This window comes from Leifsonia sp. 563 (genome assembly GCF_040545055.1).
GTDB lineage: Bacteria > Actinomycetota > Actinomycetes > Actinomycetales > Microbacteriaceae > Leifsonia.
The window spans coordinates 115,344-173,014 of the sequence record NZ_JBEPLE010000005.1; the positions used below are offsets into that span (position 1 = coordinate 115,344).

At 70.1% G+C, this 57,671-nt stretch carries 47 protein-coding genes (2 of these 47 cut by a window edge); 15 read left to right on the forward strand and 32 right to left on the reverse strand.

Features of this window, described 5'->3' with window-relative positions; all coding sequences use genetic code 11:
- The 5 genes from ispG to ABIC47_RS14680 form a co-directional block, all read right to left on the reverse strand.
- Positions 1 to 805, reverse strand: the 5' portion of a protein-coding gene (gene ispG, locus ABIC47_RS14660; RefSeq protein ID WP_018190875.1) for a flavodoxin-dependent (E)-4-hydroxy-3-methylbut-2-enyl-diphosphate synthase. 329 nt of this gene lie to the left of the window's left edge; the window shows 805 of its 1,134 coding nt (coding positions 1-805); the start codon lies at positions 803 to 805; the stop codon falls past the left edge of the window.
- 61 nt (positions 806 to 866) lie between these two features.
- Positions 867 to 2,189 carry a M50 family metallopeptidase gene (locus tag ABIC47_RS14665; protein ID WP_354481706.1) on the reverse strand — a complete coding sequence of 441 codons (1,323 nt, stop codon included), beginning with the start codon at positions 2,187 to 2,189 and terminating at the stop codon, positions 867 to 869.
- 75 nt (positions 2,190 to 2,264) lie between these two features.
- A complete protein-coding gene (locus ABIC47_RS14670) occupies positions 2,265 to 2,951 on the reverse strand; it encodes a hypothetical protein (RefSeq protein ID WP_089875641.1) in 687 nt (228 codons plus the stop codon).
- Between the two features lie 43 nt (positions 2,952 to 2,994).
- Positions 2,995 to 4,086, reverse strand: a complete 1,092-nt coding sequence (locus ABIC47_RS14675; protein WP_354481421.1) for a 1-deoxy-D-xylulose-5-phosphate reductoisomerase — start codon at positions 4,084 to 4,086, stop codon at positions 2,995 to 2,997.
- A 349-nt stretch (positions 4,087 to 4,435) separates the two neighbouring features.
- Entirely contained in the window at positions 4,436 to 5,782 is a 1,347-nt protein-coding gene (locus ABIC47_RS14680; protein ID WP_018190872.1) for an aminotransferase class III-fold pyridoxal phosphate-dependent enzyme, read from the reverse strand.
- 75 nt (positions 5,783 to 5,857) lie between these two features.
- Here ABIC47_RS14680 and ABIC47_RS14685 point away from each other — a divergent pair, with 75 nt between their 5' ends.
- The 3 genes from ABIC47_RS14685 (at position 5,858) to ABIC47_RS14695 (ending at position 8,535) form a co-directional block, all read left to right on the forward strand.
- Positions 5,858 to 6,838 carry an FKBP-type peptidyl-prolyl cis-trans isomerase gene (locus ABIC47_RS14685; protein WP_354481424.1) on the forward strand — a complete coding sequence of 327 codons (981 nt, stop codon included), beginning with the start codon at positions 5,858 to 5,860 and terminating at the stop codon, positions 6,836 to 6,838.
- Positions 6,839 to 6,848: 10 nt separating this feature from the next.
- Positions 6,849 to 7,706 carry a LasA N-terminal domain-containing protein gene (locus ABIC47_RS14690; protein WP_354481427.1) on the forward strand — a complete coding sequence of 286 codons (858 nt, stop codon included), beginning with the start codon at positions 6,849 to 6,851 and terminating at the stop codon, positions 7,704 to 7,706.
- Between the two features lie 70 nt (positions 7,707 to 7,776).
- Positions 7,777 to 8,535: a lysophospholipid acyltransferase family protein gene (locus ABIC47_RS14695; RefSeq protein WP_018190869.1), complete on the forward strand. Its 759-nt coding sequence runs from the start codon at positions 7,777 to 7,779 to the stop codon at positions 8,533 to 8,535.
- Between the two features lie 6 nt (positions 8,536 to 8,541).
- On the opposite strand, the gene ABIC47_RS14700 is transcribed toward ABIC47_RS14695, so the two are convergent.
- Positions 8,542 to 9,021 carry a CGNR zinc finger domain-containing protein gene (locus tag ABIC47_RS14700; protein WP_354481429.1) on the reverse strand — a complete coding sequence of 160 codons (480 nt, stop codon included), beginning with the start codon at positions 9,019 to 9,021 and terminating at the stop codon, positions 8,542 to 8,544.
- 67 nt (positions 9,022 to 9,088) lie between these two features.
- On the opposite strand from ABIC47_RS14700, the gene ABIC47_RS14705 reads away from it, so the two are divergent.
- Entirely contained in the window at positions 9,089 to 9,325 is a 237-nt protein-coding gene (locus ABIC47_RS14705) for a hypothetical protein (RefSeq protein ID WP_354481432.1), read from the forward strand.
- A 127-nt stretch (positions 9,326 to 9,452) separates the two neighbouring features.
- Here ABIC47_RS14705 and ABIC47_RS14710 read toward each other — a convergent pair whose 3' ends face one another.
- Positions 9,453 to 9,926 carry an OsmC family protein gene (locus tag ABIC47_RS14710; protein ID WP_018190866.1) on the reverse strand — a complete coding sequence of 158 codons (474 nt, stop codon included), beginning with the start codon at positions 9,924 to 9,926 and terminating at the stop codon, positions 9,453 to 9,455.
- A 37-nt stretch (positions 9,927 to 9,963) separates the two neighbouring features.
- On the opposite strand from ABIC47_RS14710, the gene gabT reads away from it, so the two are divergent.
- Both gabT and ABIC47_RS14720 read left to right on the forward strand, forming a co-directional pair.
- Positions 9,964 to 11,325: a 4-aminobutyrate--2-oxoglutarate transaminase gene (gene gabT, locus ABIC47_RS14715; protein WP_354481435.1), complete on the forward strand. Its 1,362-nt coding sequence runs from the start codon at positions 9,964 to 9,966 to the stop codon at positions 11,323 to 11,325.
- On the forward strand, positions 11,322 to 12,341 hold the full coding sequence (locus ABIC47_RS14720; protein ID WP_354481438.1) for an asparaginase: 1,020 nt from the start codon (positions 11,322 to 11,324) through the stop codon (positions 12,339 to 12,341). Before gabT ends, ABIC47_RS14720 begins: the two co-directional genes overlap by 4 nt.
- An 82-nt stretch (positions 12,342 to 12,423) precedes the next feature.
- Here ABIC47_RS14720 and ABIC47_RS14725 read toward each other — a convergent pair whose 3' ends face one another.
- Genes ABIC47_RS14725 through ABIC47_RS14740 form a run of 4 tightly spaced genes read right to left on the reverse strand, consistent with a single transcriptional unit; the run spans position 12,424 to position 16,606 of the window.
- Positions 12,424 to 13,275: an ABC transporter permease gene (locus tag ABIC47_RS14725; RefSeq protein ID WP_018190863.1), complete on the reverse strand. Its 852-nt coding sequence runs from the start codon at positions 13,273 to 13,275 to the stop codon at positions 12,424 to 12,426.
- A complete protein-coding gene (locus tag ABIC47_RS14730) occupies positions 13,272 to 14,192 on the reverse strand; it encodes an ABC transporter permease (RefSeq protein WP_354481441.1) in 921 nt (306 codons plus the stop codon). The genes ABIC47_RS14725 and ABIC47_RS14730 overlap by 4 nt, the downstream gene beginning before the upstream one ends.
- Positions 14,193 to 15,392: an ABC transporter ATP-binding protein gene (locus ABIC47_RS14735; protein WP_018190861.1), complete on the reverse strand. Its 1,200-nt coding sequence runs from the start codon at positions 15,390 to 15,392 to the stop codon at positions 14,193 to 14,195.
- A complete protein-coding gene (locus ABIC47_RS14740) occupies positions 15,392 to 16,606 on the reverse strand; it encodes an ABC transporter substrate-binding protein (protein ID WP_089875624.1) in 1,215 nt (404 codons plus the stop codon). Before ABIC47_RS14740 ends, ABIC47_RS14735 begins: the two co-directional genes overlap by 1 nt.
- Before the next feature lie 397 nt (positions 16,607 to 17,003).
- Here ABIC47_RS14740 and ald point away from each other — a divergent pair, with 397 nt between their 5' ends.
- Positions 17,004 to 18,119 (forward strand): alanine dehydrogenase, encoded by a 1,116-nt coding sequence (gene ald / locus ABIC47_RS14745; RefSeq protein ID WP_354481446.1) that lies wholly within the window; start codon positions 17,004 to 17,006, stop codon positions 18,117 to 18,119.
- A gap of 98 nt (positions 18,120 to 18,217) precedes the next feature.
- Here the strand turns inward: ald and ABIC47_RS14750 are convergent, their stop codons facing one another.
- The 10 genes from ABIC47_RS14750 to ABIC47_RS14795 form a co-directional block, all read right to left on the reverse strand.
- Positions 18,218 to 18,826 (reverse strand): zinc-ribbon domain-containing protein, encoded by a 609-nt coding sequence (locus ABIC47_RS14750; protein WP_026307157.1) that lies wholly within the window; start codon positions 18,824 to 18,826, stop codon positions 18,218 to 18,220.
- Positions 18,823 to 21,132: a transglutaminase-like domain-containing protein gene (locus ABIC47_RS14755; RefSeq protein ID WP_354481448.1), complete on the reverse strand. Its 2,310-nt coding sequence runs from the start codon at positions 21,130 to 21,132 to the stop codon at positions 18,823 to 18,825. Before ABIC47_RS14755 ends, ABIC47_RS14750 begins: the two co-directional genes overlap by 4 nt.
- Positions 21,132 to 22,472, reverse strand: a complete 1,341-nt coding sequence (locus tag ABIC47_RS14760) for a DUF58 domain-containing protein (RefSeq protein WP_018190857.1) — start codon at positions 22,470 to 22,472, stop codon at positions 21,132 to 21,134. The genes ABIC47_RS14755 and ABIC47_RS14760 overlap by 1 nt, the downstream gene beginning before the upstream one ends.
- A complete protein-coding gene (locus tag ABIC47_RS14765) occupies positions 22,469 to 23,440 on the reverse strand; it encodes an AAA family ATPase (protein WP_018190856.1) in 972 nt (323 codons plus the stop codon). The genes ABIC47_RS14760 and ABIC47_RS14765 overlap by 4 nt, the downstream gene beginning before the upstream one ends.
- A gap of 100 nt (positions 23,441 to 23,540) precedes the next feature.
- Positions 23,541 to 29,465, reverse strand: a complete 5,925-nt coding sequence (locus ABIC47_RS14770; RefSeq protein ID WP_354481451.1) for an Ig-like domain-containing protein — start codon at positions 29,463 to 29,465, stop codon at positions 23,541 to 23,543.
- Positions 29,462 to 30,913, reverse strand: a complete 1,452-nt coding sequence (locus tag ABIC47_RS14775) for a serine/threonine-protein kinase (protein WP_018190854.1) — start codon at positions 30,911 to 30,913, stop codon at positions 29,462 to 29,464. The genes ABIC47_RS14770 and ABIC47_RS14775 overlap by 4 nt, the downstream gene beginning before the upstream one ends.
- A 110-nt stretch (positions 30,914 to 31,023) precedes the next feature.
- On the reverse strand, positions 31,024 to 31,860 hold the full coding sequence (locus ABIC47_RS14780) for a PP2C family protein-serine/threonine phosphatase (RefSeq protein ID WP_018190853.1): 837 nt from the start codon (positions 31,858 to 31,860) through the stop codon (positions 31,024 to 31,026).
- Positions 31,857 to 33,056: an FHA domain-containing protein gene (locus tag ABIC47_RS14785; RefSeq protein WP_354481456.1), complete on the reverse strand. Its 1,200-nt coding sequence runs from the start codon at positions 33,054 to 33,056 to the stop codon at positions 31,857 to 31,859. The genes ABIC47_RS14780 and ABIC47_RS14785 overlap by 4 nt, the downstream gene beginning before the upstream one ends.
- A 91-nt stretch (positions 33,057 to 33,147) precedes the next feature.
- Positions 33,148 to 33,864: a cache domain-containing protein gene (locus ABIC47_RS14790; protein ID WP_354481459.1), complete on the reverse strand. Its 717-nt coding sequence runs from the start codon at positions 33,862 to 33,864 to the stop codon at positions 33,148 to 33,150.
- Positions 33,857 to 34,642 carry a FadR/GntR family transcriptional regulator gene (locus ABIC47_RS14795; RefSeq protein ID WP_354481462.1) on the reverse strand — a complete coding sequence of 262 codons (786 nt, stop codon included), beginning with the start codon at positions 34,640 to 34,642 and terminating at the stop codon, positions 33,857 to 33,859. The genes ABIC47_RS14790 and ABIC47_RS14795 overlap by 8 nt, the downstream gene beginning before the upstream one ends.
- 66 nt (positions 34,643 to 34,708) lie before the next feature.
- On the opposite strand from ABIC47_RS14795, the gene ABIC47_RS14800 reads away from it, so the two are divergent.
- From ABIC47_RS14800 to ABIC47_RS14810, 3 genes are read left to right on the forward strand one after another with little or no spacing between them, the layout of a single operon-like run.
- Positions 34,709 to 35,884 carry a CaiB/BaiF CoA transferase family protein gene (locus tag ABIC47_RS14800; protein WP_354481709.1) on the forward strand — a complete coding sequence of 392 codons (1,176 nt, stop codon included), beginning with the start codon at positions 34,709 to 34,711 and terminating at the stop codon, positions 35,882 to 35,884.
- A gap of 48 nt (positions 35,885 to 35,932) precedes the next feature.
- Entirely contained in the window at positions 35,933 to 37,096 is a 1,164-nt protein-coding gene (locus ABIC47_RS14805; protein WP_354481464.1) for an acyl-CoA dehydrogenase family protein, read from the forward strand.
- Positions 37,093 to 38,505, forward strand: coding sequence for an aldehyde dehydrogenase (NADP(+)) (locus tag ABIC47_RS14810; protein ID WP_354481467.1), 1,413 nt, complete (start codon positions 37,093 to 37,095; stop codon positions 38,503 to 38,505). Before ABIC47_RS14805 ends, ABIC47_RS14810 begins: the two co-directional genes overlap by 4 nt.
- Positions 38,506 to 38,599: 94 nt before the next feature.
- Here the strand turns inward: ABIC47_RS14810 and ABIC47_RS14815 are convergent, their stop codons facing one another.
- Together ABIC47_RS14815 and ABIC47_RS14820 are read right to left on the reverse strand one after the other, a co-directional pair.
- Positions 38,600 to 39,358, reverse strand: coding sequence for a trypsin-like serine protease (locus ABIC47_RS14815; protein ID WP_354481469.1), 759 nt, complete (start codon positions 39,356 to 39,358; stop codon positions 38,600 to 38,602).
- A 45-nt stretch (positions 39,359 to 39,403) separates the two neighbouring features.
- Positions 39,404 to 40,870: a gamma-aminobutyraldehyde dehydrogenase gene (locus ABIC47_RS14820; RefSeq protein WP_354481471.1), complete on the reverse strand. Its 1,467-nt coding sequence runs from the start codon at positions 40,868 to 40,870 to the stop codon at positions 39,404 to 39,406.
- Positions 40,871 to 40,959: 89 nt separating this feature from the next.
- On the opposite strand from ABIC47_RS14820, the gene ABIC47_RS14825 reads away from it, so the two are divergent.
- The 3 genes from ABIC47_RS14825 (at position 40,960) to ABIC47_RS14835 (ending at position 44,318) form a co-directional block, all read left to right on the forward strand.
- On the forward strand, positions 40,960 to 41,442 hold the full coding sequence (locus ABIC47_RS14825) for an Lrp/AsnC family transcriptional regulator (protein WP_018190844.1): 483 nt from the start codon (positions 40,960 to 40,962) through the stop codon (positions 41,440 to 41,442).
- A 2-nt stretch (positions 41,443 to 41,444) separates the two neighbouring features.
- On the forward strand, positions 41,445 to 42,860 hold the full coding sequence (locus tag ABIC47_RS14830; protein WP_018190843.1) for an aspartate aminotransferase family protein: 1,416 nt from the start codon (positions 41,445 to 41,447) through the stop codon (positions 42,858 to 42,860).
- A gap of 69 nt (positions 42,861 to 42,929) precedes the next feature.
- Positions 42,930 to 44,318, forward strand: coding sequence for an NAD(P)/FAD-dependent oxidoreductase (locus ABIC47_RS14835; RefSeq protein WP_354481475.1), 1,389 nt, complete (start codon positions 42,930 to 42,932; stop codon positions 44,316 to 44,318).
- 136 nt (positions 44,319 to 44,454) lie between these two features.
- Here the strand turns inward: ABIC47_RS14835 and ABIC47_RS14840 are convergent, their stop codons facing one another.
- The 7 genes from ABIC47_RS14840 to ABIC47_RS14870 all read right to left on the reverse strand — a co-directional run bounded on the left by ABIC47_RS14840 (position 44,455) and on the right by ABIC47_RS14870 (position 52,602).
- Positions 44,455 to 45,003: a YceI family protein gene (locus ABIC47_RS14840; protein ID WP_018190841.1), complete on the reverse strand. Its 549-nt coding sequence runs from the start codon at positions 45,001 to 45,003 to the stop codon at positions 44,455 to 44,457.
- Between the two features lie 108 nt (positions 45,004 to 45,111).
- Positions 45,112 to 46,299, reverse strand: coding sequence for a glycoside hydrolase family 3 N-terminal domain-containing protein (locus ABIC47_RS14845; RefSeq protein ID WP_354481478.1), 1,188 nt, complete (start codon positions 46,297 to 46,299; stop codon positions 45,112 to 45,114).
- A gap of 23 nt (positions 46,300 to 46,322) precedes the next feature.
- Positions 46,323 to 47,318 carry a carbohydrate ABC transporter permease gene (locus ABIC47_RS14850; protein WP_354481481.1) on the reverse strand — a complete coding sequence of 332 codons (996 nt, stop codon included), beginning with the start codon at positions 47,316 to 47,318 and terminating at the stop codon, positions 46,323 to 46,325.
- Complete coding sequence (locus ABIC47_RS14855; protein ID WP_354481483.1) at positions 47,315 to 48,244, reverse strand: carbohydrate ABC transporter permease; 930 nt, start codon at positions 48,242 to 48,244, stop codon at positions 47,315 to 47,317. Before ABIC47_RS14855 ends, ABIC47_RS14850 begins: the two co-directional genes overlap by 4 nt.
- A 30-nt stretch (positions 48,245 to 48,274) precedes the next feature.
- Positions 48,275 to 49,651 carry an ABC transporter substrate-binding protein gene (locus ABIC47_RS14860; protein WP_354481486.1) on the reverse strand — a complete coding sequence of 459 codons (1,377 nt, stop codon included), beginning with the start codon at positions 49,649 to 49,651 and terminating at the stop codon, positions 48,275 to 48,277.
- A gap of 45 nt (positions 49,652 to 49,696) precedes the next feature.
- Positions 49,697 to 51,466, reverse strand: a complete 1,770-nt coding sequence (locus ABIC47_RS14865; protein ID WP_354481489.1) for a glycoside hydrolase family 13 protein — start codon at positions 51,464 to 51,466, stop codon at positions 49,697 to 49,699.
- A gap of 122 nt (positions 51,467 to 51,588) precedes the next feature.
- A complete protein-coding gene (locus tag ABIC47_RS14870) occupies positions 51,589 to 52,602 on the reverse strand; it encodes a LacI family DNA-binding transcriptional regulator (protein ID WP_029042779.1) in 1,014 nt (337 codons plus the stop codon).
- A 73-nt stretch (positions 52,603 to 52,675) separates the two neighbouring features.
- Between ABIC47_RS14870 and ABIC47_RS14875 the strand changes: the two genes are divergently transcribed.
- Positions 52,676 to 53,509, forward strand: coding sequence for a UbiA family prenyltransferase (locus ABIC47_RS14875; RefSeq protein WP_354481491.1), 834 nt, complete (start codon positions 52,676 to 52,678; stop codon positions 53,507 to 53,509).
- Here the strand turns inward: ABIC47_RS14875 and ABIC47_RS14880 are convergent.
- A complete protein-coding gene (locus ABIC47_RS14880) occupies positions 53,491 to 54,888 on the reverse strand; it encodes an MFS transporter (RefSeq protein ID WP_354481493.1) in 1,398 nt (465 codons plus the stop codon). The two genes, ABIC47_RS14875 and ABIC47_RS14880, sit on opposite strands and share 19 nt — an antisense overlap.
- A 273-nt stretch (positions 54,889 to 55,161) precedes the next feature.
- The gene (locus ABIC47_RS14885) at positions 55,162 to 56,478 is read right to left on the reverse strand and encodes an LCP family protein (protein ID WP_354481496.1); all 1,317 of its coding nucleotides are present in this window, start codon (positions 56,476 to 56,478) and stop codon (positions 55,162 to 55,164) included.
- Between the two features lie 260 nt (positions 56,479 to 56,738).
- On the opposite strand from ABIC47_RS14885, the gene ABIC47_RS14890 reads away from it, so the two are divergent.
- Positions 56,739 to 57,671, forward strand: the 5' portion of a protein-coding gene (locus ABIC47_RS14890) for an epoxide hydrolase family protein (RefSeq protein WP_354481499.1). 285 nt of this gene lie beyond the right edge of the window; the window shows 933 of its 1,218 coding nt (coding positions 1-933); the start codon lies at positions 56,739 to 56,741; its stop codon lies beyond the right edge, outside the window.

Sequence of the window (57,671 nt, forward strand, 5' to 3'; positions counted from 1 at the left end):
CGAGCTTCCGCTCACGGAGGTTGAGCGACTGCAGGATCTGCAGGCCCACCTTGACCTCTTCGGCGGGAGGCGCGGACAGCGAGACGCGGATCGTGTCGCCGATGCCCTCGCCGAGCAGGATGCCGAACGCGGTCGCCGACTTGATCGTGCCCTGGAACGCCGGGCCGGCCTCGGTCACGCCGAGGTGGAGGGGCCAGTCGCCCCGCTCGGCGAGCATCCGGTACGCCTTCACCATGACGATGGGGTCGTTGTGCTTGACCGAGATCTTGAAGTCGTGGAAGTCGTGCTCCTCGAACAGGCTCGCCTCCCAGACGGCCGATTCGACCAGGGCTTCGGGGGTCGCCTTGCCGTACTTCTCGAGCAGACGGCGGTCGAGGGAACCGGCGTTGACACCGATGCGGAGCGACACGTCCGCAGCCTTCGCGCGGCGGGCGATCTCGCCCACCTGGTCGTCGAACTTGCGGATGTTGCCCGGGTTGACGCGGACGGCCGCACACCCGGCATCGATGGCCGCGTAGACGTAGTTCGGCTGGAAGTGGATGTCGGCGATGACCGGGATCTGGCTCTTCTTGGCGATGATCGGCAGCGCCTCGGCGTCGTCGCGGCTGGGCACCGCGACGCGGACGATGTCGCAGCCGGATGCCGTCAGCTCGGCGATCTGCTGCAGAGTGGCGTTGATGTTCGTGGTCGGCGTCGTGGTCATCGACTGGACGCTGATCGGGGCGTCACCGCCGACCAGGACTTTGCCGACGCGGATCTGACGGGACTTGCGACGGGGTGCGAGGGTTTCGGGGACCTTGGGCATCCCCAGATTGATTGCTGCCACGGGCTCAATCCTACGCGGCACGGTGGGAGGCGGCTGGATGTCAGCCGAAGAGATTGACCGGCTTCACGATGTCCGCGTACATCAGCAGGACGCTCATCCCGCCCAGCACGATGACGACCGCGAAGGTGAGCGGCATGAGCTTCGCCATGTCCACCGGTCCAGGATCGCGGCGGCGGAAGATCTTCGCGAACGTGCGCCGCAGACCCTCCCAGAGCGCCCCGGCGATGTGGCCGCCGTCGAGCGGCAGAAGCGGTACCAGGTTGAAGACGAACAGGGCGATGTTCAGCGACGCCAGCATCCCGATCATCGTGTAGACCTTGTCGACGACGGGGACGCCGTCCAGGGCCGTCAGTTCGCCGGCCGCCCGGCCGATGCCCACCACACTGATGGGGCCGTTCGGATCGCGCTCGGCGGAGCCGAAGGCGGCGTTCCAGACGTCGACCATGCGCTGCGGCAGGTGGAGGAAGACGTTGAAGACGGCACCGGTCTGCGCTCCGACCGCCGGGAGCACGGCCGTGATCGGCTGCGGCACGAGCTTCGCCACCGGCCCGATGCCGACGAACCCGACTGTCAGGGTCTCGATGCCGCCGGCGGCGTCCTTCACGACGGCGCCGTTCGCATCCGTCTTGGCCACCTTGTTGACGACAGGCGTCAGCTGGACGGTGCGCTCCTCCCCGTCGCGGCTGAGCACGACGGTGAGAGTGCGGCCCGCCGACTCGCGGATGATCGCGGTGGACTGGTCCCAGCTGGCGATCTTCTGGCCGTCGATGCTGACGATCGTGTCGCCGGGCTTGAGCCCGGCCGCGGCCGCCGGGCCCTGCGGTGCGTCATCCGGGCACGTCTTGGCGGTGCTTCCGGCAGGCAGCACGCATTGGCTCACGGTCGCGAGCGTCGTCGAGCTCTGCGGCGCGCCGAACCCCATCAGCAGCACGCCGAACAGCACGACGCCGATCACGAGGTTCATGAACGGACCGCCGAACATGATGACGATGCGCTTCCAGACCGGCAGGCGGTAGAAGGTGCGCTCCTCCTCGCCGACGGCGACGGTCTCCGAGCTCGCGACGCGCGCATCCTGCACCATCTGCTGCATGAACCCGGTGGTCGCATTGCGGCCACGGCCGCCCTCCTTGCCCGGAGGGAACATCCCGATCATCGAGATGTAGCCGCCCAGCGGGATGGCCTTCACGCCGTACTCCGTCTCGCCTCGGCGGAACGAGAACAGCGTCTTGCCGAAGCCGATCATGTACTGCGTCACCTTGACGCCGAACAGCTTGGCGGGAACCAGGTGGCCGATCTCGTGCAGAGCGATCGACAGAGCGACGCCGATCAGGATGATGACGACGCCCAGCACGAACAGGAGCACGGAATCCACGGGTTCAGGCTAGCGGCGTGCGCCTTGGAAGTGGCCGCGAGCCGCCTCGGTGACCGCTATGACGGTTCAGGCGCCGCCGTGCTGCGAGGGCGCGATCAGGGTCGTGATCGGACCGGGATAGGGGTCTGCGACGGCGAGCACACCGTACGCCCCCGACGATGCGGAAGGGACGAGCTGCGACCCGGGCGCCGCGACGACCAGCAGCTCGGCCAGGGTGCCAGTGCTCGTCGTCAGCGTCCCCATCCGATCGGGGTCGTTCCAGCCCGGGATGTCCTCGACCGGGGAGCCGACGGCGATCCCGCCTTCCGTGCCGATGCGCACCTCGCCGATTGCCGCGGTACCGGCGCGGACAGACCACACAGGCCGGATCATCGGGTCGTTCTCCACGCCCGCCTCATAGTGCGGTTCCAGGACGGCCACACCCTCGCCGAACTGGTGCTCCGTCGTGGGAGGGGTGTGGTTGGTCGCCGCGTGTTCCTTCAAGCCGCTCTGCGGTCCCAGCGCGTCAGCGAATGCGGCAAGGGCCACGTCGGCGGGGGCGTCGAAGGCGATCGTCTCGCGCGCTGTCGCTCCCGCCTGGAACCGCACACCGTCCGCCAGGATCACGATGGCGGAGATCGGCTCCACCGTCGGCGCCGTCGAACCTGCGGTGGAGGCGGTGGGGCTGCCCGTCGCGGTCGAGCCGGAACCCGGCGCTCCGGCGCACGCCGCCGTGCTCAGCAGGACGCCGATACTGACGATGAGCGTGGCCACCCTGCGCATGGATTCCCCCCGGAGACGACGTGCGGTCGAACGATTATCTCCGGTCGATGAGCTGGTCGGCCTTGCGGCGCGCCCACCGTTCCGCCTCGACGAGCGACTCGCGCGTCAGCTCTCCGGACGGCACATGCGCATCCACCACCCGCTCCACCGTGTCGAGGATGTCGAGGTAGCCGATCGCGCCGGCGTGGAACGCGGCGACCGCCTGCTCGTTCGCGGCATTGAACACGGCGGGATACGTCCCGCCCTGCAGGCCGACGCGCTTCGCCAGCGACACGGCCGGGAAGGCTTCGTCGTCGAGCGGCTCGAACGTCCAGGTGTGCGACATGGTCCAGTCGAGCGGCGCTCCGACGTCGGCCACCCGGTCGGGCCAGCCGAGGCCGAGCGAGATCGGGAGGCGCATGTCGGGCGGCGACGCCTGCGCGATCGTCGAGCCGTCGACGAACTCCACCATCGAATGGATGACGGACTGCGGGTGCACCGTCACGTCGATCCGGTCGTAGGGCACGTCGAACAGCAGGTGCGCCTCGATCACTTCGAGGCCTTTGTTGACCAGTGTCGACGAGTTCGTCGTGACGACGAGACCCATGTCCCAGGTGGGATGCGCGAGCGCTTGCTGCGGAGTGACATCCCTCAGCGAGTCCCGCGACCGACCCCGGAACGGGCCGCCGGACGCCGTGAGCACGAGCCGCCGTACCTCCTCGCGGGTGCCGGACCGCAGCGCCTGCGCGATGGCGGAGTGCTCGGAGTCGACCGGCACGATCTGGCCGGGCGCGGCCGCGCGCTTGACCAGTCCCCCGCCGACGATCAACGACTCCTTGTTGGCGAGCGCCAGCATCGCGCCGACCTCCAGCGCCGCAAGAGTCGGCCCGAGCCCGACGGATCCGGTGATGCCGTTGAGCACCACATCCGCCTCCACCGAGCGCACCAGCAGCTCGGAGTCGTCTGCGCCCAGAGCGGTGTCCACGACGCCGAACCGCTCCGCCTGCGCCGCCAACTCGTCGGCGTTGCGCCCGGCGCTCAGACCGACGACACGGAACCGGTCCGGATTGGCCGCGACGACGTCGAGCGCCTGCGTTCCGATCGAACCGGTGGACCCGAGGATGATGACTCTGCGCACGAGGGACATCGTACGCACGCGGTGCGGCGGCGGCGTGTGGGCATTCCGCCGTCGGCCTGTGCCGTGACAAACGGAGGATACGTGGACAGGTCGTGCCCCGGCCTCCTCCGTTCGCCGCCCGAGACCGGCGTGTCGACCGGATCCGCCTCCCTTTCCGCCCGCCGCCCGAGAGCGGCGCTCCCGGATCATACCGCGCGCGGAGCCCGGCGGAGGCGTGCGAAAGGGAGGAAGGCACGCGCGACACGCCGAGAGAACGCGAGAAACGGAGGAGCGGCGACCGGATTGCCCGGGAAACGCCTCCCTCGGCGATCCTGGCCGGCCGCCCCGTCTCCCCACACGTCCGGCCGGGGACGCGGACTCAGCCGAGGCGGCCGAGCGCCTCCTCGAGCACGGTCGCGGCGTCGTCGATGAGCTCCTCGCTGATGACGACCGACGGAAGCAGACGGAGCACGCTGTCCCAACTGCCGGCGTCGAGCGGGATCACGCCGTTGCGGGTCGCGTGGCCGAGCACCGAGGTGAGGGCCTCCGGGTTGGGCTTCTTCGTTCCGGGCACGACGAGCTCGATGCCGAACATCGCACCCTTGCCGCGCACCTCGCCGACGACGGGGAAGCGCTCGGCCCAGTCGCCGATCCGCGCCCACAGCGCCTTCTCGACGCGGCGGGCCTCGCCGAGGAGGTCCTCGTCCTCGAACGCCTGGAACACCGCGAGGGCCGCGGCGGTCGACACCGGGTTGCCGCCGAAGGTGCCGCCGATGCCGCCGGGCTGGACCGCATCCATGATCTCGGCGCGGCCCGTGACGGCTGCCAGCGGGAAGCCGCCCGCGATGCCCTTGGCGCTCGTGACCAGGTCGGGAACGACGCCGTGGTGCTCGATCGAGTACCACGTGCCGGTGCGGCCGATGCCGGCCTGGATCTCGTCCGCGACGAAGACGATCCCGTTCTCGGCGCAGAACTCGGCCAGGCGCGCGAAGTAGCCCGGCGCCGGGATGATGATGCCGCCGTCGCCCTGGATGGGCTCCACGAACAGGGCGGCCAGCTCGGTCGCACCGATGTGGGTGCGGATGTAGTCGATCGTGCGCTCCGCAGCCTCCTCGCCCGTCATCCCCTCGGGGTCGCGGAACGGGTAGCTGATCGGGAGGCTGTAGATCTCGCCGGGGAACGGCCCCATTCCCGCACGCTCCGGCCAGGGGCGATACGTCATCGCCATGGTGAGGTTGGTGCGGCCGTGGAAGGCGTGGTCGAGGGTCGCGATGGCGCGACGGCCGGTGTACTTGCGGGCGATCTTCACGGCGTTCTCGACCGCCTCCGCGCCCGAGTTGACGAGGATGCTGTGCTTCTCGAAGTCTCCGGGGGTGATCTCGGCCAGCTTCTCGGCGACGGCGACGTAGTTCTCGTACGGCGTCACGGTGAAGAGCGTGTGAGTCAGCTTCGCGGCCTGCTCGGCGGCGGCAGCGGCGACAGCGGGATGCGCGTGGCCGATCGTGGTCACGCCGATACCGCAGCCCAGGTCGATAAGCCGGTTGCCGTCGACGTCCACGAGGATCGCACCGGACCCGGACTCCATGTAGATGTTGGCGAGGGTGCCCGCGCCGCGGCTCACCGCGGCGACCCGGCGCTGCTGCAGTTCGACCGAGCGGGGGCCGGGCAGCTCGGTGACGAGATGGCGGGACTGGGGCACGGAGAATTCGCGGGTCATGTCCTCCATCGTAGGTGGCGCATCCAGCGGACCCATGACCTGCTGTCAGGTACGGCGGAGGCGGATAGGGCAGGATGGACGACCGTGCGTACCTCTCTCAAGGCCCTGACCGCCACCGCCACGGCCGCTCTGCTCGTCTCCGGGCTCGCCGCCTGCAGCTCCGGCTCGCCGGCGCCGTCGTCGACCCCCGCGGCGAACGCCTGCCAGAACCTGAAGTCCGGCGACACGTCGAAGTCGGTGAAGGTGACCGGTGACTACCGTGCGACGCCGAAGGTCAGCATCCCGTCGCCGCTCAAGGCGACCGACATGGAGCGCACCGTCGTGATCACCGGCAAGGGAGCCGAGGCGAAGGGCGGGTCGAGCGTGGACATCGCGCTGGCCGCCTACAACGGCACCACGGGCAAAGAGCTCACGGCCGCGCAGGGCTTCGACGGCACGGCGCCGGCGACCATCCAGGTCAACGACACGGCGTACGTCCCCGGCCTCGTCCGCGCGGTCGAGTGCCTGCACGTCGGATCGCGCGTCGTGCTGACCTCGCCCGCGAAGGCGGCCTTCGGCAACACGGACCTCTCCAAGCTCAGCCTCACCGACAAGGACAGCGTGGTGTTCGTCGCCGACGTCGTCGACATCCCGCCGACGCGCGCCGACGGCAAGCCCGTCGCCCCGACGGCCGGCTTCCCGACCGTGAAGCTCAACGCCAAGACGGGCGAGCCGAACATCACCATCCCGAAGGCCGACCCGCCCACCGAGACGAAGATCGCGGTGCTCAAGCAGGGCGGCGGCGAGACGGTGCAGCCCGGTGACACCGTCACCGTGCAGTACAAGGGCGTGCTCTGGAAGAACGGCAAGATGTTCGACTCCAGCTGGAGCCGTGGCGCACCCGCCACGTTCCAGACGACCGGCGTCGTCGTGGGTTTCAAGAAGGCGCTCGAAGGCCAGAAGGTCGGTTCGCAGGTCATCGCGATCGTCCCGCCGGCCGACGGCTACGGTGCGCAGGGATCCGGCGAGATCACCGCGACCGACACCATGGTGTTCGTCGTCGACATCCTGAAGACCTCCCGCTAGGACGACATCCATGCGGCTCCCCCGCCTGCGCGTGATCGCCGCGGCGTCCGCCGCCGCGGCGGCGCTCGCGCTCGTGCCGGCGGCCGCGGTCGCCGAGCCGCCGACGCCGTTCTATCCGGGCTACATCATCAGCGACGACAGCTTCTACAACCCGGACGCCATGACGGCCGGACAGATCCAGTCGTTCCTCGACGACCGCACCTGCCGCCCGAAGGACGACTCGCCGTGCCTCGCGGACTTCCGGATGGATGCGCCCGCGCAGAAGGCCTCGAAGGACCGGTGCACCGCGATGCCCGCACGCTCGAACGAGCGGGCCAGCAGCATCATCGCCCGGGTCGCGAAGGCCTGCACGATCAGCCCCCGCGTGCTGCTCGTGCTTCTGCAGAAGGAGCAGTCGCTGCTCACAGCGCCGAGCGCATCCGGTTACCAGAAGGCGACCGGGTACGCCTGCCCCGACACCGCCGCGTGCGACGCCCGCTACTTCGGGTTCTTCAACCAGGTCTACCGGGCGGCGTGGCAGTTCCGGGAGTACACGGTGCACCCCGGCGACTGGCGGTACAAGGTCGGCGGCAACCGCATCCAGTACCACCCGGATGCGACGTGCGGCGCCGGCAGCGTCAACATCCTGAACCAGGCCACCGCGAACCTGTACAACTACACGCCGTACCAGCCGAACGCGCAGACGCTGAAGACGTCGTTCGGCGGCGACGGCGGGGCATGCGCGGCCTACGGAAACCTCAACTTCTCGCGGATCTACACGGCATGGTTCGGCAGCCCGCTGGCCGTGCGGTACACCGGCATCGTCGAGGCGTGCCTGGTCTACACCGCAGGCTTCGGCTGCCCCGAGAAGAACCCTCTCGAGCCGTGAGCGTGAGAGCTCGACACGCTCGCAGAGCAGCATGCCGTCATCGGCATACGAGCGCGCTTAACCTCGATAGGTGAGCATCGACGAGCCCGACGATGGTGCCGCCGAGGTGAAGAGGCCCGGCGCACTGTACTTCCTCGGCCGCGTCCTGATGGCGCCGCTGCTGAAGCTGGTCTACCGGCCGCGCGTGATCGGCAAGCGCAACGTCCCCAAGCAGGGACCGGTGATCCTCGCCAGCAACCACCTCTCGTTCATCGACTCGGTCGTCATCCCGATGACGGCTCCGCGTCGCGTGCAGTTCTTGGCGAAGTCCAGCTACTTCGAGGGCACCGGGTTGAAGGGACGGGTCTCCCGCGCCTTCTTCACCGCGATCGGCGCCGTCGGCGTGAAGCGCGGCGCCGGTGCGGCCGCTCAGGAGGCGCTCGACCAGTCCCGCAAGATCATCGACACGGGTGCGGCGTTCGCGCTCTACCCCGAGGGCACCCGGTCGCTCGACGGCCGGCTGTACCGCGGCCGCACCGGGATCGGCTGGCTGGCCTTGACCACGGGCGCCGTCGTCGTCCCGGTCGGGCTGATCGGCACCGACCAGATGCAGCCGGTGGGAGCGCGCTTCCCGAAGCCGCACCGCATCACGGTCACCTTCGGCACGCCCATCGACGTGTCGCACTTCGGTCCGGCGGAGTCCGGGCGGGCACGACGTCAGGCGACGGACGCGATCATGGCGGCCATCCACGAGCTGACCGGGCAGGAGCTCGCCAACGCCTACAACGAGGCGCCGCCCGCGAACACGGTCGAGCGGGTCAAGCGGGCGCTGCGGCCCGAGCGGCTGTAGCGACGGTCAGGCGCCGTCGCGTTCCTTCGAGCGATACGTGCGCGCCTTCTGGCGATTGCCGCACACCTCCATGCTGCACCACTGCCGGGAGCCGTTCCTGGACGCGTCGTAGAACGCCCAGCGGCAGTCCTCTCCCCCGCAGAGCTTCACACGGCCGAGCTTGCCCTGGATGCTGAGGACCAGCGCGCTGGCGACGGCCGCGTCCGCCGCGGTGCGGGGGCTCAGTCCGACCGCACCCGGTGCGGCGTCGACGGGGAGCGCGAGAGCCGGAAGCGTGGTGCCGGAATCGGCGCCGTCCACGATCGCGCGGAGCGCATCCCGAGCCTGCTGGGTGGTCGCGCGGTCCCCCGGCTCGAGGCTGTGCTCGGACGCCCAGCGGCGGTGGCCCTCGTCGTCGGCCAGCTGGTCGACGTCGTCCTCCACGTCGAGCGTGTTGAGGAAGTCGACCAGCAGGTCGGCTCCGAGCTCGGGAGCATTCGTACGCATGTAACCATTGTAACTCAATAGCGGGTTACGGTAGTCTGTAACCTGTCAACGCAGATAGGTGGTTATCATGCATCCGCTGTTCTTCTGGTCCATCTCCGTCGCCGACCTCGCCGAGCGCCAGCGCGAGGAGGCCCTGCTGCAGGCGCAGCGCGACTCGGGCGTCGTCCAGCCGCCACCGCTCACGCGCGACGAGCGCTGGCGCGCCGCGATCCAGCGCTGGGCGGCCGCCGAGCCGCAGCAGTCCGCCACCCCGGTGCCGGCAGCCCCAGAGCCGACCGCCGCTCCGCGCCTCGGCTGCGCCTGACCCCTCCCCGTCCCTCCCTCGCTCCGCTCATCCCCCACCGTCGAGTCCGCGAACTTTGCACATTCGGTCGGCGTGTCGTGTGCAAAGTTCGCGGACTCGACGGTGGGGGTAGTGAACAGGAGAGGGGCTACGCGAGGGTGAGGGTTTCGGGGACGTGGTGGACGGGGAAGTTCACGCTCGCGGCGATGAAGCACTTCTCGGAGGCAGGACGGTGCAGAGACGCCGCGAGGTCCGCCTGAGCGGGATCGGCGATCGTCACGCGCGGGTGCAGCGTCACCTCGGTGAAGTGGCCGCCGCCGTTGCCCGTCTGCTCCATCGTCCCGGTCGCGGCGTCGGTGTAGCCCACGACGACGACGCCGGCGCCCGCCGCTTCGGCGAGGTAGCTCAGCATGTGGCACTGGGCGAGGGCGGAAAGCAGCAGTTCCTCCGGGTTCCAGCGGTCGCGGTCGCCGAAGAACACGCGGTCCGCCGAGCCCTCGATGGGGAGCTTGCCCTCGGCGCTCACGACATGGTCGCGCCCGTAGTCCTTGTAGCCGCTGGTACCCGTCCCGCGGTTGCCGGTCCACTGCAGGTCGATCGCGTACGCGTGCTCGAGCTTCATGCTCCGATTCTCGCACCGCCGCTAGACTCAGATGACCATGACTGACACCGTGAGCACCCCCGCGCCCGTCTTCTCCGTTCCACAAGAACGTCGCATCGTCACGGCCGTACCCGGCCCCAAATCGCAGGAGCTGCACCAGCGACGCCTGGCCGTCGTACCGACCGGCGTCTCCTCGGCGCTGCCCGTGTACATCGCGCGCGCCAACGGCGCCATCCTCGTCGACGTGGACGGCAACCAGTTCGTCGACTTCGGCGCCGGAATCGGGGTCACCACCGTCGGCCACACCGAGACCGCGGTCGTGGAGGCCGCGGCAGGCCAGCTGCAGGACGTCATCCACACGCTCTTCACCATCACGCCGTACGAGGAGTACGTGCGCGTCGCCGAGCTCCTCGCCGAGCACACCCCCGGGGACCACGCGAAGAAGACCGTGCTGGTCAACTCGGGCGCCGAGGCCGTCGAGAACGGCGTGAAGATCGCGCGCAAGTTCACCGGCCGCCGGGCCGTCGCTGTGCTGGACCACGCCTACCACGGCCGCACCAACCTCACGATGGCCATGAACTACAAGGCCATGCCGTACGCGACCGGCTTCGGCCCGTTCGCCGGCGACGTCTACCACGTGCCGAACTCGTACCCGTACCGCGACGGTCTCAGCGGCGCCGAGGCGGCCGCGCGGACGATCGCGTACCTCGAGAAGGTCGTCGGCGCCTCCGACCTGGCCTGCCTCGTCGCCGAGCCGATCCAGGGCGAGGGCGGCTTCATCGTCCCGGCCGAGGGCTACCTCTCGGCCCTGCAGGACTGGTGCACGGCCAACGGCGTCGTCTTCATCGCGGATGAGATCCAGAGCGGGATGGCGCGCACCGGCGCCTTCTACGCCAGCGAGCACTTCGGCGTCGTCCCTGACCTTGTCCTCAGCGCGAAGGGCATCGCCGGCGGTCTGCCGCTCGCCGCCGTCACCGGCCGCGCCGAGATCATGGACTCCGCCCAGCCCGGCGGACTCGGCGGAACGTTCGGCGGCAACCCCGTCGCCGCGGCCGCAGCCGTCGCCGTCTTCGAGACGATCGAGCGCAACGACCTCCTCGCCGAGGGCCGCCGCATCGAGAGCGCACTCAAGCCGGCGCTCGAGAAGCTGCAGCAGAAGTACGACATCATCGGCGACGTCCGCGGCGTCGGCGCGATGATCGCCGTGGAGCTCGTCAAGCCGGGCACCGCGCAGACGACCAAGGAGCCCAACCCCGAGGCCGTCAACGCGATCATCCAGGCGGCGGCGCAGCAGGGCATCCTGTTCCTCAACGCCGGGACCTGGGGCAACGTCCTCCGCTTCCTGCCCAGCCTGGCCGTCTCCGACGAGCTCATCGCCGACGCCGTGTCGGTGATCGACGACGCCATCGCCGCGCTGTGAGCGCCGAGCCGCACGCAGGAGCGTCACCGGCGGTCTTCAGCACCGCTGAGTCCGTCGAGCTCGCCGTCGTCGAGCGCAGCGGGTTCGTCGAGTCGCGGCACGCCGGATCGGCGGTCGTGCTCGGGCCTGAGGGCGACATCGTCCGCACCCTCGGCGCTCCCGACAAGCCGGTCTTCCCGCGCTCGAGCATGAAGCCGTTCCAGGCGGTCGCCGTCATGGGCGCGGGTGTTCCGCTGGAGGGTGCGAGCGCCGTGCTCGCCACCGCCAGCCACGCGGGCACCCCGGCGCACCTGTCCGTGGTGCGCAAACTGCTCGCGCAGGCGCAGCTCACCGAGGACGCGCTCCGCTGCCCCGCCGACTGGCCGCTCGACACGGCTGCCCGCGATGAGCTGGTCCGCGCCGGGGAGCACAAGCATCCGCTCTACATGAACTGCTCCGGCAAGCATGCCGCGATGCTGCTCGCCTGCCGGGTGAACGGCTGGCCGACCGAGAGCTACCTCGATCCGCAGCATCCCATCCAGCAGCACATCCGCGACACCGTCGAGCGATTCACCGGCGAGAAGGTCGTCGCGACCGGGGTCGATGGATGCGGCGCGCCCGTGCACGCCATGTCGCTGCTGTCGCTCGCGCGCGGCATCCAGCGCATTGCGACCGCGTCGGAGGGCTCCCCGTTCGCGCTGTTCCGGAACGCGGCGCTGCTGAAGAACGCGGTGCTCGCCGACGGCTGGGCGATCGACGGGCCGGGACGGGCGAACACGGTCGTCATCGACGAGCTCGGCGTCTTCGCGAAGGGCGGGGCGGAGGGCGTGATGGTCATGGCCGCGCCCGACGGCACGACCGTGACGCTGAAGGTGCTCGACGGCAGCCTGCGGGCCGCATCCATCGTCGCCCTGCGTCTGCTCGCCGACGCCGGCGCGCTCTCGCACGACCACGTCGACCGCGTCGCACCGAAGCTCGACCTCGCCGTCCTCGGCCGTGGCGAGCCCGTCGGCGCCATCCGCCCCTCCTACGCCTGACCCCCGCCGCCGAGTACACAAAAACTGCACGCTCCGGAGGGAAGAAGCGTGCAGTTTTTGTGTACTCGACGGTGGGGGTGGGCTACTGGCGGGCTAGGCGCTTGGCTCGGGCGGCGGCGGTCAGCTGCGAGATCAGCACCACGAGGATCGTGAGGATGAAGACGGCACTCGCGATCACGTTCGCCTGGGCCGGGATGCCACGAGAAGCCGCGATGTAGATGTACATCGGGAACGTGGTCACCGCACCGGCATTGAAGTTCGTGATGATGAAGTCGTCGAAGCTGAGCGAGAACGACAGCAGCGCCGCCGACGCGATACCCGGGAGCAGCAGCGGGAACGTGATCCGCCAGAACACGGCGTTCGGCGACCCGTACAGGTCGCGCCCCGCCTCCTCCAGGGCCGGGTCGAGCGACGCGACGCGCGCCTTTACGGTCACCACGACGAAGCTGATGCAGAACATCACGTGCGCGATGATGATCGTCATGAAGCCTTTGTTGACCCCGAGGCTGAGGAACTGCGCCGCGAGTCCGGCACCGAGCACGACCTCCGGGCTCGCCATCGGGAGGAACAGCAGGAGGCTGGTCTGCGACCGGAAGCGGAAGCGGTAGCGCATTAGGGCGATCGCGATCATCGTGCCGAGCACCGTCGCGACCACGGTCGAGATGATGCCGATGATGATGCTCGCCATGAACGCGTCGCAGATCCCGGCCGCGTCGCACACGTTCGTCCAGTTACGGAGGGTGAACCCGCGCCACGCGATGTTGTTCTTGATCGCGTCGTTGAACGAGAACACGAACGTGTAGATGATCGGGATGAGCAGGAAGGCGAGCGCGAGGAACGCGTAGACGCCGAGCCCGATCCCCTTGTACCGCCGCCGGCCCTTGGTGGCACTGGGCGGGGTGCTCGTGTCGGTGGGTGTCGCCATCGTGGTCACAGCAGCTCCTCCGTCCCACTCCGTCGCACGTACACGCCGACGATCACGAGGATGACGGCCATCAGCACGACCGACATCGCCGCCGCCGTCGGATAGTTCTGCAGCACGAGGAAGTTGCTCTCGATGACGTTTCCGATCATCGAGGTGTCGGCGGCGCCGAGGAAGTCCTGCGATGCGTTGATGTAGTCGCCGGCCGCCGGGATGAATGTGAGCAGCGTCCCGGAGACGATGCCCGGCATCGACAACGGCACGGTGACCTTGCGGAACGTCGTCCATGGGCTCGCGTACAGATCCTGTCCGGCCTCGAGCAGCCGGATGTCCAGCCGCTCGAGCGTGGAGTAGAGCGGGAGGCACATGAACGGGATGAAGTTGTACGTCAGACCGAAGATCACCGAGAACGGTGTGCCGGTGATGTGCGCGTCCGGGGGCAGGATCGACACCGCTTTGAGCGAGCTGGCGATCCAGCCGTCATCGCTGAGGATGGCCTTCCAGGCGAGGGTCCGCAGCAGGAAGCTGATGAAGAACGGCGCGATGACGAGGGTCATCAGCAGGTTCTGCAGCACGGGACGTCCGCGCATCTTCACCCCGATGAAGTACGCCAGCGGGTAGCTGATGAGCAGCGCGGCCGCGGTCGCGATCAGGGCGTAGACGAACGAGCGCAGCACCTGCGGCCAGTACTCGGCGAGCGAGTCGGTGTAGTTGGTCCACTGGAACGCCGTCTGGTACTGCCCGATGTCGCCGTCGACCACCGGCGCCTGGAACGACGTGATGATCAGCGAGATCAGCGGGGTGAGGAAGAACAGGACGAGGTAGAGGACACCGGGGAGGAGCAGGACGAGCGCGATGCCGCTCTTGCGGCGGACTGCGGGCTCCTGGTCCTGCGTCGGCGGCGCCCCCGTGAATGCGGCGAGGGCCATCTACGCCTCCTCCAGCTCCGTCAGCATCCGCTCGCGCGCCTGCGCGGCGATCGCCTGCGTGTCGGCGTCGTCGGAGAACCGCCCGTCCGCCGGCGGCTCGTCGGCGAGCACGAACGTGTGCCCGGGGTCCCAGGCGACCCAGACTTCGGCGCCGAGGGCGGCGACGGGTCCGCTGGTGGTGTTCTGCGCGAAGACCACGATCGTCCCGAGCCCGGGCACGTCGACGAGGTACTGCGTGCTCACGCCGCTGAACGACACGTCGGTGACGCGGCCGGGGCCGAGGCGGTTGGCGCCGGACGGGATGGTCTCCGGCGTCTCGTGCAGCGTCAGCTTCTCCGGGCGGACGCCGACCGTGACGTAGCCGCTGGTGCGCTGCGCACGCGACCGGGGAACCTGGATGCGCTCCCCGCCGACGTCGACGCCGATCGTCTCGCCGCCGGACTCCTGCACCGGACCCGCGAACAGGTTCGACTGGCCGAGGAAGTTCGCGACGAACACGGTCGCCGGGAGCTCGTACAGGATCTCGGGCGAGCCCATCTGCTCGATCCGTCCCTTGTTCATCACGGCGACCGTGTCGGCCATGGTCATGGCCTCCTCCTGGTCGTGCGTGACGTGCACGAAGGTCAGGCCGACCTCGGTCTGGATCGACTTGAGCTCCAGCTGCATCTGCCGGCGGAGCTTCAGGTCGAGCGCGCCGAGGGGTTCGTCGAGCAGGAGCAGCGCCGGCCGGTTCACGACCGCTCGGGCCAGGGCGACGCGCTGCTGCTGACCGCCGGAGAGCTGCGCCGGCCGTCGGGCCGCGAGGTGGTCGAGCTCGACCAGCCGCAGCGCTTCATGCGCCTTCGCGACCGGGTCGCCGATGCGGCGGCGGCGGAGGCCGAACGCGACGTTCTCGAGGATCGTCATGTGCGGGAACAGCGCGTAGCTCTGGAACACCGTGTTCACCGGGCGCTGGAACGGCTTGGTGCGTGTCACATCCTGACCGCCGATGAGGATGCGCCCCTCCGTCGGCTCCTCCAGCCCGGCGACCAGGCGCAGCGTCGTCGTCTTGCCGCATCCACTCGGCCCGAGCAGCGCGAAGAACGAGCCCGCCGGGATGGTGAGGTCGAGCTCCTCGATGGCGGTGAAGCCGGGGAACCTCTTCTTGATGCCTTCCAGGCGCAGGTCGGCGCCGGACTCGGCGAAAACTCCCTTGGCCATCAGGCCCCCAGGATCACTTTCTGGAACGCCGCCTGGTACTTCTGCTCCTCGGCCGGGGTGAGCGACCGGAAGATCTTCACCTTCGACAGGGTCTCCTCATCGGGGAAGATCAGCTGGTTGTCCGCGAGCTCCGGGTCGATCTTGGTGGCCGCCTCCTTGGCGCCCTCGACCGGGGTGATGTAGTTCACCCAGGCGGCGACCTCGGCCGCCACCTCCGGCTGGTAGTAGTAGTCGATCAGCTTCTCGGCGTTCGCCTTCTGCGACGAGCCGATCGGGATGACGAAGTTGTCGCTCCACAGGGTGCCGCCCGCCTCCGGGATGGCGAACTGCCAGTTGTCGCCGGCCTCGGCGTTGAGCTGGGTGATGTCGCCCGACCAGCAGATCGCGGCGAGGGTGTCGCCCGACTTGAGGTCGTTGAGGTACGAGTTGCCCTTGATGTTGCGGATCTGCCCGTTGCTCACCTGCTTGGTGATGGTGTCGATCCCCTTCTCGAACTCCGCGTCGCTGAAGTCCTTCGAGATGTCGACGCCCTGCTGCATCAGGATGAGGCCCATCGTGTCGCGCATCTCGCTGAGCACACCGACCTTGCCCTTGAGCTCGGACTTCCAGAGGTCGTCGACCGACTTGAGGCCGCCCGGGAGCTTCTCCTTGTTCCAGCAGATGCCGGCGAATCCGCTCTGCCACGGGAGGGACTTCTTGCGTCCGGGGTCGAAGTCGACGTCCTGGAGGTTCGCCACCAGGTTCTTCTTGTTCGGGATGGCGGACTCGTCGAACGCCTGCACGTAGCCGAGGCGGATCCACCGGGCGATCATCCAGTCCGTGAGACAGACGGTGTCGGCGCCGATGTCCTTGCCGAGGGCGAGCTGGTCCTTCACCTTGGCGTAGTAGGTGTTGTTGTCGTCGACGGCGACGTCGTACTTGACCTTGAGGCCGCTCTGCTTCTCGAACGCCTCGAGCGTCGGATACTTGCCCGCGTCGTCCTGGTCGAGGTACGCCTGCCAGTTGGCCCAGGTGAGGGACTTGTCGGTAGCTGACTCGTCCTTGGCCGGAGTGGGCTTGCCGCTCGCTCCGCCCGTGGAGCAGGCGGCGAGGGCGAGGGCCGCAGCACCGGCTCCCGCACCGGCGAGGAGGCCGCGCCGCGTGAGCTGCGACGCACGCGCCGACTGCACGAGCTGACGGATCATCGGGTCTTGCGGAAGGTTGCTCGGTTTCACTGGAGTGCTCCTTGGGGGATCGAACTCGGACCACGGGCGACGGCGCTTGGGCGGCACACCGATGTGCCGTCGCGGTGGACCCGATCCTGACACACAACCGTCGCGATCCGCATCAGAAAGTGGCCGGATCGTCCATTCGGAAACACAATCTTTACGAAATCCGTGCCGGATCGGTCGAATCGCCCGGGAAACCGCAGACCGGGTGTTCTGCCGCGACGAGTGGATGCCGAGCGGATGCTGCCGAGCGGCCGCGCGATGCCGTCGCTGCGGAAACCGTCTGCGAGAGGGGCGTCCGTCCGCGAAATCAGCACCGCTTCATCCAGAATTCAGTCGAAATCCTCCGTGAACCCCGCTATGGTGAGAGCGAACCACCACGTCGAAGTGTCGAAGGAGCCCCATGAAGGTCGCGATCCCCCGCGAGATCAAGAACAACGAGTTCCGGGTGGCGATCACGCCGGCCGGTGTGCACGACCTGGTCGGCGCCGGTCACGAGGTCTTCGTCGAGTCCGGCGCGGGCGTCGGGTCGTCGATCCCGGACGAGCTGTACGCCGGAGCCGGCGCGACCATCCTGCCGGACGCCGCGGCCACCTGGTCCGCCGGCGACCTGATCCTCAAGGTCAAGGAGCCGATCGAGAGCGAGTACGGCTACTTCCGGCCGGGGCTGGTGCTCTTCACGTACCTGCACCTCGCGGCCGACGAGGCCCTCACCCGTGCGCTGATCGACGGCGGCGTGACCGCCATCGCCTACGAGACGGTGCAGCTGCCGACCCGCGCGCTCCCCCTGCTCGCCCCGATGAGCGAGGTCGCCGGACGCCTCGCGCCCATCGTCGGTGCCAACACCATGCTGAAGCCGAACGGCGGCCCCGGCCTGCTCGTCCCCGGCGTCCCGGGCACGCACCCGGCGGTCGTGACCGTGCTCGGCGGCGGCGTCGCGGGTACGAACGCCATCTCGGTCGCCGTCGGCCTGGGTGCGGAGGTCACGGTGCTCGACACCAACATCCAGCGCCTCCGCGAGCTCGACGCCCTCTACGCGGGCCGGATCAAGACGATCGCGTCGAACAGCTTCGAGATCGACAAGGCGGTCGTCGCCTCCGACCTCGTCATCGGCTCGGTGCTCGTGCCCGGTGCGAAGGCGCCGAAGCTCGTCACCAACGAGATGGTCTCGCGGATGAAGGCGGGCAGCGTCCTCGTGGACATCGCCGTGGACCAGGGCGGCTGCTTCGAGGACTCGCACCCGACCACGCACGCCGACCCGACGTTCACGGTGCACCAGTCGCTGTTCTACTGCGTCGCGAACATGCCGGGTGCGGTCCCCCACACCTCCACGTACGCGCTGACCAACGCGACGCTCCCCTACGCCCGGGCGATCGCGAACCGCGGCTGGCAGGAGGCGCTGCGGGCGGACGCATCCCTCGCGCTCGGCCTCAACGTCCACGACGGTCGCGTCACGAACGAGGGCGTCGCCTCCGCGCACGGCCTCGACTCCCTCCCCGTCGCCGACGCCCTCGCCTGAGCCTGGCCCTGTCTCTCTAGCCAACAGCTCCTGAGTTTTTCGCACGACACCCCGCGTGTCGCACCGAAAAACTCAGGAGCTGTTCGCTTTGGGCGGGGTCAGGAGACGTCGAACCAGTGGTCGCCGATTTCTACGCGGGTGCCGCGGGTGACGCGGTAGCGGCGACCGGCCTCGCACTGGCGGGCCACGCCGCCGAGGGGATGGGCGATCGTGCCGTTGCCGGAGTAGCGGTCGCAGATCCACAGTTCGTCGCCCTCGAGGCCGAACTCGAGGTGGGTCTTCGAGACGCTGCGCCCGGGGTCCGAGACCACCACGAGCTGGTCGATGTGCTCCCCCGGCTGCGTGATCGGGCGGCGGCCGATGAGCCCGGAACCCGACACCTCCACGACATCGCCGGTCGAGAAGCTCAGCGTGTACGCCCGCTGTGCCGGCTTGTGCGCCGGCGGGGCCTCCTCCACGGGCACGATCGTCATCGCCTGCGTCGGCGGGAGGCCGTCCTCATCCAGGAGGACATCCTCCGGAAAGCGTCCGGCGACCGCAGGGGCGGGTCGCGACTCGGCGAGGCGGTCGGAGATGATCGACGTGTCGGACGGACGCGGGTCGGCGATCTCGGGAGCGCGCACGCGAGAGGACGTGACCGAGCTGCCGCACAGGGGGCAGAACAGTGTGCCCTCGGCCAGCTCCGCTCCGCACACCCGACAGTTCATCGTTCCCGTCCCTTCCCGTTCCGTCTTCCACGGTAGCCGAGCGATCGCAGCGAGACGGCCGCGAGCAGCCGCTTCCAGCGCGTGTCGCGCTTCGCGAGTTGCGATCGGAGCTCGTCGACCGCCTTCCAGACCGTCTCCGCCTCCGCGGGCGTCGGCGCGATGCCGCTGAACGTCGCCCGGTCGGCGACCTTGGCGAGCGCGTTCGCGCGCGATCCACCGATGGTGTCGGCGAACTCCACGCGCGTGGCGGCCGGCGGCGGATCGTAGCCGTGGTCGACGGCCGCGTCGGCGAACTCGCGCCACCCGCCGACGATGCGTTCGCGCGCCGTCGGCGCCGATCGGCGGATCGCGCGCCTCCGCCACTTGGCGGCGAGCACGGCGAGGAACGGTGACGCCACCAGCGCCAGGATGAGCAGCGTCCACCCGACGATCATCAGCACGGCCAGGAGCGTCTCCAGCACCGGGTTCGGCTGCGGCTGGTTGGACGGGTCGACCTGGGCCTGCGGCGGTTCGTCGTTGCGCTGCGGATTCTCGTCGACCGGCGGCTGCACGTTGGTCTGCGGCCGGGAGATCTGCGTGGGCTGGTCGGGCTGCTTCGGCGGAACCGGGCGCAGCGGCGGGGTCGGGTCGACGGTCACCCAGCCGGAGGTCGTCTGCACTTCGATCCAGGCGGAGATGTCCGATCCGACGAACGTCAGGTTGGAGCCGGTCGCGTCCTTCGGCGCCACGAACCCGACGACGACCCGCGCCGGGAACCCGAGCTGCCGGGCCATGAGCGCGGCGGTGACCGCGTACTGCTCCTGGTCGCCGAGCATGGGGACGTCGGTCAGCAGCTCGGTGATCCGGTCCGCGCCGTGTCCCGACCGGCTGGCGGGCTCCTTCGGGCCGACGCCGTGGCTGATGTAGCCGTCCTGCGCGAGCCCGCGGAGGGCCGCCGCGAGCTTGGCGCCGGCGCCGTCGACTCCCGCAGTGTACTTCTGCAGGACGGACGCGAGCTCGTCGGGGATGACGCGCGGGCGCGGTACCGAGTCCGTCCCCGGCTCGACCTTCTCGAGCTGATCCGCCGTCAGCTGCGGCTTGACGACCGTCTCCTCGGTGTAGGTGTCGCCGCTGCGGAGCGCGGTGGTCACCGCGCCCGTCCCGGTCACGTCGTTGTAGAAGAACGCTCCGGCGAGGCGCTGGGCGTCCTCGCCGCTGAACCGCACCTGCTCCAGCTGGCCGCTTCCGGGAAGCCACGGGCCGCGGTAGTCCCGCACGACGACGCTCGTCGTCGTGCGCTTGCCCTTCGTCGCGCCCTGGTCGATGCGGTACGGGACACGGGTGAATGAGCCGGATGCGCTGGTCTCGTCGCCGCTCCCGACCGCGTAGGTGACGCCGTCGTACGTGTCGAGGGTCGCGATCCGCAGCCGCCGGTCGGCGGGGAGGCCGGTGACGGTCAGCATCGCCTGGTCGGCATGCTCCGGCTCGAAGTAGGAGCGGAAACCGCTCAACGGGCTCGGGTACTCGCGCGGGTCGAAGGGCTGCTCCACCGCGGTCCGCGCGACCTGGCGCGCGCCGGCCGGCGGGATGAACGCCGCCGCCGCGATCCCGGCAGCGGCTGCGGTAATGAGCATCACCGTGGCGCCCGCCGTGGTCAGCAGGGCCGTCGAGCGCCGCTCCCGCCGCGACTCCACCAGCAGCCCGCTCTGCTCCCGCAGCGACCGGATGGATGCGGCACGCCGCTGCAGCCGGAACCGGATCAGCCACGACAGCAGCACGACGAACAGTGCGAACAGCAGCGGAAGGGGCAGCGACGAGACCGACGATCCGAGCACGATCCCGGCGACGAAGAGCAGCGCCGGTGGGAGCGTCGCGAGCTCCGGCCGCGACGACCGGAGGGCGATGGTGACGGTCAGGACGGTGGCCACCAACGTCAGCAGGAACGCCGGGACGAGCAGCGCCTGATACGACCCGACCGGGATGCTGATGGTCACCAGCTGCTTCCAGCTGAGCCAGGTGCCCTGCACCAGGTCGACGAACCCAGCTCCGGTCGGCAGCAGACCGCCGGCGGTCGCCTCGGACGGCACGGCGAGCTGGACGCCGAGCCCCAGGTAGACGGCCGCGATCAGCCCGGCGACCGCGATGCTCGGGAGGCGGAACGCCCATCCCACCGCTGCCACGGCGGCCCCCGCCAGCAGCGTGACGGCCAGCATCAGGACGAACTCGGGCGACTGGTAGACCGGCCAGAACGACCACGCGCCGAGCGTGACGGCGACGAGCGCGAAGAGGACGTCGATCAGGACGGCGGCGGAGCGACGGGCGGGCATCAGAGGGCCAGCCTTTTCGCGAGGCTGCGCTGGAGGTCCTCCAGGTAGCCGATGGTGAGGACGCTGAGGTCGGCGACCCGTCGCATCGACGGCACCGCGCCCTCGTCGCAGACGATCGCGACGACGTCCACGCCGAGCGGGAAGTGCCCGGCCGCGGCGCGCAACTGCGCGGCCGACGGCGTGGAACCGCAGATCAGGAAGGCGATCGAGATGCCCGCCGAACCGTCCGAGGCGACCTGCGCCAGCTCCGGGAGCCGGAGGGCGGATTCGGCGGTCTCCACTCCCGACAGATCGTCGAGCAGCCGCCCGCGGTTGACCGTGCTCAGTCGCCGGGCGCTGAACACCATCCGCTTGGCGAAGTCCGGGGTCTCCGCGCTGGCGACGACCGAGACGGTCCGCGAGTCCTGCATCGCGCGCACCCCGAGCGAGCCGGTGACGCTCACGGCCAGCTCGAACTCGTCCTCGGTGGCGTAGTCGGCGGCCGACAGGCTGAGCGCGACCAGGAGATGGCTGCGCCGGGTCTCCTCGAACTGGCGCACCATGTAGCTGCCGGTCTTCGCGGTCGACTTCCAGTGGATGTAGCGGCGCTCGTCGCCGGGGACGTACTCGCGGAGCGCGTGGAACGCGATGTCGCTGGCCGTGAGGTCGCGGGTCGGCGACCCCTCGAGGTCGCGCACGAAGCCGGTGCTCATGCTCGGGATGGCGATGGTGCGGGGATGCACGAACAGGTCGAGCGAGTCGGCCCAGACCACTTCGCGGCGGAGCAGCCCGATCGGGTCGGCGCGGACCGTCCGCACCGGGCCGATCGGCACGATCCCGCGCCGGGTGGTCGGCACCACGAAGACATCGGAGTGCTCCTCGCCCGCCGCGAGCGGCGGGGCGGCGAACTCGGCGAGTCCCTGCCCGACGGGCACTTCGACACGGACGCCGGGGAGGCCGCGGCGCAGGGTGTTGCGCACGGCCACCTCGCCGGGCGCCCGATCCCCCACCACGACGCGGTTCGCCGGAAGCGAGAGCCCGACGTCGTACGCGGTGCGGCCGATGAGGTAGCCCGAGGCGACGACGAGCAGCACCAGCGCCGTCCATCCGGCCACCACCGCTTCCACCCAGCCGAAGACGTAGCCCGCGGTCAGCGCGACGAGCGCGAGCAGCAGCATCGACCATCCGAGCGCGGTGACCACGGCGCTGATCCGCCGGGCGAGTGTCGCGACCGCGCGCCCGGCCGTCGCCGACGTGCGGACGACCCACACGATCGCGTCGGCCAGGAAGCCATCGCGCTCCCCGACGATGCGGGCGCGCGCGTTGGTGAGCTCGGTCTGCGAACGGGTGACGGTGGTCACACGGCGGCCCGATCGCTCGGCGGCGGGGTCTCGATCAGAAGCTGGCCGATGAGGCTGGACGAGCTGACGCCCTCGAACTCGGCCTCCGGGTCGAGCACGAGGCGGTGGGCGAGCACGGGCTCCGCGAGGGCCTTCACGTCGTCCGGGGTGACGTAGTACCGTCCGGATGCCGCGGCCATGGTCTTGGCCGCGCGCAGGAGGGCGAGGGCTCCGCGCACGCTGACCCCTAGCCGGATCTCGTCGGCCGTCCGGCTGGCCTCCACGAGCCGCGAGACGTAGTCGTTGATCGTCGCGTCGACATGGACGCCACGGGCCATGGTGGCCATCTCGACGACCGTGGAGGCGGAGATGACCTCCGGCACGACGACCTCGTGAGCTCGACGCTCGGACCCCTCGAGGATGCGCAGAGTCGCCTCGTGGTCGGGATAGCCGATGGACGCCTTCATCAGGAAGCGGTCGAGCTGCGCCTCCGGCAGCCGGTAGGTGCCCGCCTGCTCGATCGGGTTCTGGGTGGCGATCACCATGAACGGAGCGCCGACGGAGTGCCGGACGCCGTCGACCGTGACCTGCTGCTCCTCCATCACCTCGAGGAGGGCGGACTGCGTCTTCGGGCTCGCCCGGTTGATCTCGTCGGCGAGCACGATGTTGGCGAAGACGGGACCGCGGTGGAACTCGAAGGCGCCGCTCCGCTGGTCGTAGATGTTCACGCCGGTGATGTCGCCAGGGAGGAGGTCAGGGGTGAACTGGACGCGGTTGGTCGTCCCGCGCACGCTCTCGGCGATGGCGCGGGCGAGCGAGGTCTTGCCGGTGCCCGGGAAGTCCTCGAGCAGCAGGTGCCCCTCGCTGAACAGCGCGGTCAGGGCCAGCCGGATCACGTGGGTCTTGCCCAGGAGCACCCGGTCGATGTTGGCGACGAGCCGATCGAAGACTCCGGAGAACCACGTCGCCTGCTCGGGGGTCATCGTCATGCTCCGGCCTCTTTCGGTTCGGGGCGCGGCCGGTCGGGCCGCTGGGAAGGGGATGCGGGCCGCACGGAGCGGCACATCTCATCAGTATGGCGTCCTGCACTCATTGCAGACTCGATCCCGGGTACGGCTGGCTGTACGTGTCGGACCCGCTGACAACGCGCACGACCAGCGTCGGCGACGGGTCGTTCGCCGGCGCCGTGCAGGACGCGGTCTGCCCGACCGGCGGCATGGGCAGCTGGGTCGTCCCGTCGCAGCTGTAGGTGACGGCGTCGTACTGTCCGGTCGGCCAGCTGGTCCAGGTGAACACGTGGCTGGCGGGGTCGTACCGGCCACCGCCGATGGCGAGGCTCACCGCGACGCCGAGATCCTGCGTCGCCGATTGGTCGGAGCAGAGCGGCGCGCTGTCCGTGTAGCTCTCGCAGACCCGGGTGATCCTGACGGTGAGCGGCATCCCGTAGTGGTTGCCGCCGGAGCCGGTGAGGACGCCGGACGTGCCCGCGAGCTGGCCCGAGTCCACGACGGTGTTCCCGCTGAGCAGCTGATAGTCGAAGACCGGGTTGGACCCGCCGCCCGCACGGTAGGAGATGGAGACGCCGAAGTCGACGGTGTCGCCGTTCTGCGTGCGTCCGGTGACCGCGATCTGGTTCACGTCGCCGGGCGCCTGGCGCGGAGTCGCACTCACGACGGCGGCGGGTGTGCAGCCCTGACCGTTGTAGGCGTAGACGATGAAGTTGTAGGTGCGGTTCGGGTTGAGCCCGTCGAAGGTCGTGCTGCCGCCCTGCACGCGGGTGAGGCCGCCGGTGCTGAGCGTCGGCTGGCCGTCCTCGACGCCGTCCACCCGGCAGAAGGTGGGATTGCCGCCCTGGAACACGGCAACGTAGTACGCCGTGATCGCCGTGCCGTTGTCGCCGAAGACGTTCGACCAGCTGAGCGTGGCGCTGGTGCCGTCTGTCGTGCTCGGGGTGGCGACGGGTGCGATGCCCGTCGTGGTCGGCGCCCCCGCAGGCACACCGCTCCCCTGGCTCTGGTTCCAGGTGGTCCTGCCCTGGTAGAAGTCGTTGCGCGAGGCGACCGTGAAGCCGATCGCCGCGCCGTTCGCGATCCCCGGGTCGGTCACGTTGAGGGCGTACCGTGTGCCGACCGGATCGGTGCCCGGCACCTGGATGGCCTTCGTCACGCCGCCCACCGACACAACGTACGAGGTGATCGGACTGGCCCCCGCGGCGTCGGCCGGCTTGGCCCAGGTGACCCGGAGGCCCTGGTCGAGCGGCGTCGACGAAAGTGCGGCAGGAGCGTTCGGCACCACATCCGACCACACCGGTTCGGCGTACGTCGTCGGGTCCGAGAGCCCCAGCGCGTTCTTCGCGCGCACGCTGAAGGTGACGGAATTGGACGGCCCGTTGCCCGGTGTGGTGATCGCGCAGGTCGTCGTCGCGCACGGCGTGGTGGACAGCACCGCACCGGTCGACGCCGACGCCATGGTCACCTCGAAGCCGGTGATCGGCGAGTTGTTGAAGGCACCGGGGATCCAAGTGAGCGTCAGGCTGCGGTCGGCGATCGCGCTGATCTGGACGTTCGACACCGGAGCGGGGCGGTCCTGAACCGAGACCGTCACCGTTCCCCAGACGTACCGGTCCGGGTCGCCGGTCGCGTCGGCGACCTCGTACTGCAGCGTCGTGTCGGCGGCCACCGCGGTCTGCGAGACCGTGATCTGGAGCTCCGAGTTGTCGGCGCTCGGCGTGATGCTGACGCCGTCCGGCAGCCCGGCGCCGAGGCCGCGCACGGCGACGACGCGCAGCGGCTTTCCCGGGAACGGGTTGGTCGCGCCGTCGTTGGCCAGCACATCCACCGTCGACGTCTGCCCGCGCGGCGCGATCACCCGGTCGGGCTGCGGACTCGCGAGCGGACGCGTCGAAGGCACGACCGAGATGTCGATGCGCCCGGCCTGCCCGGCGTTCACCGCATCCTTCACGCCGATGGAGAGCGACGGCCGCGTGCCCTTCTCGGCGTCGGCGGCCACGGTCACGGTCAGCTTCTGCCCGTTCAACGACGCGGAGACACCGGCGGGTCGCGGATCCTGGATGGAGTACACCAGCTCGCCGACGTCCTTGGCGTACGGGTACTTGGTCACCTTGGTCAGGTCGATCGTCTTCGTCTGGCCCGGCTCGAAGTCGATGAGCGCCCCGGTGAACACCGGCGGCTGGTTCTCGCGCGGCGTCACCTCGATCGGGAGCACGATCGTCGCGACGTTGCCGTCCGGGTCGGTCGCGCTGGTGCCGTCCGTCACCTGGAACGAGATGGAGGCCGGCCCGAAGTACCGTGGCGACGACGTGAACTGGAGGGTGTCGCTCCCGGCGACCAGGTCGTCCCCGTTCGCGTGGGTGGCGCGCACGGTCGCAGCGTCGGTGAGGCGTACCTTCCGGTCGCCGACGGCCACGATGTAGTCGTTCAGGTGGATGGTCAGGGTCTTCTCGCTGACCACCGTCAGCTTGGGCGCACCCCGCTTCAGCTGGGGCAGGGCGTCGTTGTAGCCGGGCACCCGCACGAACCCGTAGGCGACGACGGTCTCGTCCTCCGGGTTGGCGACCCGGAACGGCACGATCTGGCTCTTCGCGCCGATGGCGATCCGGATCCGCTTCGACGAGGTGACCTGCGCATCGCTGATGTAGCCGGGCACCAGCGACAGCTTCAGGCTCGAGACCGGTCCGTCGGCGAAGAACACGTTGGCCAGCACGTTCACGTCGACCCGGTCCTTGCCGAGGATGTCGGAGAGGCCGAGAGTCGTGTCGGAGACGACCGGACGAGCGGGCGGCGCGTTCTTGTCGACCGTGAGCCGCAGGAAGGCCTGGCTCGTGCCGCCGCGCTCGTTCTGGATCGTGTAGAGGAAGCCGTAGGCGCCCTCGGCCTGCGGCGCGGTGACGGTGACGACCTCGCCGCTGATCTTCGCCTTCGCCTTGCCGTCGAGCGATGTCACCGCCGTCACGCTCAGCGGGCTGCCGTCGGGGTCGCTGTCGTTGGCGAGCACCTGCACCGAGAGGGTCCGGCCCGGCCGGGCGGTCACGTCGTCCTCGACCGCGATGGGGTTGCGCGCGCCTTCGACCCGGGCGGCGATACCCACGCGGACCGTCCCGGTGGCACGGGCTCCGAGCGCGTCGACCACGGCGTAGGTGAAGGTGTCGGTTCCGGCCGCGTAGTCGCCGGCCTGGAAATCCATCCAATCGGGCCCGGACGCGATCACGGCGCCCTTCTGCGGGTTCGTCTCCTGGCCGATGAACTGGACGGAGTCGCCGTCGGGGTCGATCCCGGACAGCGGGACGGTGATGCGGACCGTGTCTCCGGCGAGCACGCGGGCGGTGACGGTCTTGGGCACGGGCGGATTGTTGGTGGCGGCATCCCGCTCGCGCACGGCGATGGTCACCTCGGCCGTCGCCCACTGGCCGTCGGCGCCGTAGACCTTGTACGCGGCGGTGTAGTTGCCGGGCTTCCCGGGCGCTAGGTACCGGAGGTGGTCGCCGCTGGCGAACAGCAGCCCGGCGCCGCTCGGCAGCGGCGCGGCCAGCGTCGGGTCGAGGGTGAGCTTGTCGCCGTCCGGCTGCACGTCGTTGGCGAGCACCGGGATGTCGACAACGTCGTTCACCCGGACCGAGACGCTGTCGGGAGCGGCGATCGGCGGTTGGTGCACCGTCAGCGGCGGGAGCTGGACGACGGTGACCGTGCCGGTCGTGTCGGCCAGGCCGTTGCTGAGCCGGTAGTGGAAGTCGACGGGACCTTCGAGCGGTCGGCTCAGGGTGACGCGGAGGGTGCGCTGCTGCAGCACCTGGACGCGGACGCCGGTCGAGGCGTCCGGCTCCGTCACCCCGGTGACGAGCAGCACGCCGCCGGACGGATCGATGTCGGTCGCCAGGACGTCGACGTCTTGCGTCGACTGTTCGCGGATGAACGCGGTGTGCGGCACCGCGATCGGTGCGGTCTTGGCTCCGGGCGGCGCCTTCACCTCGACCCGGACGACGCCCGTCGCCGTCACGATGCCGTCGGTGACCGAGTACTCGATGTTGTGCGTCCCGGCCTGGTCGGACTCGAAGCGGAACGTGCCGCCCTGATAGTCCGGCGTGATCGTCGCGTCCGCCTTGGTCGGGACGGTGCTCAGGCGAACGGTGCCGTTGCCGCCGCGCACGTGGTCGAGCGGCGCGACCGTCACCTCCTGCCCCTGATAGGCCACCACGGCGAAGGGATCGGCGATGATCGGCACCTGGCCGGGGGCGCGCACCGTGACGGCGAGCAGGCCGGCGGCCTCTGCGCGCCCGTCCGAGAGGGTGAGAGCGACATCCTTCACGCCCTCGCCGTCGCCGTGGTCGGAGTAGGCGACCTGGCCCTGCGGGGTGAACGTCACGGTGTCCGGAGCGGGGACGGATGCGCCGGCGAGATAGAAGGAGTCGCCGTCGGGGTCGTAGCAGTCGCCCAGCACGGGAGCCGACACCCGGCCTCCGGACTGCACGACGGCCTTCGCGTTGCGCACGCACACCGGTGGGCTGTTCTCGGCCGATGTCCGCACCGCGACGGTGACATGGGCGGTCGCCGTCCCGCCGCGGCCGTCCGAGATCGTGTAGTCGAAGGCGATCGTCCCGGTGGCCGTGTCGGGGAGGGAGAGCTGGAGCTGCTGGTCGGCGTTGGTGAGCTCGATCGTGCCCTGGCTCGACGGCACCGCGGTGAACGAGTCGATCGTCAGCACGTCGCCGTTGGGGTCGTAGTCGTTCAGGAGCACCGGCAACGGCGTCACGCGTCCGGGCCGGGCACCGAAGGAGTCGGCGACGGCGACGGGAGGCTGCTCCTGCTTCTCGTACTGCGGAGCGTCATCCTGCTTGGTCTGGTTGACGAGCTCCTGCGTGGTCTTCTTCGACACCAGCTCGTCCCAGTTGTCGATGCGGGCGTTTCCGCTCTGCACCGCCCACGAGACGCCGGAGCGCGTGTCGTTCAGCACGACGCGGTCGCCGTTCACGCGGAAGCCGAGCACGGCGCCGGACGGCACATCCTTCAGCGTCGATCGCTCGCCCGAACCCGACGCCGATCCCGATGCGGAGCACGACCGCCAGGCCGTCCCGTCGTTCCAGGCGGCGTACGTGCAGCCGTCGACCGTCACCGGCGCGGCCGGCGCCCCGGACTGCCGGGCGAACGCCCGCGTCGCCGACCCGCCGTCGAGGGGCACCCGGATCAGCCCGGCGGTGGAGGCGATGAACACGGCGTCCCCATCGGCCGACGGCTGCTGCAGCACCGGATCGTCGCCCTCGGGCAGGAGGGCTGCGAGGCTGACCGTCCGGCCCTCCATCGACAGCGTGCGCGCCGACGGGTCGAGCAGGGCCCAGTGGCCGCCCACCGAGGTGAGCGAGACATCCGCTCCATCGCCCCGCGTGCGCAGAGTCTCGGTCGTCGTGGACGGCTCGGCGCCGTCGAGGGCGACACGCACCAGCGCACGAGTCGACGGCTGGTACGCGAACAGCACGCCGGACGGGTCCATCGCCGACACCGCGCGGCCGCCGAGGTCGATCGTGGCCGCCGAGCCGGAGTTGAAGTCCTCCAGCTGGTCGACGCCGGTCAGCCACAGCTGGCCCGTCGTCTGGGACAGCAGCGCGACGTGGCCGTCGGCCAGCGACACCTGCGGTGCACGCGGCGGGAGCGCGACCGACTTGCCGGCCTCCGCCGTGGCCGGGTCCACCACCGCGACCGTGTTCGCCTCCCGGTCGAGCAGGAGCACGTCGGTGCCGTCCTGGACGACGTCGAGCGCCTCGCCGGTGCCGGCCACCACCGAGTTGAGCTTGTCGATCTCGGTGTTCGCCCGCCCGAGCGACTTCTTGGCGTCGCTCGCGACCCAGACCGAGGCGTCATCGAGTCGCAGGTGCTGCGCGCTGTAGCCGCCCGAGACGACGGCGAGCGTCGTCACCAGAGCGGCCACCGCCGTCCCGCTCACGGCTGTCGCCGCGATGGACTTGTGCGCGGCGAGCCACGAGCCGATGGCGCCGAGGCGGGTCACGTCCCGCCCGTCCCTTCGACGCATTTCTGCCCGCTCGGCGTACCGGTCTTGCCGTCGCGGTTCACCGTGACCGTGACGCAGACGGTCTGACCCGACTTCGCATCCACGCGGAACTCGGTCGCATGCTGGCTGCTGGGCGGCTGGTCATCGACCGTGACCTGGTACGTGTCGCCCTCCTGCAGCCCTGGGTCGGTCCAGGTGAACACGATGGTGCTGCCGGTCACGCGGCCGCTGAGGTCGCGGACGGTCGGGATGTCGTCGCTGGCCCCGGCCCGAACGAGCACGATGGAAGCCGTCACGGCGAGCACGACGACGAGCACGGCGCAGGCGACGAGCGAGAGCACGAGAGCGCGCGAGGTCTTCGACGGGGCGGCCTGTTGCGGCGTCTGCGCGCTCCCGCTCTCGCGGACGACGGTCCGGGTCGGTGCGCGGGTGACCGTCGCCGAGGCAGGGGCCGCTCGGCGCCGACGGCGACGTGCTCCGGGGTCGACGGCCACCACGCCCTTCACGCGGGTGCGGTCCTCAGGGTCGCCGGCCGTCGCCAGGGCCCAGTCGTCCATGGCGACCTCGATGGGCGTCTGCGGCAGCCCGAGCTCGCTCTCCACCGCCTGCAGCTCGCGGATGAACTCCAGCGCGCTCCTCTGTCGTTGTGAGGGGCGGCGAGACATCGCGCGCATCAGCACCTGCTCCAGCCGCGGCGGGACGTCGGCCCGCCCGATCGGGAGCGGCCGGCTCTTGGTGATGCGCTGGATGAGCTCGGCGGAGGTGTTCTCCTTGCCGGGCACCTCGAACGGCGAACGCCCGGCGAGCAGCGAGTACAGGGTGGCGCCGAGCGACCAGACCTCGCTCGCGATCGTCCCGCTCGTCTCGTCGAGCAGCACCTCGGGAGCCGACCACGGAATGGAGAGGCCGATCGCCTCGGTGACGTCGGCCTCGCTCAGGGTGGCCGCGATGCCGAAGTCGCTCAGCACCGGGTGCCCGTAGGCCGTGCTCAGGATGTTGGACGGCTTGATGTCGCGATGCAGCACTCCCGCCCGGTGGGCGGTCTCGACCGCGCTGGCGATGCGCACGCCGGTGCTGAGCGCCTCCGGCACCGACAGCGGCTCGGTGCGGTACCGCTGGCCGATCGCCGCGGAGCAGAGCTCCATGACCAGGTACGGCCGCCCGTCGGAGGAGACGCTGGCCTGATAGACGGTGAGGATCGAGGGATGCGTGCTCAGCTGCGCCATCAGGTTGGCCTCGGCCTGGAACATCTGCTTGACCTGGCTCGTGACCACCTCGGCGAGCATCACTTTGACCGCCACCTGACGTCGCGGCATGTTCTGCTCGTACAGGAAGACGTCGGCGAAGCCGCCGGAACCCAGCACCCGGACGTAGGAGAAACCGGGGAGGTTCGGCGGCTGGGACGGCAAACGCCGGGCCATCGGCTCCTCCCGTTCGTCGATCACGCCTTCGCCGCTGCGAGGCGTCTGACAATTGTAGGCAGCCGGATACCGCCGCCGACCGGCCCGGACCCGCACTGGGGACAACTCGATTACCCCCAAGTCGGGGGGCAGAATCAGTGGCGGCGAGCGGCCCTGCGGGAGACGCCTTCGCGGTGCGCTCCGGACTCCGGGGTCGCCAGCACGTCGACGACCACGACGGTCACGTTGTCGCGCCCGCCGTTGCCGAGTGCCGCATCCATCAGCTGCTGCGCCGCATCGAGCGGAGAGGAGCCTTCACCGAGGAAGTAGCGGATGCCGTGCTCGGTGAGCTCCTTCGTCAGGCCGTCCGAGCACACCAGCAGGCGGGAGCCGGCGACGATCGGCAGCAGGAAGTAGTCGGGGACCGGGTCCTCGTTGAAGCCGACCGCGCGCGTGATCACGTTGCTGTGCGGGTGCACCTCGGCCTCCGCCGGGGTGATGGCACCGGCATCCAGCAGCTCCTGGACGATCGAGTGGTCGACGGTGAGCTGCTCCAGCGTCCCGTCGCGGTAGCTGTACACGCGGGAGTCGCCGATGTTGAACACCAGCCAGTACGGGTTGCCGTCGACCAGCGTGAGGGCGATGCCGGTGACCGTCGTGCCCGTCCCGAGGTCGGTCTGGCCCACGCCGCGGGTCATGTCGTCGACCGCCGAGCGGAGCGCCTCGGTGAGGGCGAGCTCTCCGACGAAGTCGGCCTTCACCTTCTCGGCGAGACGCGTGACCACCGCTGTGCTCGCGAAGTCCCCCGCGGTGTGGCCGCCCATCCCGTCGGCGACGGCGAAGATCGGGGACCGCGCGAGGAGGCTGTCCTCGTTCACGCTCCGGCGGTATCCGGTGTCGCTGAGGGCGGCCCAGGAGAGGCTGATGCGGGCGTCGGGATCGCCGGGGACAGCCACGGTGTGGCGTCTGCTGCTGCGACCGATCTGGGTCACTCGCGTCCTTCGTCTCTGCGGGCGGTGATCTCGATGATATTACCGTCGCCGATCTCCACTCTCGCTCCGGCGAGCACGACGGACGACTCCCCCGGCCGCAGCCGCCGCGCGCCGGTGGGACCGGTCACCATCGTCCCGTTCGTGGAGCGGAGGTCGGTGACGACGACCGCGTCCCCCGACTGCTCGATGCGGACGTGGGTCGACGACACCTCGTGGCTGGGCGACGGGACGGTGATGAGGCGCGGCTCCACGCCGGAGTCGACACGCTGCGGGGCCGGCCGTCGACCGATCAGGACGGGCACGTCGAGCGCGATCGTGTCCCCCGACGGCAGGCGGGCAGCGAACGTCGCGCGGGGCGGCGGCAGCACCACCGGCTCCGTCGGCGGAAAGACCTCATCCGTGCGGATCGTCAGCGGCCCAGCGGGCGCGACCGGCGTGTCGCGAGCCGGGGCGATGATGGCCGGGGTCGCGGGTTCGTCGATGTCGACAGCGCCGGGGAGCTCGTGCGGGGCGGGATGCGCGGCGGGCGGCACGATCTCCGAGTCAGCTCCGGCATCCCCGGCGCCCGCGTCGCCCGCGCCTCCGGCTCCCCCGAACAGGCTGGAGCTCTGATTGCGGTCACGGATGATCGTCTCTTCCGCGGCCGGGCCCGTCACGGCTGGGGCAGCGACCGGAGCCTCCCGGCTGCGCTCGGCGCGCTCGATCGGCTGCAGCGTCCAGGTCAGGAGCTCGCCGTCGGTCACCCCGACCCGCAGCGGCAGCGACCCGATGGAGAGCCGGGCGACCGGTCCCGTCGGCGCGTCGTCGCCCTGCAGAACCAGGCCCGTCACGGTGCGGAACTCGGCCAGCACCCACGGCTGGACGCCTCCCGCCGAGAACCGGCGTGCACCGCCGACCGAGAACACGTCGACGGCGGCCGAGCCGCGCACCACGGCCGTCACGGTGACCTCGCCCGCGGCGTTGGGCTCGGCGATCTCCGCGACGGCGAAGGAGCGGACGCTGTCCGGCCCGGCGAGCGGGAAGGCTCCGACGACGGATTCGATGGTCGCGAGCTCGGAGTCCGCCAGCCAGTACACGGCATCCACGATCTCGTCGGAGGCCGTGCTCTCGACCGCGGCCACGAACCGGCGACCCGCGATGAGCAGCCACCGGGACGGGCCGGCCGTCGGCGCGTACCGGATGAAGCCGCCAGTCATCGTCGGCTCCTCCTGGTCGTCCGCCTGGTCCCCGGCAGCCGTCGGCCGCCGGTCGCGCATTGCGCTGGTCGATGCGAGTGTAGCCCGCCGCTCAGACTCCGGTCGCCACCAGCCGGAACGTCGTCCCCGCGCACTCTTCCGCATCGGGGCCGACGGGGATGACTGTCCCGGCCGGCACAGCCGGATCCGTGGACACCGTCACGCGGCCGTGCTCATTGACGAGCGCCAGCGGCCGGTCGCTCGCGAGCATGGCCGGGAGCAGCTCCCGTTCGAGGCGCTTGACGTACACATCCACACCCACGACGCCGAGCATCCGCCCGTCGTACTCGACCGGCGACGTCACCGTGACGATGTAGTCGCACGCGCACAGGTGGTCGACGTACGGGCCGGTGATGTGCGTTCGGTGCGTCGACTGGGGGACGCTGTACCACTCCAGCGACCGGAAGTCGCGCAGGTAGTCGGAGTACGAGCGCGCGGCGAGGTCGAGCTTCGAGGGCGCCCGCGTCGCGCCGAAAACCGGGTTGTCGTCGAGCGGACCGAGCCACCAGCAGAACCGGACGTCGGTGCCGCCGGTCAGTTCGGGCGCGGCGACGAAGCCCGCGCCGATGAGCAGCGGGTCGTCGGCCGCGAGGGCCGGGAGCACCAGCGCGGCGACCCGGTCGTCGAGCGAGGTCGCCCCGGCCGGCTCGTCGGCGAGGATCGCCTCGCGCCATCCGCCAAGGGTGTCGTGGATGCGCGCAAAGAGCTCCGAGACCCGGACTGCCGCAGTCGGGGCCGTCGACACGGCCGCCGTCGTCGTTTCAGCCATCGATCGTCCCTCCGCGCTCGATCCGCGCCTTCGCCGAGAGCAGCCACCGGGCCACCTCATCCAGCAGCCCGCTCACCCGGGCACGAGCGGTCGCGGCGTCGCGCGCGGCGATCGCCTCGGTGACCTCCCGAGAGGCGGAAGCGGTCGCCGCACGCAGCGCCGGGTCGCGCATCCCGAGCCACAGCAGGGGACCGAACTCCGCCTGCAGCCGTAGCTGCTCCCGCACCAGTCGTGCGGACTGGCTGAGCACGGCGAGCTCGAGGAGGAACCCCCCGGCATTGCGCCGCGCCTCGGCGGGCGCGGAGAAGTCCGCGGCCGCGACCCAGGATCGCAGCCGGTCGTCGTCGGCGGGTGTCGAACGCTCGGCGGCGCGGTCGGCGCACCCCGCGGCGATCGTCGTCACGTAGACCGCGAGGTCGCTGAGCTCGACCTGCGAGAGCCCGCGCAGCCGCGCGGACAGAAAGGTGTCATCGGCTTCACCGGGATGCACGATGAAGCTGCCGCCGTCGCGCCCGCGCCGCGTCTCCACGAGCCCGGCTTGCCGGAGCATCCCGAGCCCCTCCCGCGCCGTCACCAGCGCGACACCGAAGCGGCGGGCGAGCTCGGCCTCGCTGGGGAGGCGCTCGCCGGCCCCCAGCACCCCGAGCACGATCGCATCCGTCAGCCGCCGGGCTACCTGCTCCGCCCGTCCCGCGTCGTCGAGCTGCGCGAACACGGCGTCGCGCGCGCCCGGCGCCGCGCGGCCGGTCCGTGCTGCTTCGCGCGTGGAGGTGGTCACCCGTCCACGATAACGCGATCGAATCATTCGCTATAGGATGAATTCGTGTCGAGCGAAGGAGCGAGCATGGCCGACGACCGCGGCCCCACCCCCGAGAAGCCGGAGGCGGGTGTGCTGAGCGGAGTCCGCGTGGCCGACTTCTCGCGCGTGCTCGCCGGGCCGTACGCCACCATGATGCTGGCCGACTTCGGCGCCGACGTGATCAAGATCGAGAGCCCCGCCGGCGACGACACCCGTGCGTGGCGTCCACCGGCCGACGACGCGGGCGAGTCCACCTACTTCGGTTCCGTCAACCGAAACAAGCGCTCGGTCGTCTGCGACCTCTCCACCTCCGACGGGCTCGCGACGGCCCGTCGCCTGGCGACCACGGCCGACGTCGTGATCGAGAACTTCCGGCCGGGCGTCATGGAGCGCTTCGGCCTCGACGAGCAGACCCTTCGAGAGACCAACCCGCGGCTCGTGTTCTGCTCGATCACCGGCTTCGGCCGCGATGCCGGGGCGGCACTCCCCGGCTACGACCTGCTCGTGCAGGCGGTCGGCGGCCTGATGAGCATCACCGGCGCACCCGACGGCGAACCGAGCAAGGTCGGCGTCGCCCTGGTGGATGTGCTGACCGGCCTCAACGCGTTCTCGGGCATCCTGCTCGCCCTCCGCCAGCGCGACGCGACCGGGCGCGGCTCCCGGGTGGATGTGGACCTGCTCGGGTCGCTTCTGGCCGCCCTCACCAACCAGGCGTCCGGCACGCTCGCGACCGGACGCTCCCCCGCCCGCCTCGGCAACGCGCACCCGAGCATCGCGCCGTACGAGCTGTTCCGGGCGGCGGACCGCGAGCTCGTCGTCGCCGTGGGCAACGACCGCCAGTTCGCCGCGTTCGCCGGCGTCCTCGGCCGTCCCGGGCTCGCCGACGACCAGCGCTTCGCCACCAACGAGGCGCGTGTGCGCGACCGCGACGCGCTGCGCGGCATCCTCGAACCGCTGCTGACATCCCGGACCGCCGCCGACTGGGTGGATGCGCTCACCCGTGCCCGCGTCCCGGCAGGGCTCGTGAACGACATCGGCGAGGCGTTCGCTTTCGCCGAGTCGCTCGGGCTGGAGCCGGTCGTGACGAGCGTCGACCCGGAGACCGGGCGCACCTCCCGCCAGCCGGCGACGCCCATCCGGTTGGACACGGCCCCGGCCGCCCACCGCACCCCGCCCCCGCTGCTCGGCGCGCACGAGGCGCGCTGGACGGATGAGCGCTAGCGGCCGCACGACTACCACCCCACCTGTATCACCCCGAAAGGACCGATCGTGACGACGACCCTCGACGACGCGTTCAGCATCGACCACCTGCTCACCGACGAGGAGCGCGGCTGGCGCGACCGTGCGCGCGTGTTCGCGACCGAACGCATCCGCCCGGTCATCGAGCAGGACTTCGAGGACAAGCACTTCCGCCGCGAGCTGGTGGCGGAACTCGGCGCACTCGGCGTGCTCGGCATGCACCTGAAGGACGAGGGATGCGCGGGCGCCGGCGCCGTCAGCTACGGTCTGGTCTGCCACGAGCTGGAGGCCGCCGACAGCGGTTGGCGCACGTTCGTCTCCGTGCAGGGCTCCCTGGCGATGAGTGCGATCTCGAAGTTCGGCTCCGACGAGCAGAAGGCGGATTGGCTGCCGCCGATGGCCCGGGGCGAACGGATCGGCTGCTTCGCGCTGACCGAGCCGGAGGGCGGGAGCGACCCGGCCGCCATGCGCACGACGGCCCGCCGCGACGGCGATGACTGGGTGCTCACCGGCGTCAAGCGCTGGATCGGGCTGGCCGCCCTCGCCGATGTCGCCGTCGTCTGGGCAGCCACCGACGAGGGTGTCCGCGGCTTCCTGGTGCCGACGTCGACGCCCGGGTTCTCCGCGACCGCGATCGACGGAAAGCTCTCGATGCGCGCCTCGGTGCAGTGCGATGTGGTGCTGGAGGAGGTTCGCCTCCCCGCTTCGGCGCTCCTCCCCGGAGCGCGCGGCCTCTCCGGTCCGTTCTCGTGTCTCAACGAAGCGCGCTACGGCATCGTGTGGGGCGCGATGGGCGCCGCCCGCGACTGCCTGGAGGTCTCGATCGAGCGCGCGACGACGCGCGCGGTGTTCGGCCGCCCGATCGGCGCGACCCAGCTCATCCAGCAGAAGCTGGCGAACATGCTGGTGGAGTACGAGAAGGGGATGCTGCTGGCGCTGCATATGGGCCGCCTGAAGGAGTCGGGGCGCCTCACCCCGACGCAGATCAGCGTCGGCAAGCTGAACAGCGTGCGCGAGGCGCTGGCGATCGCCCGCGAGGCGCGCACCATCCTGGGCGGCGACGGCATAACGAATGCCTTCCCGGTCATGCGTCACATGGCCAACCTCGAGTCGGTGCGCACCTATGAGGGCACGGACGAGATCCACACGCTCGTGCTCGGCCGGGCGCTGACCGGGCTGGCGGCGTTCGCATGAGCGCGGACGCCACTGCGTCCCGGACCGGCGTGGCCGATGCCGCGATCGCGGCCGCCCGTGCCGCCTCCACCCCCACGACCCGGAAGGAGCGCGCCGGCTGGCTGGAGGCCCTGGCCGACGCCCTCGACGGCGACCGGACGGAACTCGTCCGCATCGCCAACGAGGAGACGCACCTCTCCGCAGCCCGGCTCGACGGAGAGGTGACGCGCACCGCCGCGCAGCTGCGGTTCTTCGCGGGGGTGATCCGTGAGGGCGCGTACCTCGAGGCGGTGGTCGAATCGCCCGACGCGTCGCTCATCCCGCCGCGGCCGGACCTCCGCCGCATCCTGCGCCCGCTCGGCCCGGTCGCGGTGTACGCGGCGTCGAACTTCCCGTTCGCGTTCTCGGTGCTGGGCAACGACACCGCGTCAGCGCTGGCGGCCGGCTGCCCGGTGATCGTCAAGGCGCACCCCGGCCACCCCCTGCTCTCCCGCCGGACGGCCGCTCTCGCCACGCACATCCTCCCGCCCGGCTGGTTCGCGCTCGTCGAGGGGATGGACGCGGGCACCGAACTGGTCCGCCACCCGCTCGTCCGCGCGGCCGGGTTCACCGGCTCGACCCGCGGCGGTCGGGCCCTGTACGACCTGGCCGTCTCGCGCCCCGACCCCATCCCCTTTTACGGGGAGCTCGGCAGCATCAACCCGGTCGTCGTGACGCGGGCCGCGTCAGCGGAGCGCGCAGACGCGATCGGGACGGGCCTGGTCGCCTCCTTCACCCGCGACGCGGGTCAGTACTGCACCAAGCCGGGACTCGTCTTCGTGCCGTCCGGCGGCGGCGTCGAGGACGCCGTGCGGAACGCGCTCGGCGACGCGCCGTCGAGCCATCAGCTGAACGCCGGGATGTCGGCCGCCTTCGCCGACGGCGTCACCGCATTCTCGGCGCGCCCCTCGGTCGAGGTGCTGCGCGGGAATGCTGCCGACGGCGCGTCCGCACCGACCGTCGTGCTCGTGGACGCCGACACCTTTCTGGCCGACCCCGCACCCTTCCTCGCGGAGTGCTTCGGACCGGTCACCGTGCTGGTCCGCTACGACGACCCCCAGCTGCCGGCGCTGGTCGCGTCGCTGGAGCCGTCGCTCACCGCGGCCATCCACCGCGGAATGGAGGAGGACGTCACGGCCCTGGCCGCAGCGCTCACCGCTGTCGCCGGACGCCTCCTGTTCGACGGCTGGCCGACCGGTGTCGCCATCGGCTGGGCGCAACACCACGGCGGTGGCTGGCCGTCGACCACCGCGAGCATCCACACCTCGGTGGGCGCGACGGCCCTCCGCCGCTGGCTGACTCCGATCGCCTACCAGGACGCCCCGCAGGCCGTGCTTCCGCCCGAACTGCGCGACGGCAACCCCCTCCGCATCCCGCGCCGCGACTCCTGACCCGCCGCCCACGCCAACAGCTCCGGACTTTTTCCGCCCGACACGCCGCGGTGGGGGCGAAAAAGTCCGGAACTGTTGGCTCGGGAGGTGGGGGTCAGGAGGTGGCGCCTCCGGTGACCGACGCGATCCACTGGCGGGTCGCGGGGTACCAGACGTTGTAGCTGCGCGATCGTGTGGTCGGTCCGCAGGTCTGCGGGGTGATCGCCCAGGCGACGCCGACCAGGCGGTCCCCGGCCGGCGTCTCGACGATGTCGGGGCTTCCGGAGTCGCCGTAGCAGTTCCCCTCCGTGCCGGTGGCTCCCTTCGCCGTGAACTCCCAGTACGGGCTCGCCCAATCGATGCGGAATCGGCCCTGCGTGAGGCGCTCGCCGCTCCCCTCACCGGCGCCGACGCTGATATAGGTGTCACCCGCCACGAGCGGTGCCTCGGCCAGCGGAACGGTCGCGATGCCCGGCGTCGCCGGCACGCGGATCAGCGCCATGTCGACGGCCGGATGCCGGTACGCCTGGATACCGTGGAGGGTGACCGGACGACCCTCGCCGGCCCTGGTCCATCCCGCCGTCACGACGACGTCGCGAGCGTCCCCCTGTGCGACGCAGTGGCCGGCCGTGATCGCCCACTCCGTGCCGATCATCGCGCCGCCGCACACGCCGGCAGGCCCGGACACGGTCGCGAAGTAGGGACGCTCGCCGACCGCGACCGGCGTCCCGCCGATCAGGGCGCCCGCGGGCGCGGACGGCGCGAGAGCCACGACGAGGGCGCCGGCGACAGCCGCCGCGACGGCAGCCGCACGCACGCACCGGCGCACACGGGAGGGAGAGGACAGGGTGCTGGAGTTACGAGAGAGAATCACCCGGGGAGTCTAGAGAGCACGCGCGTTGTGATAACGCGCCCTGACCTAAATTCCGATGTAGGACATGACGTGCTTGATGCGCGTGTAGTCCTCGAAGCCGTACGCCGACAGGTCCTTCCCGTAGCCGGAGTGCTTGAACCCGCCGTGCGGCATCTCCGCGACGATCGGGATGTGCGTGTTGATCCACACGCAGCCGAAGTCGAGCCCCTTGGCGAACCGCATCGCCCGGCCATGGTCCTTCGTCCAGACCGACGATGCCAGCCCGTACTTCACGCCGTTCGCGTTCGCCAGCGCCTCCGACTCATCGGTGAACCGCTGGACGGTCTGCACCGGGCCGAAGATCTCGTTCTGGACGGCCTCGTCGTCCTGCCGGAGCCCCGACACGATCGTCGCCTCCCAGAAGTAGCCGCGGTCGCCCTGGCGGTTGCCGCCCAGCTCGACGCGAGCGTGGTCGGGCAGCCGGTCGACGAACCCCGACACCTGAGCCAGCTGGTTGGCGTTGTTCAGCGGACCGTAGAGGATCCCGTCCTCCCGCGGAGCGCCGGTGCGCGCGTTCTCGCGAGCGTACTGCGCGAGGGCCGCGACGAACTCGTCGTGGATGCCGTCCTGCACGAGCAGGCGGGTCGCCGCCGTGCAGTCCTGGCCGGCGTTGAAGTATCCGGCCGCGACGATTCCGGCGACCGCCTTCTCGATGTCGGCGTCGTCGAACACGATCACGGGCGCCTTGCCGCCGAGCTCGAGGTGCACCCGCTTGAGGTCGAAGGAGGCCGCACGCGCCACCTCCATGCCGGCCCGCACCGATCCGGTGATCGAGATCAGCTGCGGGATGGGGTGCGCGGTCATCGCCGCGCCGGTCGTCCGATCGCCGAGCACCACGTTGAGCACGCCCGCCGGCAGGAACTCGGCGGCGACCTCCGCCAGCAGCAGCGTCGACAGCGGGGTCGTGTCCGACGGCTTCAGCACCGTGGTGTTGCCCGCGGCCAGCGCCGGGGCGAACTTCCACACCGCCATGTTCAGCGGGTAGTTCCAGGGCGTCACCTGACCCACGACGCCGATCGGCTCGCGCCGGATGAACGAGGTGTGCTCGGGCATGTACTCCCCCGCCGACCGCCCCTCCAGGTTGCGGGCGGCCCCGGCGAAGAAGCGGATCTGGTCCACCGACAGCAGGATCTCGTCCTCCACCAGCGTGGCGCGCGGCTTGCCGGTGTCCTGCGACTCGGCGTCCGCGAACTCCTCGGCCCGCGCCTCCATCGCGTCGGCGATCCGGAACAGCGCGAGCTGGCGTTCGGCCGGCGTGGTCTGCCCCCACGTCTGGAAGGCGCGCTCGGCGGCGGTGTACGCGTCGGCGACATCCGCCTCGGTGGAGACCGGCGCGGTGGCGTAGACCTCCTCCGTCGCCGGGTCGATCAGCGGGATGCTGCCCGTGCCGCGCGCTTCAACGGAGCGGCCGTCGACGAAGTTGCGGAGTTCGCGTGCTGAGGAGTCGGGAGCAGAGCCTTCACGAGCAGTCATGGCGGTCAGCCTACTGATTTCGTCAGCGAAACGGTCAAATTCGTGCGGAATCGCTTGCCAGACATCCAATCCACTGACAGAATCGCTCCATGAGTACCCCTCGGGCAGCGAACGGCCAGAAGGCTGCGGTCATCGACGACGTCTCCAAGGCGATCATCGAGCAACTGCAGGCGGATGGCCGCAAGTCGTACGCGGAGATCGGCAAGGCCGTCGGTCTCAGCGAGGCGGCGGTGCGCCAGCGCGTGCAGAAGCTGACCGAGTCGGGCGTGATGCAGATCGTGGCCGTGACCGACCCCATGCAGCTCGGCTTCTACCGTCAGGCGATGATCGGCGTGCGCTGCACGGGCGACACGCGTGCGGTGGCCGACAAGCTGGCAGCCATGCCGGCGGTGGATTACGTGGTGCTGACTGCCGGCACCTTCGACATCCTCGCCGAAGTGGTGTGCGAGAACGACCTCGACCTCATCACGATGCTCAACTCCGAGATCCGGACGCTGGAGGGCGTGCTCTCCACCGAGACGTTCGTGTATCTGAAACTCCACAAACAGTTCTACAACTGGGGAACGCGATAACCATGACGACAACCGTAGAAACGTTCGGCGAGCCGATCGCGGCCGAGGAGGCGGCGCTGCAGGCGAAGGCGCGCGACCACCTCTGGATGCACTTCGCCCGCCAGTCGGTGATGGAAGAGGGCCACGGCGTCCCCATCATCACGCGCGGCGAAGGCCACCACATCTGGGACTCGCACGGCAAGCAGTACATCGACGGGCTCTCCGGACTGTTCGTGGTGAACGCGGGCCACGGCCGCAAGCGTCTCGCCGAGACGGCGGCGAAGCAGGCCGAGCAGTTGGCGTTCTTCCCGATCTGGTCGTACGCCCACCCGAACGCGATCGAGCTGGCCGACCGGCTGGCCTCCTACGCGCCCGGCGACCTCAACCGCGTCTTCTTCTCCACCGGCGGCGGCGAGGCGGTCGAGACGGCGTTCAAGCTGGCCAAGTACTACTGGAAGCTGCAGGGCAAGCCGACCAAGCACAAGGTGCTGTCGCGCGCCGTCGCCTACCACGGCACCCCGCAGGGCGCCCTGGCGATCACCGGCATCCCGGCCATGAAGGAGATGTTCGAGCCGCTCACCCCCGGCGGGTTCCGCGTCCCGAACACCAACTTCTACCGTGCGGGCGAGATGGGCGCGCCGACCGACGACATCGAGGCCTTCGGCGTCTGGGCGGCGAACCGCATCGAGGAGATGATCCAGTTCGAGGGTCCCGACACCGTCGCGGCGATCTTCCTCGAGCCGGTGCAGAACTCGGGTGGATGCTTCCCGCCGCCTCCCGGATACTTCCAGCGCGTCCGTGAGATCTGCGACAAGTACGACGTCCTCATGGTCAGCGACGAGGTCATCTGCGCATTCGGCCGCATCGGCCACATGTTCGCGTGCGACGAGTACGGCTACGTCCCGGACATGATCACCTGCGCGAAGGGCATGACCAGCGGGTACTCCCCCATCGGCGCGACGATCATCAGCGACCGCATCTACGAGCCCTTCAAGCACGGGAACACGTCGTTCTACCACGGCTACACGTTCGGCGGTCACCCGGTCTCGGCCGCGGTGGCGCTGGAGAACCTCGACATCTTCGAGGAGGAGCAGCTCAACGAGCGCGTCCGTGAGAACTCCCCGCTGTTCCGCGCCGAGCTCGAGAAGCTCCTCGACCTGCCGATCGTCGGCGACGTCCGCGGCGCCGGCTACTTCTTCGGCATCGAGCTGGTGAAGGACAAGAACACCAAGGAGACCTTCAACGACGACGAGTCGGAGCGTCTGCTCCGCGGGTTCCTGTCGAAGGCCCTGTTCGACGCCGGCCTGTACTGCCGCGCCGACGACCGTGGAGACCCCGTGGTGCAGCTCGCCCCGCCGCTCACCATCGGCCCGAGCGAGTTCGTCGAGATCCGCCAGATCCTGGAATCGGTGCTGACGGAGGCCTCGAACCACCTGTAAGACCCCCAAAGGACGAATCCGGGACTGCTCACGCGGTCCCGGATTCGCGCCTTAACGAGAAGGAGCGCAATGGACTACCGCACGGTCGGCTTCTGGTTCGACTCCATCGCCGCCGACGAGGACGGCTTCCGCCCCCGGCCCGGCCTCGACGCCGATGCCGATGTGGATGTCGCCATTGTCGGCGCCGGTCTCACCGGCCTCTGGACCGCCTACTACCTGCAGGAGCGCGACCCGTCTCTGCGCATCCTTCTGCTGGAGAAGGAGGTCGCCGGTTTCGGTGCGTCCGGCCGCAACGGCGGCTGGTGCTCGTCGCTCTTCCCGTGGTCCGCCTCGAAGCTCGACGCGAGGTACGGCCGGGATGCGGCCGTGGGCATGCGCCAGGCGATGGTCGACACCGTCGACGAGGTCGGCCGGGTCGCCGATACCGAAGGCATCGACATCGACTTCGCTCGCGGCGGCACCGTGACATTCGCCCGGTCGACGCCGCAGGTCGCGGCCGCGCGCGCCGAGTTCGAGGAGTCGGAGCGCTACGGCGTCGACCGCGTCGCGCTGTGGGGCACCGAGACGGTCCGCTCGCGGTTCGGGGTGCGGGATGCGCTGGCCGCGACGTACACGCCGGCGTGCGCGCGCATCCACCCGGCCAAGCTCGTGCGCGGTCTCGCCCGGGTCGTCGAACGCCGCGGAGCGACCATCGCGGAGGGCACCGAGGTGCTGTCGTGGGACGCCGGGACGGTGCAGGTGCGCTCCGACGGTTCCGCGCGCACGGTCCGAGCGGGCACCGTGGTGAACGCGACCGAGGGATACGGCTCGCAGCTTCCGCAGGTGGGCCGCCGCATCCTCCCGCTCTACTCTCTGATGATCGCCACCGAGCCGCTGCCCGACGCCACGTGGGCGCGCATCGGCATCGAGCACGGCCAGACGTTCACCGACTTCCGGAACCTCATCGTCTACGGCCAGCGGACCGCCGACAACCGGTTCGCGTTCGGGGGCCGCGGCGCGCGGTACCACCTGGGGAGCGCCATCCGGCCGGGATACGACCGGTCGCTGCGCGTGCGCGACCACCTCATCCACACGCTCTACGATCTCTTCCCGGACGCCGCGGGCGCCAGGATCACGCACCACTGGGGCGGACCGCTCGGCGTTCCACGCGACTGGCACGCGAGCGTCGGCTACGACCGGGATGCGCGCGAGGCCTGGGCGGGCGGTTACGTCGGAGACGGGCTGAGCACCACGAACCTGGCCGGGCGTACGCTCGCGGACCTGCTCACCGGATCCCGCACCGACCTGACCATGCTGCCGTGGGTCGGGCACCGCTCACCGCGGTGGGAGCCCGAGCCGCTCCGATTCGCCGGGGCCAACGCGGGCCTCGTCGCGATGGAGTCCGCCGACCTGGAGGAGTCCGTCACCCGTCGCGCCTCCGTCATCGCGCGCACCCTCTCCCCCCTCATCGGCCACTGACCCGCCCCCTCTCAAACGCCTCCGCCCACCGTCGAGTCCGCAAATTTTGCACGCACGCGTGGCGCGTCGTGTGCAAAAAGTGCGTACTCGACGGTGGGCGGAGGGGCGCTGGGGGCGGGGCGCAGGGGCGCAGGGGTCAGGAGGCGAGGACGGCCTGGAGCTCGAGCGTGATGGTGACCTCGTCGCCGAGCAGCATGCCGCCGGTCTCGAGCGCGGCGTTGTAGGTGAGGCCGAAGTCCTCACGGTTGATCTTGGTCTTCGCGGTCGCGCCGGCCTTGTAGTTGCCGTAGGGGTCCTGGCCGAAGCCGCCGAAGTCGAACTCGAAGGTGACGGGCTTGGTGATGCCCTTGATGGTGAGGTCGCCGTCGACGAGGAACTCGCCGTTCTCGTGGCGCACGCCGGTCGAGACGAAGTCGATCGTCGGGTGCTCCTCGGCGAGGAAGAAGTCGCCGGTGCGGAGGTGCGCGTCGCGGTTCTTGTCCTTGGTGTTGATGGAGGCGACGTCGGCCTTCGCGGTGACCTTCGACTCGAGCGGGTTCTCGGCGGTCACGAAGGTGGCGTCGAAGTTCTCGAAGACGCCCTTCACCTTGCTGATCATCAGGTGACGGATGCTGAAGCCGACCTCGCTGTGGGCGGGGTCGATGGTCCAGGTGCCAGCCTTGTAGCCGGGGATCTCGATAGTCACGGTGTCTCCTAGAAGTCGCGCGCCGGGCGGCCCATCCGCCCCGCGTCGAATACATGCAAGCGTATGGACTCCCGGACTATTCCGCGATTCGCGAAAAAAGTTGACGCGTCACTCTTCCGCGGAGAGCGATCGGCGCAGCTGCAGCAGCTTCAGCGCGTCCGTGTCGATCTGCGCGACCGGGATGCGTCCCTGCTGCACAGCAGTGACGACGGCATCGATGAGCGCATCCGGATCGCCTCCGGCCGGCAGCACGTCGAGCACCATGGTGTTCCCCGCCGCGATCGCCTGCACCGCGTTCTCCCCCGGGTCCTGGTACTGCGGCAGCCCCGTGTCCTGCAGCATCCGCAGATCGTCGGTGATGCTCGCGCCGCGGAACCCGAGCTCGTCGGTCAGGATGCGGTGCCAGGCCGCCGAGAGCGACGCGGGCGCCGCATCCACCTGGGTATAGGCGAGGTGCCCGAACATCACCAGCTCGGCTCCCGCGGAGATGCCCGCCTGGAACGGCGGGGCGTCACGCGTCGACCAGTCCTGCTTGCTGACGGCGGTCGACGGCACGGCGTGGTGCGAGTCGGCCTCGCTCTCGCCGTGGCCGGGGAAGTGCTTGAGCGTGCTCAGCACCGTCCCGCGCTCCCCCGTCACCGAGGCGGCGACACGGGCGGCCGCCGCGCCAGGCTCCGTCCCGAGCACGCGGTCGGCGATGAAGGAGGCCGGGTCGGCGGTGACGTCGGCGACGGTCCCGAAGTTCACGGAGATCCCGGCCTGCTTCAGGAGCGTCGCGCGCCGGGCGAAGGCGTCGCGCGTCGCTGCCGGGTCCTGGTCCCGCAGGGTGTCGGCTCCGGGCTGATCGTCCCAGCCGAGGCGTGTGACGTCGCCGCCCTCTTCGTCCACACCGATCAGCGGAGGGAGCCCCGGGTCGGAGGCCGTCATGGCCGCCGTCTGCGCGGCGAGCTCGGCGGGGGTCGACGGGATGTTGTCGCCCATCAGGATCATGCCGCCGACGCCGTACCGGTCGACGTATCCGCGCAGCGCCGCCGGGTCGGTACCGGGCGTGTGCAGCATGAACAGGCTCGCCACCTTCTGCCGCAGGGTCAGGTTGGCGAGGCGCTGCCGGGCGTACGCTTCGACCGGGTCGACGGTCGGCGTCGGCGACGGGGTCGGAGCCGCGCCCGCGGTGTGGGTGGCGCCTATCGTGTGGGCAGGAGCGGCGCCCACGCATCCGCTCAGCCCCGCCATCAGCAGGGTCGCCGAGAGCGCCACGGCGACCACCGCGGCCGTCCGGCGTCGGGCTGCGCGCATCCCTCGATGCTAACCCAGCCGTCTCATCCCTTCACGGCGCCGCCGAGCCCCGCGCTCCGCAGGAACAGGCCCTGGAACACCAGGAAGAGCACGATCGGGATGAGCGTCGAGATGGCCAGGGCGGCCAGGTACACATCCAGCTGGATCGCCGCCTGCAGCGTGGGCAGCCGCACCGACAGCGGTTGGATGGCCGGGTCGCGCAGCACGAGCAGCGGCCAGAGGTAGTCCTTCCACGCCGCGATGATCGCGAACACGGACACCACACCCAGGATCGGCTTCGACATCGGCAGCACGATCGACCAGAACAGCCGGAAAGGCCCCGCCCCGTCGGTCCGCGCCGCCTCGAAGATCTCCCGCGGCAGGTTGTCGAAGAACCGCTTCACCAGCACGACGTTGAAGGCGCTGGCACCGGCCGGCAGCCACACCGCCCAGAACGTGTTGATCAGCGACTGGCCGAGCAGCGGCGGGTTCAGGATGGTCAGGTACAACGGCACGAGCAGCACCACCGACGGCACGAACAGCGTGGTCAGGATGAGGCCGTACAGCACCTTCCCGTACTTCGGCCGGAGCACGCTCAGCGCATACCCGGCCGTCGTCGCCACCAGGATCTGCGCCGCCCACGAACCGGCCGCGACCCAGATCGTGTTCATGAACTGCACGTCGATGTGGACCGTCGACCACGCGGTCGACAGATTCGCCCAGTCCACCCCGTTCGGAAACAGCGCCATCGGCGTGCGGAGGGTGTCCTCCGTCGGCGTGATCGCCGACTTCGCGAGCCAGAGCAGCGGCCCGAGTCCGACGATCACGAGGACGACGAGCAGAGCCCCGTGGATGACGCGCGCACTCCACCGCACACCGGGTTTCCGGCGGTCGGAGATCGAGAGGATGCCGCGGTCGCCCGCCTCCTCCCGCTCACGTCGTCGGGTCCGCTGCCTTCTCTCCGGCTCGTGGGGAGCCGGCGCGAGGAGCTCCTGCGCGTTGGCCGCCGCCTCGCGCGGCAGCTCGGTCGAGGTCGTCAATTCTGGCTCCAGGACTTGGTGAGGCGGAAGTACACGAGGGACAGCACGGCGAGGAACGCCGCCAGCATCAGACTGAGCGCGGTGGCGGCGCCGTAGTCGCCGCCGAGCGAGTTCTGGAACGCGTACCGGTAGATGAGCAGCAGGATGGTGACGGTCGAGTCGACCGGGCCGCCGCCGGTGAAGAGGAACGGTTCGAGGAACACCTGCGCCGTGCCGATGATCTGCAGGATGAGCGTGATCAGCAGGACGCTGCGCAGCTGCGGCAGCGTGACGTGCCAGATCTTGCGCCAGATGCCCGCACCGTCGACCTCGGCCGCGTCGTACAGCTCCGGCGCCACTCCGGTGATCGCGGCCAGGTAGATGATGATCGTTCCGCCCGCCGCGGCCCAGGTCGCCTCGACGACGAGAGACGGCATCGCCTGCGTCGCCGACTGGATCCACGGCTGCGGCGGGATCCCGACCCAGCCGAGGATCGTGTTGAACACGCCATCCGGGCGGGCGTCGTAGAAGAACTTCCACAGCAGCACCGCCACCACCGGCGGTACGACCACGGGCAGGTACGCGAGCGCGCTGTACAGGCCTTTCGCGCGCTTCACCTCGCTCATCAGCACCGCCGCGATGAGCGGGATGGGGTACCCGAGCAGCAGCGCGAGGAAGGCGAACCAGGCGGTGTTGCCGACCGCCGTCCAGAACAGCGGATCGTTCACCACCTGCACGAAGTTGTCCCAGCCGACCCAGGTGGGCGCGCTCACCAGATTGGTGTGCTGGAAGCTCATGACGACGCTCCGCACGATGGGCCACCAGGAGAAGATGCCGAAGATCAGGAGCATCGGCAGCAGGAACAGCAGGGAGCTGAGGCCCCCGCCGCGCACCCAGGTCAGAAGTGTGCGGCGGGGACGGCTCAGCTGTCGATCGTGTGTTGTCACTTGTCTGTGTTCGTCACTTGTTCGTGTTCGTCACTTGTCTGCGTCGACGAGCTTCTGGATGTCGCTGTCGACCTTCTTCAGCAGCTGGTCGATGTTCGCGTTCTTGTCCGTCAGCACGGCCTGGACGACGGAGTCGAGCGCGCCGTACAGCTCCTGCGTGTGCTTGTTCGGCTCGGGGACCAGGCTGGCGTCGAAGATCTTGTCGGTGAACGGCGCCACGTTCACCTGCGGCACGTTGATCTCGCCCTTGATCCACTCCATGTTCTGGTCGTAGGTCGCCTTGTCGAAGACCGGCAGGGTGGGAACGCCGACCGGCTGGTTGGACTTGACGAGCACCTTCGCGTCGGCGATCGCCTGATCCTTGTCGAGCAGCTTCTGCATGTAGTAGAAGTCGATCCACTTCACCGCGGCCTCCTTCTGGGCCTGCGACGACTTGGGGCTGACGGCCGCGACGTTGCCGCCGACGAGCACGCCGGCGTCACTGTTCGACGAGTCGATCGGCAGCATCGTCAGTCCGTAGTTCGCCGGGTCGACGTTGTTCTGCTGCACCAGTGAGGTGAGCACATCGGATCCGGACGGGTACATGGCGATCTGCCCGGCGCCGAACGCCTGGTTGATGCCGCTCCAGTCGAGCAGGAAGTTGCTGCCGACGGAGTTGTCCTCCCAGCGGAGGTCGTGCAGCCACTGCAGCGCCTCCTTGGTGACCGGGTTGTCGGTGGTGACCTTCGTCTTCCCGCCGTCGGTGGTCTCCATCCGGCCGCCGCGGGCGTACACGGTCGTCGTCAGCTCCCATCCGCCGGTGTTGCCCTGCGTCATCTGCATGTAGCCGGCGACACCGGGCACCTTCTCGGAGATGGTCTTGGCGGCCGAACGCACCTCGTCCCAGGTCGTCGGCGGCTTGTCCGGGTCGAGCCCGGCCTTCTGGAAGATCTCGCGGTTGTACGACAGCCCCATGGCGTACGGGCCGTACGGGATGCCGTAGATCTTGTCTCCGGACTTCGCCACCGCGAGCACGTTCTCGTTGAACTTGTCCGCGTACGGCAGCTTCTTCACCTCTGCTGTGATGTCGGCGAGCTGACCCGCCTGGAGCAGTGACTGGGAGTCGGTGAACGGAACGTTGAAGACGTCCGGGAGGGTGCCGCCGGCGAGCTGGGTCGCGAAAGTCGGCCCCGTCCACTGGTACTCCTCGGACTTGATGTCGATGTTCGGGTTGGCCTTCTCGAACTCCTTGACCCGGTCGTCGAAGGCCGTGAACGCGGCCTTGTCGCTGCCCGGGATGAGGCTGGCGACGGTGATGTGGACCTTCCCGTCGCCGGAGTCGCCGCCGGATGACGAGCATCCGGCAAGGAGCCCCGCTCCGGCGAGGGTGACCGCGGCGACCGCCGTGATCCTGAGTGATGACTTCATTGTCTGGACCCTTTCGAGTGATGGTGCAGTGCGTGGATGGTGCGTTCAGGTGGTGAGGTGTCCCGTCGGCCGGTGCTGCGTCCGCAGCCAGACCGTCGAGTCGGGTGGCAGCTTCCCGTCGACGAGCGGACGGCTGCTGAGGAGGATCGCCTGGTGCTCCGGGAGGTCGACCGGAGCGGCGGAGAGATTGGTGACGCTCGCGAACGCGGCGCCGCGAGCGAAGGCCAGCACACCGTCCGGCGCATCCAGCCAGGTCAGCGGTCCGTCGCCGAGGCCGGGCTCTGCGCGGCGGATCCGGAGCGCCTGCCGGTAGAGCCACAGCATGGAGGTGGGGTCGCTCTGCTGCGCCTGCACGGTGAGCGCGGCCCAGCCGGCCGGCTGCGGAAGCCACGGCTCGGCGTCGGCGCCCTCGGGGCTGAAGCCGAACGGCGGCTGCGTCCCCCGCCACGGGAGCGGGACCCGGCAGCCGTCGCGGCCGGGATCGACGCCGCCGGAGCGCTCGTGCATCGGGTCCTCGCGGAGCTCGTCGGGAAGGTCTTCGACCTCCGGCAGCCCCAGCTCGTCGCCCTGGTAGATGTACAGCGAACCGGGCAGCGCGGCCGTGAGGAGCGCCGCGGCGCGTGCCCGGCGCGTCCCGAGGGCGAGGTCGGTCGGGGTGCCTTTGCGCTTGGTGGCGAAGGCGAACGAGGAGTCCTCGCGACCGTATCGGGTCACCGCCCGGGTGACGTCGTGGTTCGAGAGGACCCACGTGCTGGGAGCGCCGACCGGCGCGTGCGCCGCGAGCGTCTCGTCGATGGATGCGCGCAACTCCACCGCATCCCAGGGCCGGGCCAGGAAGTCGAAGTTGAACGCGGTGTGCAGCTCGTCCGGTCGGAGGTACAGCGCGAACCGCTCGATGTCGGGCAGCCAGATCTCGCCCACCAGCACCCGGGTTCCCGGATACCCGTCGGCGAGGGCGCGCCAGCCGCGATAGATGTCGTGGAGCTCGTCGCGGTCCTGGTTGGGGTGCTCCCCCGCCCCGGGATGCTCGGGCACCTCGGGCAGCGCCGGATCCTTCACGAGCAGGGCGGCCGAGTCGATCCGCACTCCGGCGACGCCGCGGTCGAACCAGAACCGCAGGATGTCCTCGTGCTCGCGCCGAACATCCGGATGGTCCCAGTTGAGGTCCGGCTGCTGCGGGCTGAACAGGTGCAGGTACCACTCGCCGGGCGTCCCGTCGGGGTTCGTCGTGCGCGTCCAGGTGTCTCCTGAGAAGTTCGACGGCCACGATGTCGGCATCTGCGAGCCGTCGTCGCCGCGGCCGGGCCGGAACCAGAAGCGTTCGCGCTCGGGCGATCCCGGGCCGGCGGCGAGGGCTTCCTGGAACCAGCGGTGCCGGTCGGAGACGTGGTTCGGTACGACGTCGATGATGGTGCGGATGCCGAGGGCGAGCGCTTCGCCGATCAGCGCCTCGGCCTCGGCCAGGTCGCCGAAAGCCGGGTGGATGCGGCGGTAGTCCGCGACGTCGTAGCCGCCGTCGGCGAGCGGCGAGTCGTACCAGGGCGTGAACCAGAGCGCGTCGACGCCGAGGTCGGCGAGGTACGGCAGGTGCTGCCGCACGCCGGCGAGGTCGCCGACGCCGTCGCCGTTCCCGTCCGCGAAGCTGCGCGGATAGATCTGGTAGATCACCGCGCTGCGCCACCACTGCGGGTCGTCGGACGGCGGTGTGGATGCGGCACGCGCCGTCGCACCGGCGCTCGCCGGCTGCGGAGCGGCGACGGGTGCGGCGGTGCCGCCGTCCATCACGGTGAGATCCACGCTGAGCCCTTCGGTCATCTGTCGTCGCGACGGACACCGCGGCGCCGTCGTCGTTCACCGAAATGTAGCTAGTTCGACAGATTGACGCAAGAAGTCAACAATACGTAATTCATTTGCGCACTTTTGCGTGCGCTTGCGGCTCAGCTCGCGTGCGGAGCGGGCCCGGTGGAACCACGCACCACCAGTTCCGGCTCGAAGAACAGCTCGTCCCGGATGGCCGAATCGCTGGAGATCTGACGGAGCAGGAGCTCGATGATCGTGCGTCCCATCGGCTCGATCGGCTGCCGGATCGTGGTCAGCGGAGGCTCGGTGCAGTTCATCAGCGCGGAGTCGTCGTAGCCGACGACGGAGACGTCGCGCGGCACCGAGAGCCCGGCCCGCCGGACGGCCCGGATCGCCCCGAGCGCCATCGGGTCGCTCGCGCACACGATCGCCGTGACGCCGGCGGCGAGCAGCCGGGTCGCCGCCGCCTGGCCCGCCTCGAGGGAGTAGAGCGAGTGCACGACGAGGGACTCATCCAGTTCGTCGCCCCATTCCGCCGTGACCCGGCGGGCCGCCGCGAGTTTACGCTGCGACGGGATGTGGTCGCGCGGCCCCAGCAGCAGCCCGATCCGCTCGTGGCCGAGCGACCGCAGGTGCGTCAGCGCCTGGGTCGTGGCCACCGTGTCGTCGCAGGAGACCGTGGCGAACCCGAGCGAGTCGACGGGTGCGTTCACGAGGACGGTCGGGAGGTGCAGGTCGGTCAGCCGGCCGTAGTGACTGTGATCCGCATCCTGCTGGGCATAGGCGCCGCCGACGAAGACCACGCCGGAGACCTGCTGCTGCAGCAGGAGCTCGACATAGTCGGCCTCCGAGATGCCGCCGGCGGTCTGCGTGCAGAGCACCGGGGTGTAGCCGTTCTGCGCGAGCGCTCCCCCGATGATCTCCGCGAAGGCGGGGAAGATCGGGTTCTGCAGTTCGGGGAGCACGAGCCCCACGAGCCGCGCGCGCTCTCCGCGCAGCTTGGTCGGCCGCTCGTAGCCCAGCACATCCAGGGCGGTCAGCACCGCCTGACGGGTGGCGTCCGACACTCCCGGCTTGTCGTTGAGGACGCGGCTGACCGTGGCCTCGCTGACACCGACCTTGCGCGCCACTTCGGCGAGTCGTTTCGACATGACCACAGTGTACGCAAATCCTTGCAGATCAACGCAAGTAGTTTGCAGTCCGGCCCCGGGATACGATGACGGCATGGCGAAGAAGGTGCTCTCCCTCCTGCTCGCCAGTCACCCAGGGCCCACCGTCGTGGTCACGGTGATCGCGACGCTGCTCGGCGTCGGCCTCGGCTATCCACCCGGCCGGCTCGTGATCCTCGCTCTGGCCGTGCTCTTCGGCCAGCTGTCCATCGGCTGGTGCAACGACTGGTTGGATGCGGCCCGCGACCGCGCGGTGGAGCGCAGCGACAAGCCGGCGGCGCGCGGAGACGTTTCGGTCCCGACCGTCCGCGTCGCCGCCTTCGTGGCGCTGGCGGCGGCGATCCTGCTGACGATCCCGCTCGGGCCGGGGGCGCTTATCGCCCACGTGGTCGCCATCGCCGGCGGCTGGGCGTACAACCTGGGGCTGAAGGCGACCGTCTTCTCGTTCGTCCCGTTCGCGGTGTCGTTCGGTGTGCTGCCCGCCATCGCCACCCTGGGTCAGGAGCAGCCCGCACTGCCGCAGTGGTGGGTGTTCGCCGCGGGCGCTCTGCTCGGCGTCGCCGCTCACGTCACCAATGTGCTCCCGGATCTGGAGGATGACGCGCGCACCGGCATCAGCGGGCTCCCGCACCGGCTGGGCGCGCGGCTCAGCGGCCTGCTCGCTTTCGCGGCGCTCGCGATCGCGACTCTGCTCATCACGTTCGGCCCGGGCCTCCCTGTCCGCCCGCTCTTCATCGTCGGCCTGGTGATCGGCCTCGCGGCGACAGCGACCGGCGTTATCCTGCTGTTCCGCCGGAGTCCGACGCGCCTCCTCATGCAGCTGATCATGACGTGCGCCATCGTGGACGTCGCCATGCTCGCGCTGACGGGTCAGTCCGTCACTGTCTGAATCTTGTCGGCGACCGGAGCCTTGTTGCGGATGCCGATCGCCGACACCACGCCGCCGACAAGCAGCAGCGCGGCCGCGGCGATCATGGCGCGATGGAGTCCCTCGGTGTCGAGCGTGCCGCCGATAATCATGCCGGCGGCGGCGACCGCCAGCAGTCCGGCGATGCGCGACACGGCGTTGTTGACGGCCGACGCGATGCCCGCCTGCTCCGGGTGGATGGCGCCCAGGATCGCGCTCGTCAGCGGCGCGACGGTGATCGACAGGCCGACGCCGAACAGCAGGACCGCGGGCAGCAGAGTCGTCCAGTAGTCGACGCCGGTCCCCATCATCAGCAGCCAGAGGAAGCCCGCGGAGGCGATCATGGGCCCGACCGCCATGAACAGCCGGGGCCCGTAGCGTCCGGCGAGCCCGCCGAACAGGCCGGAGAGAAGCAGCATGCACAGCGTGGACGGGATGAACACGAACCCGGCGGCGATCGCCGAGAACCCGGCCACCTGCTGCAGGTACAGCGTGACGATCAGGGGGCCGAACGAGAGCGCCCCGTAAACGAAGAACGTCGAGACGTTGCCGACCCAGAAATTATGGACGCTGAACAGCCCGAGCGGCAGCATCGGCTGCTTCACGCGCGTCTCCACGATGAAGAACGCCACCAGGCTGAGGATGCCGACCACGAGCGGGATCCATACGCGCGGATTGCCCCAGCCATACGTCCCCTGCTCGATCAGGGCGAACACGGTCCCGGCGAGACCGACGGATCCGAGGATCGCACCGGCGTAGTCGACGCGGCCGCCCATCCCCTTGTCCTCGCCCTTCAGGGTCATCATGAGGATCAGCGTGATCGCGATCGGGATCACGTTGATGACGAACACCCACCGCCACGACAGCGTGTCGACGAAGATGCCCCCGACCACCGGGCCGGCGATCATGGCGACGCCGGTCCACGCCGTCCAGCGGCCGATCGCCTTGGCCTGGGCCGGCCCATCGAAGCGGGAGATGATGATCGCGAGCGAGCTGGGCACCAGCAGCGCCCCGGCGACGCCCTGCAGCGCGCGGGCGATCACAAGGAACACCCCGGTCGGCGCGAACGCACACATCAGCGACGTGATGCCGAATCCGATCAGTCCCGCGTAGAGCACGCGCTTGCGGCCGAACACGTCGGACAGCGACCCGGCGATGAGGATGAGCGAGCCGAGCGTGACGAGGTAGCCGTCGACCACCCACTGCTGCAGCGGGAGCCCTCCGCCGAGCTCCCGCGAGATCGCCGGGAGCGCGACGTTGATGACTGCGCCGTCGAGGAAGGCTACGAAGCTCGCGAGGATCGCGATGACGAGCACTCTCAGCTGGAGCGACGACATCCGCTCGATCCGCACGTTGGTCATGGACTCATTCAACGTGGTCGCCGCGATCTCGGCAACATGCCCCGATCGCCCCGTGTCGGAACCGGAGGTGAATGCGGCCGCTCGCCGCCGCATCCCCTCCGTTTCCCGTCGACACGCCGTCGCAGCCCGCCGAATTCCTCCCTATTCGTCACGCAGCGACGCGCGCGATGAACGGAGGAGATACCGACCGGATCCCCGGCGTTTCGCCACGAACGGAGGTGGATGCGCGCCCGCGGAGCGCGCAGCTCCTCCGTTCCGCGCACCGAGACGCGGCTAGTTGTTGCCCTTCGTGCAGGTCTGCTGCGCCGCGGTCTGGCCGGTGATCGTCGACGGCAGCTCGACCGCTCCGCCGGCCGACGGATCCGTCGTCGCGGGCGCGGCCGGCGTCGCGGGCGCGGCCGGCGTCGCGGGCGACGGCTCGCCACCCGGTTCCGGCGCGGGCGACGCGGTCGCCGTCGGGTCCTCGGCTGCTCGGCCGGTCGAGCCGGTCAGCTTCACCGGCTGGTCGTTCACGAGGGCCTCGTTGAGCGCGTCCGCCGCCGACTCCTGCGGAACCACGCGGTTGGGGTTGTCCGGGTCGGTCACCGCCGGGTACTGCACGAACACCATGTTCTGGAGTCCCGTGTCCTTAAGCGCCAGCGCGATCTGCACCAGCGTCGTCGGGTTCGTCAGGGTGTCCGACGGGGTGATGTTGTTCACGGCCGCCTTCGCCAGCGCGTACAGCTGCACCGGGTTCGAGAGCACCCCGCCGTCGACGACCTTGCGGGCGAGGGCCGACAGGAACACCTGCTGGTTGGAGATGCGGCCGAGGTCGCTGCCGTCGCCGACCCCGTGGCGGCTGCGCAGGAACGAGAGCGCCACATCCCCGACGATCGTGTTCTCGCCGGCGGGGAGGTCGAGCGGCGGGTTCGTGTAGTCGTCGGTGACGGGCGAGGCGAGGCAGACGGTGACGCCGCCGACCGCGTCCGACATGGCGCTGACGCCGTTGAAGTTGATCACCGCCGCGAAGGGGATGCTCAACCCGGTCATCTTCGACACCGTCGCCACCACGCAGTTGAGACCGCCGCGGGACAGCGCCGTGTTGAACTGCGCGTACGAGCTGCCGTCGATCGTCCCGCCCTTCGGGTCCGGGCAGTCCGGGATGGGCACCATCAGGTCGCGCGGGAAGCTGACGACCATCATGCTCTTGTGGTCCTGGGCGATGTGCAGCAGCATCGTGACGTCGTTGTTGCCCGCGCCGCTGCTGGCGTCCTGCTCGTCCTCGCTGTTGTAGATGCCGCCCAGATCGCTGCGGCTGTCCGTGCCGGCGAGGAGCAGGTTGACTCCGCCGGGGAGCGCGCCGACGTTCGGGATGTCCTGCGGGATGGGAGTCTGCCCGGGCAGCGCCTGCAGGTGGACGCCGGTCTTGATGGAGTGAGCCACATCCCACACCGCGTACGCGGCGACGGAGCCGATGCTGACGAACGCGACGACGAGCGCACCCGCGAGGAGCTTGAGCGCTGCGATCGCCGCACGCCGTCGCGGCAGCCGACCGTGACGGACACCCTCCGGCCCCCGGGCGCGCTGATGCCGTCGCGGCAGATCGGTCATCGGCATCCCTCGGTTCGGCGGACGTTGCTGAAATCCTAGCGACCCTCCCTTTCCGCGTGCTGCGAGGCGCGCATACGGGATGAGGACGTTCACATGGCCGCAGGCGGTGAGGGGTTCCCGCCACCCCGCGGCGGCGCAGGCGTTCCGTTGAGTGTTCTCCCCGATGCCAGGGGCGACCGGCCGGCGTCACCATCGACTCGCGACGGCCGCTCGACCGCCGAGTACCGCCCGGAACCACGGAGACCACCCCAGGAGCACCCATGACCATCGCCGAACACCGCCACGACGCCGACAGCGCCCGTGCCGAGGACATCCGCCCGTTCACCTACACCGCCACCGACGAGGAGCTCGACGACCTCCGACGGCGGATCCTCGCGACCCGCTGGCCGGAGCGCGAGACCGTCGACGACAGCTCGCAGGGCGTTCAGCTCGACGTCATGCGCGCCCTCGCCGAATACTGGGCCGACCAGCACGACTGGCGCGCGGTCGAGGCGCGGCTGGCCGAGATCCCGCAGTTCGTGACGGAGATCGACGGCCTCGACATCCACTTCCTGCACATCCGCTCGCCGCACCCGGATGCCCTCCCGATGATCGTCACGCACGGCTGGCCGGGCTCCGTCATCGAGCAGCTGAAGATCATCGGCCCGCTCACCGACCCGACCGCCTACGGGGCCGAAGCCTCCGACGCCTTCGATCTCGTCATCCCGTCGCTTCCCGGCCACGGCTTCTCGGGCAAGCCGGATGCGACCGGGTGGGACCCGATCCGCATCGCCCGGGCGTGGGCAGAGCTGATGCGGCGGCTCGGCTACGACCGCTACGTCGCCCAGGGCGGCGACTGGGGCAACGCCGTCACCGAGCAGCTGGCCCTGCTCGCCCCTCCGGGGCTCATCGGCATCCACACCAACATGGCCGCGACCATCCCGCCCGCCATCCAGGAGGCGTTGGATGCGCACGAGGAGCCGCCCGCCGACCTCGACCCCGAGGAGCGCGGGGCGTGGGACCAGCTCGCGTTCTTCTATGCCCACGGTCTGGCCTACGCGCAGGAAATGGGCAACCGCCCGCAGACGCTCTACGGGATCGCCGACTCCCCCGTCGGGCTGGCCGCGTGGATGCTCGACCACGACGCCCGCAGCTACGACCTCATCGCCCGGGTCTTCGCCGGTGGCTCGGAGGGGCTGACGCGCGACGACATC

Coding starts and splice junctions, on each gene's coding strand:
- ABIC47_RS14675 (WP_354481421.1), bottom strand. CDS start 4,086: ATGTCCCTCGTGCGCAGAGTCATCATCCTCGGGTCCACCGGTTCGATC.
- ABIC47_RS14680 (WP_018190872.1), bottom strand. CDS start 5,782: ATGGAGGACATGACCCGCGAATTCTCCGTGCCCCAGTCCCGCCATCTC.
- ABIC47_RS14690 (WP_354481427.1), top strand. CDS start 6,849: ATGCGGCTCCCCCGCCTGCGCGTGATCGCCGCGGCGTCCGCCGCCGCG.
- ABIC47_RS14700 (WP_354481429.1), bottom strand. CDS start 9,021: ATGCGTACGAATGCTCCCGAGCTCGGAGCCGACCTGCTGGTCGACTTC.
- ABIC47_RS14705 (WP_354481432.1), top strand. CDS start 9,089: ATGCATCCGCTGTTCTTCTGGTCCATCTCCGTCGCCGACCTCGCCGAG.
- ABIC47_RS14710 (WP_018190866.1), bottom strand. CDS start 9,926: ATGAAGCTCGAGCACGCGTACGCGATCGACCTGCAGTGGACCGGCAAC.
- gabT (WP_354481435.1), top strand. CDS start 9,964: ATGACTGACACCGTGAGCACCCCCGCGCCCGTCTTCTCCGTTCCACAA.
- ABIC47_RS14730 (WP_354481441.1), bottom strand. CDS start 14,192: ATGGCCCTCGCCGCATTCACGGGGGCGCCGCCGACGCAGGACCAGGAG.
- ABIC47_RS14735 (WP_018190861.1), bottom strand. CDS start 15,392: ATGGCCAAGGGAGTTTTCGCCGAGTCCGGCGCCGACCTGCGCCTGGAA.
- ald (WP_354481446.1), top strand. CDS start 17,004: ATGAAGGTCGCGATCCCCCGCGAGATCAAGAACAACGAGTTCCGGGTG.
- ABIC47_RS14750 (WP_026307157.1), bottom strand. CDS start 18,826: ATGAACTGTCGGGTGTGCGGAGCGGAGCTGGCCGAGGGCACACTGTTC.
- ABIC47_RS14755 (WP_354481448.1), bottom strand. CDS start 21,132: ATGCCCGCCCGTCGCTCCGCCGCCGTCCTGATCGACGTCCTCTTCGCG.
- ABIC47_RS14765 (WP_018190856.1), bottom strand. CDS start 23,440: ATGACGATGACCCCCGAGCAGGCGACGTGGTTCTCCGGAGTCTTCGAT.
- ABIC47_RS14785 (WP_354481456.1), bottom strand. CDS start 33,056: ATGACTGGCGGCTTCATCCGGTACGCGCCGACGGCCGGCCCGTCCCGG.
- ABIC47_RS14790 (WP_354481459.1), bottom strand. CDS start 33,864: ATGGCTGAAACGACGACGGCGGCCGTGTCGACGGCCCCGACTGCGGCA.
- ABIC47_RS14800 (WP_354481709.1), top strand. CDS start 34,709: ATGGCCGACGACCGCGGCCCCACCCCCGAGAAGCCGGAGGCGGGTGTG.
- ABIC47_RS14810 (WP_354481467.1), top strand. CDS start 37,093: ATGAGCGCGGACGCCACTGCGTCCCGGACCGGCGTGGCCGATGCCGCG.
- ABIC47_RS14820 (WP_354481471.1), bottom strand. CDS start 40,870: ATGACTGCTCGTGAAGGCTCTGCTCCCGACTCCTCAGCACGCGAACTC.
- ABIC47_RS14825 (WP_018190844.1), top strand. CDS start 40,960: ATGAGTACCCCTCGGGCAGCGAACGGCCAGAAGGCTGCGGTCATCGAC.
- ABIC47_RS14830 (WP_018190843.1), top strand. CDS start 41,445: ATGACGACAACCGTAGAAACGTTCGGCGAGCCGATCGCGGCCGAGGAG.
- ABIC47_RS14835 (WP_354481475.1), top strand. CDS start 42,930: ATGGACTACCGCACGGTCGGCTTCTGGTTCGACTCCATCGCCGCCGAC.
- ABIC47_RS14845 (WP_354481478.1), bottom strand. CDS start 46,299: ATGCGCGCAGCCCGACGCCGGACGGCCGCGGTGGTCGCCGTGGCGCTC.
- ABIC47_RS14860 (WP_354481486.1), bottom strand. CDS start 49,651: ATGAAGTCATCACTCAGGATCACGGCGGTCGCCGCGGTCACCCTCGCC.
- ABIC47_RS14865 (WP_354481489.1), bottom strand. CDS start 51,466: ATGACCGAAGGGCTCAGCGTGGATCTCACCGTGATGGACGGCGGCACC.
- ABIC47_RS14870 (WP_029042779.1), bottom strand. CDS start 52,602: ATGTCGAAACGACTCGCCGAAGTGGCGCGCAAGGTCGGTGTCAGCGAG.
- ABIC47_RS14875 (WP_354481491.1), top strand. CDS start 52,676: ATGGCGAAGAAGGTGCTCTCCCTCCTGCTCGCCAGTCACCCAGGGCCC.
- ABIC47_RS14880 (WP_354481493.1), bottom strand. CDS start 54,888: ATGACCAACGTGCGGATCGAGCGGATGTCGTCGCTCCAGCTGAGAGTG.
- ABIC47_RS14885 (WP_354481496.1), bottom strand. CDS start 56,478: ATGACCGATCTGCCGCGACGGCATCAGCGCGCCCGGGGGCCGGAGGGT.